The 42053-nt window shown below is 64.2% G+C and carries 41 protein-coding genes, 1 tRNA gene and 1 pseudogene; 30 read left to right on the top strand and 13 right to left on the bottom strand.

What is annotated here, in order from left to right:
- Window positions 1–333, top strand: a 333-nt coding sequence (locus GEU01_RS03065; protein WP_019084898.1) for an IS5/IS1182 family transposase, incomplete at its 5' end; no start/stop codon positions are given.
- 170 nt (window positions 334–503) lie between these two features.
- Here the strand turns inward: GEU01_RS03065 and serA are convergent.
- The 3 genes from serA to GEU01_RS03050 all read right to left on the bottom strand — a co-directional run bounded on the left by serA (window position 504) and on the right by GEU01_RS03050 (window position 3180).
- Window positions 504–1769 (bottom strand): phosphoglycerate dehydrogenase, encoded by a 1266-nt coding sequence (gene serA / locus GEU01_RS03060; protein ID WP_019084897.1) that lies wholly within the window; start codon window positions 1767–1769, stop codon window positions 504–506.
- Window positions 1770–1861: 92 nt separating this feature from the next.
- Window positions 1862–2677 (bottom strand): inositol monophosphatase family protein, encoded by an 816-nt coding sequence (locus tag GEU01_RS03055; protein ID WP_019084896.1) that lies wholly within the window; start codon window positions 2675–2677, stop codon window positions 1862–1864.
- Entirely contained in the window at window positions 2677–3180 is a 504-nt protein-coding gene (locus tag GEU01_RS03050) for a c-type cytochrome (protein WP_010507909.1), read from the bottom strand. Before GEU01_RS03050 ends, GEU01_RS03055 begins: the two co-directional genes overlap by 1 nt.
- 138 nt (window positions 3181–3318) lie before the next feature.
- Here GEU01_RS03050 and GEU01_RS03045 point away from each other — a divergent pair, with 138 nt between their 5' ends.
- From GEU01_RS03045 to smpB, 4 genes are all read left to right on the top strand, one after another.
- A complete protein-coding gene (locus tag GEU01_RS03045; RefSeq protein WP_019084895.1) occupies window positions 3319–4056 on the top strand; it encodes a 3-deoxy-manno-octulosonate cytidylyltransferase in 738 nt (245 codons plus the stop codon).
- On the top strand, window positions 4053–4898 hold the full coding sequence (locus GEU01_RS03040; protein ID WP_019084894.1) for a prephenate dehydratase: 846 nt from the start codon (window positions 4053–4055) through the stop codon (window positions 4896–4898). The genes GEU01_RS03045 and GEU01_RS03040 overlap by 4 nt, the downstream gene beginning before the upstream one ends.
- A gap of 154 nt (window positions 4899–5052) precedes the next feature.
- Window positions 5053–5931: a 4-hydroxy-tetrahydrodipicolinate synthase gene (gene dapA, locus GEU01_RS03035; RefSeq protein WP_019084893.1), complete on the top strand. Its 879-nt coding sequence runs from the start codon at window positions 5053–5055 to the stop codon at window positions 5929–5931.
- 3 nt (window positions 5932–5934) lie between these two features.
- Window positions 5935–6429, top strand: a complete 495-nt coding sequence (gene smpB, locus GEU01_RS03030) for an SsrA-binding protein SmpB (protein WP_019084892.1) — start codon at window positions 5935–5937, stop codon at window positions 6427–6429.
- A gap of 276 nt (window positions 6430–6705) precedes the next feature.
- Here smpB and GEU01_RS27230 read toward each other — a convergent pair whose 3' ends face one another.
- The gene (locus GEU01_RS27230; RefSeq protein WP_026018460.1) at window positions 6706–7386 is read right to left on the bottom strand and encodes a cold-shock protein; all 681 of its coding nucleotides are present in this window, start codon (window positions 7384–7386) and stop codon (window positions 6706–6708) included.
- Between the two features lie 374 nt (window positions 7387–7760).
- On the opposite strand from GEU01_RS27230, the gene acuR reads away from it, so the two are divergent.
- A complete protein-coding gene (gene acuR, locus GEU01_RS03020) occupies window positions 7761–8486 on the top strand; it encodes an acrylate utilization transcriptional regulator AcuR (RefSeq protein WP_456303505.1) in 726 nt (241 codons plus the stop codon).
- Here the strand turns inward: acuR and recG are convergent.
- Window positions 8425–10572, bottom strand: coding sequence for an ATP-dependent DNA helicase RecG (gene recG, locus GEU01_RS03015; RefSeq protein ID WP_019084890.1), 2148 nt, complete (start codon window positions 10570–10572; stop codon window positions 8425–8427). The genes acuR and recG overlap by 62 nt on opposite strands.
- Before the next feature lie 104 nt (window positions 10573–10676).
- Between recG and GEU01_RS03010 the strand changes: the two genes are divergently transcribed.
- Together GEU01_RS03010 and mfd are read left to right on the top strand one after the other, a co-directional pair.
- Entirely contained in the window at window positions 10677–10988 is a 312-nt protein-coding gene (locus GEU01_RS03010) for an FAD assembly factor SdhE (RefSeq protein ID WP_010507900.1), read from the top strand.
- Window positions 10985–14467 carry a transcription-repair coupling factor gene (gene mfd, locus GEU01_RS03005; protein ID WP_019084889.1) on the top strand — a complete coding sequence of 1161 codons (3483 nt, stop codon included), beginning with the start codon at window positions 10985–10987 and terminating at the stop codon, window positions 14465–14467. The genes GEU01_RS03010 and mfd overlap by 4 nt, the downstream gene beginning before the upstream one ends.
- 155 nt (window positions 14468–14622) lie before the next feature.
- Here the strand turns inward: mfd and GEU01_RS03000 are convergent, their stop codons facing one another.
- Entirely contained in the window at window positions 14623–15555 is a 933-nt protein-coding gene (locus tag GEU01_RS03000) for a hypothetical protein (RefSeq protein ID WP_019084888.1), read from the bottom strand.
- Between the two features lie 88 nt (window positions 15556–15643).
- On the opposite strand from GEU01_RS03000, the pseudogene GEU01_RS02995 reads away from it, so the two are divergent.
- A pseudogene (locus GEU01_RS02995) lies at window positions 15644–16598 on the top strand (bile acid:sodium symporter family protein).
- 99 nt (window positions 16599–16697) lie between these two features.
- The gene (locus GEU01_RS02990) at window positions 16698–18131 is read left to right on the top strand and encodes a pyridoxal phosphate-dependent decarboxylase family protein (protein ID WP_019084886.1); all 1434 of its coding nucleotides are present in this window, start codon (window positions 16698–16700) and stop codon (window positions 18129–18131) included.
- A 144-nt stretch (window positions 18132–18275) separates the two neighbouring features.
- Here GEU01_RS02990 and GEU01_RS02985 read toward each other — a convergent pair whose 3' ends face one another.
- From GEU01_RS02985 to GEU01_RS02975, 3 genes are all read right to left on the bottom strand, one after another.
- Window positions 18276–20171: a cobaltochelatase CobT-related protein gene (locus GEU01_RS02985; RefSeq protein WP_019084885.1), complete on the bottom strand. Its 1896-nt coding sequence runs from the start codon at window positions 20169–20171 to the stop codon at window positions 18276–18278.
- 18 nt (window positions 20172–20189) lie between these two features.
- Entirely contained in the window at window positions 20190–21215 is a 1026-nt protein-coding gene (gene cobS, locus GEU01_RS02980) for a cobaltochelatase subunit CobS (RefSeq protein WP_026018458.1), read from the bottom strand.
- Between the two features lie 158 nt (window positions 21216–21373).
- Window positions 21374–22003 (bottom strand): J domain-containing protein, encoded by a 630-nt coding sequence (locus tag GEU01_RS02975; RefSeq protein ID WP_019084884.1) that lies wholly within the window; start codon window positions 22001–22003, stop codon window positions 21374–21376.
- Window positions 22004–22082: 79 nt separating this feature from the next.
- Here GEU01_RS02975 and GEU01_RS02970 point away from each other — a divergent pair, with 79 nt between their 5' ends.
- Both GEU01_RS02970 and GEU01_RS02965 read left to right on the top strand, forming a co-directional pair.
- Window positions 22083–22397 (top strand): BolA family protein, encoded by a 315-nt coding sequence (locus GEU01_RS02970; protein WP_010507889.1) that lies wholly within the window; start codon window positions 22083–22085, stop codon window positions 22395–22397.
- Window positions 22394–23020: a LolA family protein gene (locus GEU01_RS02965; RefSeq protein ID WP_019084883.1), complete on the top strand. Its 627-nt coding sequence runs from the start codon at window positions 22394–22396 to the stop codon at window positions 23018–23020. Before GEU01_RS02970 ends, GEU01_RS02965 begins: the two co-directional genes overlap by 4 nt.
- A gap of 21 nt (window positions 23021–23041) precedes the next feature.
- On the opposite strand, the gene lipB is transcribed toward GEU01_RS02965, so the two are convergent.
- On the bottom strand, window positions 23042–23734 hold the full coding sequence (gene lipB / locus GEU01_RS02960; RefSeq protein WP_010507887.1) for a lipoyl(octanoyl) transferase LipB: 693 nt from the start codon (window positions 23732–23734) through the stop codon (window positions 23042–23044).
- 60 nt (window positions 23735–23794) lie between these two features.
- Here lipB and GEU01_RS02955 point away from each other — a divergent pair.
- From GEU01_RS02955 to moaA, 5 genes are all read left to right on the top strand, one after another.
- Window positions 23795–23880: transfer RNA gene (locus GEU01_RS02955), tRNA-Leu, on the top strand.
- 452 nt (window positions 23881–24332) lie between these two features.
- Window positions 24333–25202 (top strand): UTP--glucose-1-phosphate uridylyltransferase GalU, encoded by an 870-nt coding sequence (gene galU, locus GEU01_RS02950; protein ID WP_019084882.1) that lies wholly within the window; start codon window positions 24333–24335, stop codon window positions 25200–25202.
- A complete protein-coding gene (gene pgmG / locus GEU01_RS02945; RefSeq protein ID WP_019084881.1) occupies window positions 25199–26608 on the top strand; it encodes a phosphoglucomutase/phosphomannomutase PgmG in 1410 nt (469 codons plus the stop codon). Before galU ends, pgmG begins: the two co-directional genes overlap by 4 nt.
- 133 nt (window positions 26609–26741) lie before the next feature.
- Window positions 26742–26963 carry a DUF3553 domain-containing protein gene (locus GEU01_RS02940; protein WP_019084880.1) on the top strand — a complete coding sequence of 74 codons (222 nt, stop codon included), beginning with the start codon at window positions 26742–26744 and terminating at the stop codon, window positions 26961–26963.
- 12 nt (window positions 26964–26975) lie between these two features.
- A complete protein-coding gene (gene moaA / locus GEU01_RS02935) occupies window positions 26976–28007 on the top strand; it encodes a GTP 3',8-cyclase MoaA (protein ID WP_019084879.1) in 1032 nt (343 codons plus the stop codon).
- Between the two features lie 14 nt (window positions 28008–28021).
- Here moaA and GEU01_RS02930 read toward each other — a convergent pair whose 3' ends face one another.
- On the bottom strand, window positions 28022–28942 hold the full coding sequence (locus GEU01_RS02930; RefSeq protein WP_019084878.1) for a methyltransferase domain-containing protein: 921 nt from the start codon (window positions 28940–28942) through the stop codon (window positions 28022–28024).
- On the opposite strand from GEU01_RS02930, the gene GEU01_RS22240 reads away from it, so the two are divergent.
- The 6 genes from GEU01_RS22240 (at window position 28941) to GEU01_RS02905 (ending at window position 32391) form a co-directional block, all read left to right on the top strand.
- Window positions 28941–29450 carry a double zinc ribbon domain-containing protein gene (locus GEU01_RS22240; protein ID WP_373321360.1) on the top strand — a complete coding sequence of 170 codons (510 nt, stop codon included), beginning with the start codon at window positions 28941–28943 and terminating at the stop codon, window positions 29448–29450. The two genes, GEU01_RS02930 and GEU01_RS22240, sit on opposite strands and share 2 nt — an antisense overlap.
- Window positions 29451–29517: 67 nt before the next feature.
- Complete coding sequence (locus GEU01_RS27490; RefSeq protein ID WP_373321359.1) at window positions 29518–29709, top strand: ComF family protein; 192 nt, start codon at window positions 29518–29520, stop codon at window positions 29707–29709.
- 70 nt (window positions 29710–29779) lie between these two features.
- A complete protein-coding gene (grxC, locus tag GEU01_RS02920) occupies window positions 29780–30040 on the top strand; it encodes a glutaredoxin 3 (protein ID WP_010507879.1) in 261 nt (86 codons plus the stop codon).
- 23 nt (window positions 30041–30063) lie between these two features.
- Entirely contained in the window at window positions 30064–30522 is a 459-nt protein-coding gene (locus GEU01_RS02915) for a DUF1178 family protein (RefSeq protein ID WP_019084877.1), read from the top strand.
- 68 nt (window positions 30523–30590) lie between these two features.
- Window positions 30591–31115: a DUF2147 domain-containing protein gene (locus GEU01_RS02910; RefSeq protein WP_019084876.1), complete on the top strand. Its 525-nt coding sequence runs from the start codon at window positions 30591–30593 to the stop codon at window positions 31113–31115.
- 46 nt (window positions 31116–31161) lie between these two features.
- The gene (locus tag GEU01_RS02905; RefSeq protein WP_019084875.1) at window positions 31162–32391 is read left to right on the top strand and encodes a lactonase family protein; all 1230 of its coding nucleotides are present in this window, start codon (window positions 31162–31164) and stop codon (window positions 32389–32391) included.
- 31 nt (window positions 32392–32422) lie between these two features.
- Here GEU01_RS02905 and ubiG read toward each other — a convergent pair whose 3' ends face one another.
- Entirely contained in the window at window positions 32423–33172 is a 750-nt protein-coding gene (gene ubiG / locus GEU01_RS02900) for a bifunctional 2-polyprenyl-6-hydroxyphenol methylase/3-demethylubiquinol 3-O-methyltransferase UbiG (RefSeq protein WP_019084874.1), read from the bottom strand.
- 157 nt (window positions 33173–33329) lie between these two features.
- Here ubiG and GEU01_RS02895 point away from each other — a divergent pair, with 157 nt between their 5' ends.
- The 6 genes from GEU01_RS02895 (at window position 33330) to prfA (ending at window position 40546) form a co-directional block, all read left to right on the top strand.
- The gene (locus GEU01_RS02895; protein WP_019084873.1) at window positions 33330–34583 is read left to right on the top strand and encodes an aspartate kinase; all 1254 of its coding nucleotides are present in this window, start codon (window positions 33330–33332) and stop codon (window positions 34581–34583) included.
- Entirely contained in the window at window positions 34580–35680 is a 1101-nt protein-coding gene (locus GEU01_RS02890) for an NAD(P)H-dependent flavin oxidoreductase (RefSeq protein WP_019084872.1), read from the top strand. The genes GEU01_RS02895 and GEU01_RS02890 overlap by 4 nt, the downstream gene beginning before the upstream one ends.
- Complete coding sequence (locus GEU01_RS22235; RefSeq protein ID WP_456303504.1) at window positions 35658–36833, top strand: helix-turn-helix domain-containing protein; 1176 nt, start codon at window positions 35658–35660, stop codon at window positions 36831–36833. The genes GEU01_RS02890 and GEU01_RS22235 overlap by 23 nt, the downstream gene beginning before the upstream one ends.
- A 129-nt stretch (window positions 36834–36962) precedes the next feature.
- Window positions 36963–38123, top strand: a complete 1161-nt coding sequence (ispG, locus tag GEU01_RS02880; RefSeq protein ID WP_010507870.1) for a flavodoxin-dependent (E)-4-hydroxy-3-methylbut-2-enyl-diphosphate synthase — start codon at window positions 36963–36965, stop codon at window positions 38121–38123.
- 102 nt (window positions 38124–38225) lie between these two features.
- Complete coding sequence (hisS, locus tag GEU01_RS02875) at window positions 38226–39482, top strand: histidine--tRNA ligase (protein ID WP_019084871.1); 1257 nt, start codon at window positions 38226–38228, stop codon at window positions 39480–39482.
- A 2-nt stretch (window positions 39483–39484) separates the two neighbouring features.
- Window positions 39485–40546 carry a peptide chain release factor 1 gene (prfA, locus tag GEU01_RS02870; protein ID WP_019084870.1) on the top strand — a complete coding sequence of 354 codons (1062 nt, stop codon included), beginning with the start codon at window positions 39485–39487 and terminating at the stop codon, window positions 40544–40546.
- Between the two features lie 4 nt (window positions 40547–40550).
- On the opposite strand, the gene GEU01_RS02865 is transcribed toward prfA, so the two are convergent.
- Window positions 40551–41015, bottom strand: a complete 465-nt coding sequence (locus GEU01_RS02865; RefSeq protein ID WP_019084869.1) for a hypothetical protein — start codon at window positions 41013–41015, stop codon at window positions 40551–40553.
- 30 nt (window positions 41016–41045) lie between these two features.
- On the opposite strand from GEU01_RS02865, the gene prmC reads away from it, so the two are divergent.
- Window positions 41046–41909, top strand: coding sequence for a peptide chain release factor N(5)-glutamine methyltransferase (prmC, locus tag GEU01_RS02860; protein WP_019084868.1), 864 nt, complete (start codon window positions 41046–41048; stop codon window positions 41907–41909).
- Window positions 41910–42053 lie beyond the last annotated feature (144 nt).

Below are 42053 nucleotides of genomic sequence, written 5' to 3'. Positions count from 1 at the left end.
ACGCTTATCCCCGGCCAGCATTACGACACGGTCGGGGTGGCGCCTCTCCTTGAACCGGCTGATTTTGAGGGACTTCTTGCTGACAAGGCGTTCGATGTCCACTGGATCGTGGACACCATACGCGCGCAAGGGGCCCGCGTGGTCATTCCCCAGCGTCGGAACCGCCTCGACAGGCGACCCTTCGATGGAGCCCTGTTCAAGGCACGCCATCTCATCGAGAACTTCTTCTGCAAGCTCAAGGAGTTCAAGCGCATCGCCATGCGAAGCGACAAGACCGACAGATCATTCGCAGCGATGATTTATCTTACCGCCGCAATCATCAATTCGCGTTAATTCCCAACAGGCCCTGAAAAAAGCTTCACCAAGAACTTCTTTGAGTTTGCACGATGCCCAAAGGCAGGCTTTCCCAAAGCCCGGACAGCAGGGCATAAAAGGGCATAAAAAAGGGGACATGCCCAACCGGCATGCCCCCGTTCCGTGAACCCGACGTCATCGGGCGCGCATTACTGCTGCTTGTACAGCAGGCGCGCGCGCAGGGTGCCCTTGAGCGCGCGCAGGCGGTCAAGGATGCGGTTGTCCTTTTCCACATCGCGGCCGGTATCGGCCTCGACCACCACGTAACCCAGTTCGCCCGCCGTCTGCAGGTACTGCGCGGTGACGTTGCAGGATTCCGAAGAAAAGATCTCGTTGATCTGCAGCATGATGCCCGGCACGTTGCGGTGCACGTGCATGAAGCGCGTGCCATGCGGGTTTTCCGGCAGTTGCACGGTGGGGAAGTTGACAGCCCCCAGGGTGGAGCCGACATCGGAATATTCCACCAGCTTGCGCGCCACTTCCACGCCGATGCGCTCCTGCGCTTCGGCCGTGGACCCGCCGATATGCGGCGTCAGGATCACATTGTCCAGGCCACGCAGCGGGGTCTTGAATTCCTCGCCAGCCGCTTTCGGCTCCTTGGGGAACACGTCGATCGCGGCGCCCAGCAGGTGGCCGTCCTTCAGGGCGGCGGCCAGCGCGTCGAGGTCCACCACGTTGCCACGGGCGTTGTTGATCAGGAACGACCCCTTTTTCATCGCGCGGATCTGGGCCTCACCAATCATGCCCGCCGTTTCCGGGGTCTGGGGCACGTGCAGGCTGACCACGTCACTCTGCTCCAGCAGGGTTTCCAGCGTGTCGACCGGCGTTGCGTTGCCATGCACAAGCTTGTCGATCACGTCGTAATAGAACACGCGCATGCCGAATGCTTCGGCCAGTACGGAAAGCTGCGACCCGATGGAGCCATAACCCACGATACCCAGCGTCTTGCCGCGCACTTCCCAGCTGTTGGTGGCGGATTTCTTCCAGATCCCGGCGTTGCATTCCTCGGACTTGGGGAAGATGCGGCGCATCAGCATCACGATCTCGCCCATGACCAGTTCGGCAACGGAACGCGTGTTGCTGTAGGGCGCATTGAAAACCGGGATACCGCCTTCACGCGCGGCGTTCAGGTCAACCTGGTTGGTGCCGATACAGAAGCAGCCGATGGCGATCAGGCGATCGGCCTTCTCGATCACTTCGCGCGTCAGCTGGGTGCGCGAACGGATGCCGACGATATGCACGCCTTCCAGCGCCTTCTGCAGGGCTTCACCTTCCAGCGCCGTTTTCAGGCGGGTGACGTTTTCGTATCCGTTGTCCTTCAGCAGCTTTACGGCACTGTCATGGATGCCTTCAAGCAGGAGGATACGGATCTTGTCCTTGGGAAGGGAAAGATGTCCGTTGGATTGGCTGGTCATGTCGCGTGCTCCCGCTTCGTGTACGGTCAAGATGGGTCCGTCCCTATCCGATTGGCCGTGCCCCCGCTAGGGGGAAAGATCAATTACCGCCGTTACTTTATGGCAATGCCCGGGGTCAGCAGCCCCGCCACATGGGGCAGCAGGCCGCCATCCCCCACCGCCAGGACCGTGCCGTCGCCATCAGCGCGCAGCGGCTGGCCCGCCCAGTCGGTCATGCGGCCGCCCGCCCCTTCCACCACGGGCACAAGGGCCGCCCAGTCCCATATCTTCATGGTACATTCGGCAATGATGTCGATCTGCCCCAGCGCCAGCAGGCCATAGGCGTAGCAGTCCCCACCCCAGCTTGTGCGCTTGGCGGCGGCGGCCAGCGCGTCAAAACCGGACCGGTGGGGGGCATCAATGATTTCGGGCGCGGTGCATGACAGTTCCGCCCGGCCCACGTCGCCGCAGGGGCGCGTGACGGGCGTGCCGGGCAGGGTGGAGACATACCGCGTGGCCTCGCCACGCAGGCCGATCCACCGCTCCCCCGTCACGGGCTGGTCAATCACGCCCAGCACCGGGACATTGTCATGCAGCAGGGCGACCAGCGTGCCAAAGGTCGGCCGCCCGGTCAGGAAGGCACGCGTGCCATCCACCGGGTCGATCACCCAGCGATACGGGCTGTCAGCTCCTTCCAGCCCGAATTCCTCCCCCATCACGCCAAAACCGGGCAGGCGTTCGGACAGCACGGCCCGAATCGCGCGCTCGGCCGTGCGGTCGGCTATGGTGACGGGACTGGCATCGGTCTTGTCGTCCGCGCGTACCCCCCGGCGGAAAAACGGCAGCACCACGCTGCGCGCGACATCGGCCGCGACCCCCGCCGCCTCCAGCACCGCATCACGCGGGAAACCGGCGGGCAGGGTGGTCATCAATGCGCCTCCGGCTTGAGGGAGTTGAGGTAGGCGATCACGTCCGCCCGCTCGGTTTCTGATGCAATGCCGGGAAACGACATCTTGGTGCCCGATGCGTATTCAGCGGGGGATTTCAGCCATGCGGAAAGGGTGGTGTTGGTCCACGTCTCGTCCTTGTGCGCCTTCAGCGCGTCCGAGAATTCATAACCCGGAATGTCGCCCACATGCGTGCCGACCACGCCAAACAGGCCCGGCCCGATAATGGCCGGCCCCTGTGGCGCCATGCTGTGGCACATGGCGCACTGCCGGTCGGCTATGGCGTGGCCCTTTTCCACGCTGGCCCTGGCGACCAGATCATCAATGGACGCGCCCGCGGGGGCCACCGGGTGGGGAATGGCCACGCCGGGCTTTGCCGGGATCTGTTCCGGAACGGCAGTGTGGGCGATACCCCAACTGGCCCCGACCGCGAGTGCTGCACAGAGGCAGGCGGCCCCGATCTGGTTAAGGCGTACACTGTCCATGAAATTCGGGCGTCCTTCCCATACGGTTGCATGAAAACCGCTCCTTACCTAGACTGCCGCGCGCCCTGTGTGAAGCATGCACGGCAGCGGACGGCCCCCGCCGCCGCCACAGATACGGATGGCCCAGACCCAGATCCCATGAATCCCATTGTCCTGATTCCGGCCCGGATGGCCTCGACCCGGCTGCCGGGCAAACCGCTTGCCGACATTGCCGGCCGTCCCATGATTATCCATGTGCTTGACCGCGCTGTTGCCGCGGGTGTCGGCCCCGTGGCTGTCGCCACGGCGGAGCGTGAAATTGCCGATGTCGTGGAACGCGCGGGCGGCACGGCGGTCCTGACCGATCCCGTGCTCCCATCCGGGTCCGACCGCATATGGCAGGCCCTGCGGCAGCTTGACCCGCAGGGGAGGCATGACACCGTCATCAACCTGCAGGGCGACCTGCCGGGGGTTGACCCCGGAAACCTGCATGACGTGCTGCGCCCGCTGGCTGATCCGGGTACCGATATCGCGACCCTTGTCGCGCCCGTCCGCGATCAGGCGGAAGCCGTGGCATCATCCGTGGTCAAGGTCGCCTGCACCTTCGGGCCGGATGCGCAGGTGGCGCGGGCGCTGTATTTCTCCCGCCTGCCCATACCGTGGGGGGATGGGCCGCTGTGGCATCATATCGGCATTTACGCCTATCGCCGCCCGGCGCTGGCCCGCTTTGTCGGCCTGCCTGAAAGCGGGCTGGAAAAGCGTGAGAAGCTTGAGCAGCTTCGCGCGCTGGAAGCTGGCATGACCATGGGCTGCGCACGGATCGCCACCGCACCCTTCGGTGTCGACACGCCCGCCGATCTTGAACGCGCACGGGCCACGCTGGGGACCGCGGCATGAACGGGGAACGCATCATCGCCTTTCAGGGGCGGCCCGGCGCCTATTCGGACCTTGCATGCCGGCAGGCCCGGCCCGGCTGGACCACGCTGCCATGCCAGACATTCGCCCAGACCATTGCCGCCGTGCATGACGGGCGTGCCGAACTGGCCATGCTGGCCTGTGAAAACAGCCTGGCGGGCCGGGTGCCCGACATCCACGCACTGCTGCCCGAAGCGGGGCTGTTCATCGTGGGGGAACATTTCCAGCGCGTGGAACACTGCCTGCTGGGCATACCCGGCAGCACGCTGGCCGATGCGCGCCGCATCCATACCCATCCCGTCGCCATGGCGCAGGTGCGCGGCATCATTACCGAACTGGGACTGGACCCGGTGGTGGAATTCGACACCGCCGGCGCAGCCGAGATGGTACGCGAATGGGGGCGGAAGGAAGACGTGGCCGTGGCCTCGGCCCTTGCGGCCGAACTCAACGGGCTTGAAATCCTGCGCCGCAATGTGGAGGACGCCACGCATAACACCACGCGCTTCTACATCGCATCCCGCAGGCCCGCGACCCTGCCGCCGCCCGGGTCGGGCTTCATGACCACGCTGCTGTTCCGCGTCAACAACCAGCCCGGCGCGCTGTACAAGGCGCTGGGTGGCCTTGCCACGGCGGGGGTGAACATGACGCGGCTGGAAAGCTACATGCTGGAAGGGTCGTTTTCGGCCACGCAGTTCCTGATGGATGTGGAAGGCCACCCCGAAGCCCCGCCACTGGCGCGCGCGCTGGACGAACTTTCGTTCTTTTCGGAACAGCAGGAGATCCTGGGCGTCTATCCCGCATCGCCCTTCCGACGCAAACCCTGACGGGAACAGGCATGGCGGGCATGTTTTGCCCCCCGTGCCATTGTCTATATAACGGTATTGTCCGTCCCATGCCCCGGGGCTGACCACAGGAAACAACGTGCCGGACCCACCGGCGCATGCACAGCCACGACACAGGATCCAGGTGGAAACAACCATGTTCAAGGGTTCCATTACCGCCCTTATTACCCCCATGAACGAGGACGGATCGCTGGATCTGCCCTCCATGGGCCGATTCATCGACTGGCAGGTCCAGCAGGGCGCATCCGCCGTGGTGCCGGTCGGCACCACGGGTGAAAGCCCGACCCTGACGCATGAAGAACATGCCAAAGTGGTGGAATTCACCATAAAATCCGTGGCGGGGCGCGTGCCCGTCATTGCAGGCGCCGGGTCCAACAGCACGGCGGAAGCGGTGGCCATGGCACAGCAGGCGCAGCAGGCCGGGGCGTCGGGCGTGCTGGTGGTGACGCCATATTACAACAAGCCGACGCAGGAAGGGGTGTACCGCCACTTCATGGCTGTTGCGGACGCCATCAGCATCCCGCTGATCCTGTATAACATTCCCGGCCGGTCGGTCATCGATATCTCGGTGGAGACAATGGCGCGCCTGGCGCAGCATCCCAACATCATCGGGGTGAAGGATTCCACCGCCAACCTGCTACGCCCGCTGCTGGTGCGCCGCGCGGTGAAAAAGCCGTTCAACCAGATCTCGGGCGAGGACGGCACCGCCGTGTCCTTCCTGGCCGCCGGTGGCGACGGGTGCATCAGCGTGACCGCCAACGTTGCTCCCGCCCTGTGCGCGCAGGTGCAGCAGAGCTGGAACGACGGTCACGTGATGGAAGCCATGGAACTGCAGGACCGGCTGCTGCCGCTGCATGACACGCTGTTTTGCGAAAGCAATCCCGTGCCGGTCAAGTTCGCGGCAAGCGTGCTGGGCCTGATGGGGGAAACCTGCCGCCTGCCGCTGGCCCCGCTAAGCGACGCCAGCCGGGAAAAGGTCAAGGCCGCCCTGTCCGCCGTCGGGCTGCTGGACTGATCCATGGCACCCAAGAACAAGGGCAGCGGCATGATCTCGACCGGGATCGCAGCCCAGAACCGCAAGGGCCGTTTCAACTATACCATCGTGGACACGGTGGAGGCGGGCCTGGTGCTGAAGGGCCCGGAGGTCAAGAGCCTGCGCATGGGCCGCGCCACCATAAACGAAGCCTACGCCGGCGAACGCAATGGGGAAATATGGCTGATCAACAGCTATATCCCCGAATATCAGGGCGGTGTGCTGTCGCGTTTCGAACCGCGCGCGCCGCGCAAGCTGCTGCTGCACAAGAAACAGGTGGACAAGCTGCTGGGGGAAGTCGCGCGTGACGGCGTGACCCTTGTGCCACTGGACATCCACTTCAACAACCGTGGCCTGGCCAAGCTGACGCTGGGCGTGGGTGATGGGCGCAAGAAAGCTGACAAACGGCAGGCCATAGCGGACCGCGACTGGCAGCGTGACAAGGCCCGCCTGATCCGTAACAAGGGTGGCGATTACTGACCCAACCCTTGCGTGGCGGGGATGTTTCCGGCTGGAAACCGGTTCGGCAGGCCTGTCCATGACTGCCAGCAAGGTCAGGGCTGTGGGTGAAGCCGCAGGGCATTGCCATCTTTTTTAAAAAGGCGACGGCGGGTTACGCCGGAAACTGATCCGTGCAGGCCATGCAGAACGCGCAATAAAAAACAGGGCCGCCCCAACCGGGATGGCCCTGTTTCATTTTATCCGTTCACCCTGCCTACGCCGCCATGCTGGCGACGAAGGACAGGGTAGGGGGGATCAGTCCACCGACAGGGCAGCTGCCTCAGGGCCTTTCTGGCCTTCGACAACCTGCACGTTCGCCGTCTGGCCTTCCGTCAGGCCGGACAGGCCCGAACGTTCCAGCGCGGAAGCATGGACGAAAATATCCTTGCCACCGTTTTCCGGCGTGATGAAGCCAAAGCCCTTCGTGGCGTTGTACCACTTGACCGTGCCGCGCATGTCCTGCGCATGCGATAGGTCAGGGGCGGGACGACCGGAGCGGGAGAACCCACCACGCGCACCGGGTGCCGCGCCGAAAGCCGCACGCGGGCGCTCGGGCTGGGCCGTGCTCTCGTCAACGGATACCACGTTCGCGACCTGGCGACCCTTGGGACCCTGGCCAATCTGCACGACCAGCGTGGTTCCCGGTGCGACCGTCGCATGCCCGGTGGGGTTCAGGGCGTTTGCGTGCAGGAACAAGTCACCCGAGCCGTCCGACAGTTCGACAAAGCCGAAGCCCTTTTCGCTGTTGAACCACTTTACAGTGGCACTGATTTCCGGGCCGGATGCGACGATCTGGGGACCACCACCTCCGCCACCAAAGGAGCGGCGCGGCGGCGGGGCGCCGCGATCACCAAATGAAGGTGACGACATGAAATCATCGTCAAACCCGCCGCGGCGCGGGGAGCGGGAGCTGCGGTCGGTCCTGTTACTTCTCAACGGTCGTAATCCCGAGGTCTAGGTGGTGGCTGCCCCATGGGGACATCACCGAATGAAAGCACGTTTGCAGAATAGAGACTGCCTGTATGTCGTTGACCGTCGTTCAGGCGGCATGCGGCTGCAGGAAAACATCCTCTGTCCTACGGTGACCCTAGCATAAATCGCATCGGCATCAACAACACCAAAGCATATTCCGGCCTTTGGTTTCCACACGAATTTTCATCTGTGAACAGTTTGTGAGGGCAGGGGGCAAAAAAAATCGTGTAAAAAGGTGCAGATTGAATTCAGGAATATTCTTGATTTTTACTCGCATTCGCACATTATCAAAACCAACGCTTCAATTCACATGCCTCATACTGGTAAGAAAACGATCCATGCCCAATACACTTCCCCCACGCCGAGGGCGCGGCCGACCCCCCAAAATTGCCCGTGCGCCCGAAGGGACACGCGCCATGCTGGTACGTGCGGGAGTTGGCCTGCTGACGGAAAAGGGTTTTTCTTCCACCTGCGTCGATGATGTGCTGAACGCCACCGGCATTTCCAAAGGCTCGTTCTACTACTGCTTCAACAGCAAGGAAGATTTCGGGCAGGCCCTGATCGACAGCTACGCCACCTATTTCAATGCCAAGATGGACCTGTGGCTGACGGACAGGGCGACGCCGCCGCTGCAGCGCATGCTCAATTTCATGCAGGACGCACGGGCAGGCATGATGAGGCACCATTTCCGCCGGGGCTGCCTGATCGGCAACCTGGGACAGGAAATCGACATGCTGCCCGATTCGTTCAACGGATTGCTGCTGACGATTCTGGAAGGGTGGGAACGCCGCGTGACGGACTGCCTGCTGGCGGCATGCGGCCCGAACCCGACCGCGGCACAGCGGCGGCTGTGCGCACGGTTGTCACGTTATTTCTGGATCGGGTGGGAAGGCGCGGTCCTGCGCGCGCGCATGGAACATGACGCCGAACCGCTGGACCTGTTCGCAACCTTCTTCCTGGCGCAGGCAGCGGCCGAACTGGGGACCAAGGCGCCCGTCGTGACTACCCTGCCCGGATCGCCCGTACCGCCCGCGCCCGGGCAAACAGCTCAAGCAGCAAACTGACGGCAGGGATCCGCGCACGCAGCGCGGGCGGGGCGTCGGCGGGCGGCGTATCGACAATGCGCCGCGCGTCCTGCGCCGCCAGCCGCAGCAGCATGTCCACATGCAGCGGGCTGGCCAGCCGCAGGTCCGGCAGGCCGGACTGACGCCGTCCCGTCAGGTCGCCCCCGCCACGCAGGCGGAAATCCTCATCGGCGATCAGGAACCCGTCCTCCGTCTCCCGTAGCAGGGCAAGCCTGCGCCGCGCGGTCTGGCCCAGTGCGGTATCGTGCAGCAGCAGGCAGTAGGATTCAGCCTGCCCCCGCCCCACGCGGCCACGCAACTGGTGCAGCTGCGCCAGGCCAAAGCGTTCGGCATGCTCAATGACCATGACCGTGGCGTCGGGTATGTCCACGCCCACCTCGATCACCGTGGTCGCCACAAGGATACGGGTCTTTCCCGCCGCGAAATCGGCAATGGACTGTTCACGCACCGCAATATCCTGCCTGCCATGGGCCAGCCCGACGGCGCCTTCGCCAAAATGGGCGCACAGGGCGGCATGACGGGCCTCGGCGGCGGCGATGTCGCTCGTCTCGCTCTCGCTGACCAGCGGGCAGACCCAGAATATGCGCGCGCCACGCGCCAGCGCACGTTCCATCCCCGCCAGCAGGTCTGCCATGGCCGACAGCGCATGCAACGACGTGCGTACCGGCTTGCGCCCCGCAGGCTTCACGTCCAGACGACTGACCAGCATGTCCCCCCACTGCGTCAGCAGCAGGCTGCGCGGGATGGGGGTGGCGGTCATCACCAGCACATCGGTCTGGGGCCCCTTTTCCCCCAGCATCGCGCGCTGCTCGACGCCAAAACGGTGCTGTTCATCAATGACCGCCAGCGCAAGGTCATGGAACACCACGCTGTCCTGAAACAGGGCATGGGTGCCGATCACCAGCCGCGCCGTGCCATCGGCGATCATGGCCAGCGCCTCGCGCCGGGCCTTGCCCTTCACGCTGCCGCTGAGGAACGCGACCGGCACGGGCGACAGTTTACGGAAAGTGGCAAGGTGCTGGCGGGCCAGTATCTCGGTCGGTGCCATCAGGGCCGCCTGATGCCCCGCTTCCACCGCCGCCAGCATGGCCAGCAAAGCCACCAGCGTCTTGCCCGCGCCCACATCCCCCTGCAGCAGGCGCGTCATCTGGCGGGGGGCGGCAAGGTCGGCATCGATTTCCGCCAGCGTGCGGATCTGGGCCGTGGTGGGTTCATGGCCAAAGCGGGAAAGCGCAATGCGGCGCAGGCTGCCATCACCCGCCACCGCACGCCCCGGCCGCAGCCGGTTCTGACGGCGTGCCTGCGCCATGGAAACCTGCTGCGCCAGCAGGTCATCACAGGCCAGCCGTGCGCGGGCGCGTTCGGACGCGGCCACCAGCGCGTCGCCTTCCAGCAGGTCGGGCATGTCACACGGACGGTGCAGCGTGCGCAGCGCGTCCTCGAACCCCGGCCATCTGCGCTGCTTCAGCACGCTGGCGTCCTGCCATTCGGGCAGGGGAGGAAAGACATCGAACGCCGCGCGGATCGCGGCGCGCACCTGACTGGGAAACAGCCCCGCCGTAAGTGGCCATACCGGGTCCAGCAGCGGAATGTCCGCCATGCGGGCAACGGGCACGAGATAGTCGGGATGGGCCATGTTCAGCCGGTCACCAAAACGTTCCAGCGTGCCCGATACGCATATGTCCTGTCCCGCTTCCAGCCTGCGGACCAGATGGGGGGAAAAGAACACCAGGTCCGCATCCGCCGTGCCATCGGTCACGACAACCCGCCACGGCCGCTTGCCCCGGCCACCACCGGGCGCGGGCGGTATGACGCGCGTCACCGTGACATGCAGGGTGCATACACGCCCCGTTTCTGCCTGCCGCAGGTTGGGCCGATACCGCCGGTCCACCACCGATTCCGGCAGGTGGAACAGCAGGTCGATCACCCGTCCGCCACCTGCCACCCGCGCCAGCAGCCTTGCCGTGGCGGGCTTTACACCCTTCAGGGTCTCCACCCCCGCAAGCAGCGGGGCAAGAAGGGAATTGACGGGCGGGGAGGCGGTATCGGACACGCGGCGGTTCATCCTGCGGGGTGGCATGCTTGTCATGCGGGCTGACAGATGCCCGCATGACGGCTATAGGACACCTGCGTTACGGAACAAAACACAACCATCATGGGTGGAACGCAATGGAAGCCAGAACGCCTGACCTCTCGCGCCTCGATACACGGCGGCGCAAGATATATTACCGCGCCACACATCGTGGCACACACGAAACCGACGTGCTGATCGGCGGCTTTGTCGCCCCCCGGCTGGAAGGCATGACCGAAGCCCAGCTTGACGCGCTGGAAGCGGTGATGGACCTGCCGGATGCCGACCTGGCCGACTGGCTGAGCGGCCGCCGCCCAGTGCCGGACGAACTCAACACCCCCATGATGAAGGAAATCATGGCCGACGCCACCGACCCCGCGCGGCTTGCGGCGATCCGGGGCGGAAAATGAACGATACGGCAGGTTTCTCACTTGCACCCGGCGCGCCGCTTCCCATATGGGGCGTGCCGGATGGGTATGACGCTTTCCTGCTGGCGCGCAGGGCGGGCGAGCATGACGGGCCTGTCCTGCATGTCTGCCGCGACGATGCTTCCATGGCGCGCATCGCGGACCTGCTGGCCTTTGTCACGCCCAAGGCGGAAATCCTGCGTTTCCCGGGCTGGGACTGCCTGCCGTATGACCGTGTTTCCGCCAATCCCGCCATCGTGGCGGAACGGGTGGCGACACTGACCCGCCTGCTGGAAAAGGCCACGACGCCCCGCATCGTGCTGACCACCGTGATGGGGATCGTGCAGCGCGTACCGCCACGCGCGGCCTTTGCCGGACAGTCGATCACCATCAGGGCAGGTGAAAGCCTTGATGCGCCGTTCCTGATGGAACTGCTGATCGCCCATGGCTACAACCGCACCGACACGGTGATGGACCAGGGCGAGTTCGCGACCCGCGGTGGCATTTTCGATATTTTCCCCGCAGGCGATAGCGAGCCGGTGCGCCTCGACCTGTTTGGCGACGAGGTGGAGAACATCCGCCGCTTCGACCCCGGCACACAGCGCTCGACCGCGAAGATCGACAGCCTGACCATGCGGCCGGTAGCGGATTTCAGCCTTGACCCGGCCAGTATCTCGCGTTTCCGCACCGGCTGGCGCGACCTGTTCGGGCCTGCCGCCGCCAGTGACCCGCTGTACCAGCACATATCCGATGGCCGTCGCCATGCGGGCATGGAACACTGGCTGCCCCTGTTCCATGAACAGATGGAAACGCTGGTGGACTACCTGCCTGGCGTATCCATATCACTGGCCAACCAGGCGGAGGAGGTGCTGGTCACCCGCCTGGAAATGATTGCCGACCATTACGATGCCCGCAGACAGCCGACGCGTGAGGGCGAGGTGCCCTACCGCCCGCTGCCGCCGCACCTCATGTATCTCGACCGCAAGGGGTGGGATGCGATGATTGTGGGCCGGAAGGCCGTGGTATTCATGCCCTTTGCCCAGCCTGACGGCGCGCCGGGCATGGATGCGGGCGGCAGGCCGGGCCAGATGTTCGCCAAAACCGTGACCGAGGGACGTGAAAACGTCTTTCCGATGCTGCATGCGAAGGTGGAGGAATGGTCCCAGACCGGCAGGCGCGCCTATGTCACGGCATGGAGCCGGGGGTCGTGCGAACGCATTGGTGTGCTGCTACGTGAATACCGCCTGCCGGTACAGACCTGCGCCACGTGGAAGGAGGCGCAGAAACTGAAGCCCGGCACCGTCGGCCTGCTGACGCTGGGGCTGGATCGTGGCTTCGTGGCCGACAACGTGGCCTTCGTGTCCGAACAGGACCTGCTGGGCGAACGGATTTCCCGCCCGCCACGCCGCCGCAAGAAGGCGGACCAGTTCATATCCGAAGCATCGGAAATTGCCGAAGGCGACCTGATCGTTCATCAGGATTACGGCATTGGCCGTTATGACGGGCTGGAAACGATTGGCGTGGGCACGGCGCCGCATGACTGCCTGCGCCTGATCTATGACGGCAATGAAAAGCTGTTCCTGCCGGTGGAAAACATCGAACTGCTCAGCCGCTTCGGCTCGGATCAGGCCCATGTGGCATTGGACAAGCTGGGTGGCGTGTCATGGCAGTCGCGCAAGGCGAAGATGAAGCAGCGCATCCGCGACATGGCGGGGGAACTGATTCGCACGGCCGCCGCGCGTGCCCTGCGTGAAGCCCCGGCCATTACGCCGGAAGACGGGATGTGGGACGAATTCTGCGCCCGCTTCCCCTTTGTCGAGACCGAGGACCAGTCCCGCGCCATTGCCGACGTGCTGGACGACATGGCGTCGGGCAAGCCGATGGACCGTCTGGTCTGTGGCGACGTGGGCTTTGGCAAGACGGAGGTGGCGCTGCGTGCCGCCTTTGTTGCCGCCATGTCCGGCGCACAGGTGGCCGTGGTGGTGCCGACCACGCTGCTCGCCCGCCAGCATTACCGTACGTTTTCCGCCCGCTTCGCCGGGCTGCCGGTCAATGTGGCGCAGCTTTCGCGCATGGTGACGGGCAAGGAAGCCACCGCCGTGCGCAAGGGGCTGGCCGATGGCACGGTCAATATCGTGATCGGCACGCATGCGCTGCTGGCCAAGACGGTCAGGTTTGCTGATCTCGGCCTGCTGATCGTCGACGAGGAACAGCATTTTGGCGTGGCCCACAAGGAAAAGCTCAAGGCGCTGCGTGAGGACGTGCATGTGCTCACCCTTTCCGCCACCCCGCTGCCGCGCACGCTGCAACTGGCGCTGACCGGCGTGCGGGAAATGAGCCTGATCGCCACCCCACCCACCGACCGGCTGGCGGTACGCACCTTCATCATGCCGTTCGACAGCGTGGTGATCCGGGAGGCGATCCAGCGCGAACGCTTCCGTGGCGGGCAGGTGTTCTGTGTCGTGCCACGTATCGAGGACCTGGACCGCATGGCCGCGCGCCTGCACGAAATCGTGCCGGACGCCCGGCTGGTACAGGCCCATGGCCGCCTGACGCCAACCGAGCTGGAACGGGTCATGACCGAGTTCAGTGATGGCAAATATGACATCCTGCTATCCACCAACATTGTGGAAAGCGGCCTGGACATGCCTGCGGTCAATACGCTGATCATCCATCGTGCCGACATGTTCGGGCTGGGTCAGCTGTACCAGCTGCGGGGGCGCGTAGGGCGTGGCAAGCAGCGTGGCTATGCCTACCTGACGTGGCCGCAGACGCATGTGCTGTCAGCGGCGGCGCAGAAGCGGCTGGAAGTCATGCAGACGCTGGATACGCTGGGCGCGGGCTTCACGCTGGCGTCCCACGATCTTGACCTCCGCGGGGCTGGCAACCTGCTGGGCGACGAGCAGTCAGGCCATATCCGTGAAGTGGGCATAGAACTGTACCAGCAGATGCTGGAAGACGCGGTGGCCGACCTGCGCACGGAAAAGGGACGGCGCAAGCTGCAGGACCGCGACTGGACGCCCAACATCATCCTTGGCCTGCCGGTGCTGATTCCTGACACCTATGTCACCGACCTGCCGGTGCGTCTGGGCCTGTACCGCCGTATCGCGGCACTGGCCAATGATGCGGAGGTCGAGGCAATGGAAGCCGAACTGGTGGACCGCTTCGGCACGCTACCTGACGAAGTGCGCAACCTGCTGGATGTCGTCACCCTGAAACGCATGTGCCGCGAGGCCGGGGTAGAGCGGCTGGAAGCCGGGCCAAAGGGCATGGTCATCCAGTTCCGTGGCAACACATTCGCCAACCCGGCGGGGCTGGTGGCGTGGATTGCGAAGCAGAAGGAAGCCAATGTCCGCCTGCGTCCCGACCACAAGCTTGCGATCATACGCGAAATGACCAACGCCCAGCGGATCACGCAGGCGCGCAAGGTCCTGACGGCACTGGTCAGGCTGGCACGGGAGGAGACAGGCGTTCCGGCCTGAACACGCCAGCCCGCCAGCGCAGGACGCAAAATACATCAATATCCTGCGCTGTAGGGTACCGGGTCAGGAAAACATAGTTTCAGGCGGTGTCGTCTTTAAAAAAGATGACATCCGGAAACTCCTGTCGTTTTTTGTCAATATCAAGTGCGGGCAGGTTAACGGATGGGCAGGGGAATGTGGTTGACGGTCATCACGCCACCTTCCCAGCTGACATCCCACGACGTGCCACCGGCTGCCGCCTTGTGACCGAACAGCTTGGCCAGGATCAGCGCAGCACTTGCCCGCGTCTGCCCCGCGTTGCGCAGGGTTTCGATCACGGCGTCAAGATTTTGCACCTGTATGTGGCCGGTGGCGGATGACGCATCGGTATTGCCGGTCAGGTTGGCGTCGCCATTCCCCGTGATCTGCATGGTCCCGCGCTGTGCGTTCAGCGACGAGACATGCAGGGGTACGCGTACGTTTTCTGGCGGATGACCGGCAATGGCAGCAGCCAGCGGTACCAGCGAATCACTGGGGACCGACGCGTCGGCCGTGGCCTGCTGCGGCAATGCATTGGCCAGCAGCGTATTGTGCGTGCCAGTTATGCCAATACCCTGTGTTTCCAGTGTCAGCGTAGCCGGGGCGCTGTCACTTCTGGCACCGGCCAGATGCAGGTGCGCACGACGGAAGGACAGTTTTGTCGGCCCGTTGGTCAGCAGGCCGCCCTGCCATGTCAGGTCATAGCTACGCCCCGCGCGCAGCCCATCCATGATGGGGGTGGCAGCGGAGACGAAATAATCCTGCGCGCACCCCTGCGAATGGTGACCGGTCAGCGTCGCCAGCATGACGAGGGAGGCCACGTCTTCCATATCCCGCAGCGCCTGCGGGCCAAGCCCGGTGCCGCTGGCCGAAATGTCGGTGGCATGGAATGTCTGGTCCGCGCCCCCCGCCAGCACCAGGTCATAGCCATGCCCGGCAAGGGCGCTGTCGCCACGGGGCTGGCTGCTGGCCACCTGCACATGACCGCATGTGCCGGGCAGGGCCGAAGCCCGGGCCGACCCGATGCAGGACAGGGCCGCCAGGGCGGTGGTAATGAGTAATTTCTTCATTTGCGGAACAAGTTGGCGTGATTATGCGCCTGATGCAATCGGGTATGATATCCCACCGCCATGATGAAACATTTGTACTCATTCGCCCATGCTGCGCCGGATTGATTCCTTCCTTGCCTGCCTGCTGGTCACCGTGGCGCTGACAAGCGTGCTGCCCTGTCAGGGGGTGGGGGTCAAGGTCTTCAATATCCTCGCCATAATCATGATCGCGAACATGTTCTTCCTGCAGGGCGCGCCTGTCGCGCCGCGCGGTGATGGAGGGGATGCTGGGGTGGCGAATCCATCTTGCCATCCTGTCATGCACATTCGTCATGTTTCCCCTGCTGGGCATGGCGCTGCATGCGGCCCTGCCGGGCATGCTGGATGCGTCCATGTGGACGGGCGTGCTGTTCCTGTGCTGCCTGCCGTCAACGGTGCAGTCGTCCATCGCGTTCACCTCCATCGCGCGTGGGAACGTGGCCGCCGCCATCTGTTCGGCCACGCTGTCGAACATACTGGGCATTTTCCTGACCCCGCTTCTGGTCGGCATCGTATTCGGGCGGCATGCCGGCAGCGGTGGCGGGGGGATCATGCCCATCGTGCTGCAGTTGCTGGTGCCCTTCATTGCGGGGCAAGTGGCCCAGCCATGGATCGGGGAATGGGCGCACCGGCACAGGAAACTGCTGTCCTTTTCCGACCGGGGATCGATCCTCGTCGTGGTTTATACCGCCTTCAGCGAAGCCGTGACACAGGGGCTGTGGCATCGCCTGCCACCACTGCAACTGGGGCGCGTGGGGGTGGTGGATGCAGGACTGCTGGCGATCGTGCTGGCGCTGACCCTGCTGGTGGGACAACTGGGCCGCTTTCCCCGTAGCGACCGGATCGCCATCGTGTTCTGCGGGTCCAAGAAATCACTGGCGTCAGGAGTGCCGATTGCCAGCGTGCTGTTTTCACCTGACGATGTCGGGCTGATTGTCCTACCGCTGATGATCTACCATCAGGTCCAGCTTTTCGTATGCGCAACACTGGCCCGGCGCATGGGCGCACGCGGGGATGGGGACTGATCGGGTCATTCCCCCCTCGCGCATGGCCGCACGGCCCGGTATGTAGGGCACGCCAGACGGGCCAGACGGGCCTGCAACCGCATGACATGGTGGAGAGAGATGACAGGACTGGATCCGGACAACTGGGATGGGCTGCGTGCCCTTGGCCACCAGATGGTGGATGACATGATCGACCGCCTGTCCACCCTGCGCGACCGCCCGGTCTGGCAGCCCATGCCCGACGCATTGCGCGCGCGGCTGCGGACCGGCCTGCCGCATGGTCCCACCCCGCCAGAGGAACTGTACGCCCGCTTCCGCGAACTGGTCGAACCCTATTCCACCGGCAATGTGCATCCCGGCTTCATGGGCTGGGTGCATGGTGGCGGCACGGCAGTCGGCATGCTGTCGGAACTGCTGGTGGGTGGGCTGAACGCAAATTGCGGCGGCAGGGACCATGCCCCGATCGAGGTCGAACGCGAAATCATCCGCTGGGCCGCCGAGATGTGCGGTTTTCCCGATACCACCACCGGGCTGCTGGTCACCGGGTCATCCATGGCGAACATGATCGCCGTCATCACCGCCAGTCGCGCAGTGCCCGACGGGCTGGACATGCGCGCAAAGGGCGTGGGCACGCGCAGGCTGGTAGGCTATGCCGCCGCTACCGCCCATGGCTGCATTTCACGGGCGTTCGACCTGACGGGACTGGGCACCGACGCCCTGCGCGTGATTCCGGTGGGGGCGGACAACCGCATGATCCTGCCTGAACTGGAACGCGCCATTGCCCAGGACCGCGCGGCGGGGCTGGAACCGTTCATGGTGATCGGCACGGCGGGCACGGTGGATACCGGGGCGATTGACGGCCTGAACACGCTGGCGGATATCGCGGCGCGGGAAAACATCTGGTTTCACGTTGATGGCGCATTTGGCGCGCTGGCCATGCTGTCGGACGCGCTGCGGCCCGGCCTGCGGGGGCTGGAACGCGCCGATAGCGTGGCCTTCGACTTCCACAAATGGGCACAGGTGCAGTACGACGCGGGCTGCATCCTGGTCCGTCGTCCCGGCGCACAGGCCGCGGCCTTCGCTCAGTCACGCGCCTATCTTGCGCGTGAGGACCGTGGCCTTGCCACCAACGCGCCATGGTACTGCGACCTTGGCCCCGACCTGTCGCGTGGTTTCCGCGCGCTGAAGGTGTGGATGACACTGGGCACCTATGGCGCGGATGGCATGGGCGCCATGGTTGCCAACTGCTGCACCATTGCCCGGCATCTTGCAGACCGGGTCGAGGCCAATCCACGCCTGGAACTGCTGGCCCCGGTTACACTCAACATCGTGTGCTTCCGCATCATCGCCCCGGTGGCCGATCTTGATCATTTCAACGGGGAAGTGGTGAAGGACCTGCATGAAAGCGGGATCGCAGCGCCCTCGACCACCGTCATCAACGGGCACAAGGCCATACGCGCGGCCATCGTCAACCACCGCACCACCAATGCGGATGTGGACCGCATGCTGGATGCGCTGCTGGAACTGGCGGACCGCAGGCTGACGGCGGGCTAAAACGCCGTTGATAAAAAATCAAGCGTTTTGGGGTGCCGCCTTTTTTTCAAAAAGGCGGCATTCCCTGAAGCTTTCTGAACAAAGCCGCACCAAGAACGCCCTTAACAGAAAAGCCCCGTCCCACAACCGGAACGGGGCAGGGGCCTAACCGCCACGCCTGCGGCCGCGCGTGGCTTCTTCTTCAAACAGTTCGGACAGTTTCTTCATCATCGTGCCACCCAGTTCCTCCGGGTCGGTAATGGTCACGGCACGGCGGTAATACCGTGTCACGTCATGGCCAATGCCGATGGCCAGCAGTTCGGTGCTGGTGCGCGTCTCGATATGGGCGATGACTTCGCGCAGGTGGTTTTCCAGATATGACCCCGGATTGGCGGACAGCGTGCTGTCATCCACCGGCGCGCCATCGGAAATCACCATCAGGATGCGCCTGCCTTCAGGCCGCGCGGCCAGACGCCGCTGCGCCCAGAGCAGGGCCTCCCCATCGATGTTTTCCTTCAGCAGCCCCTCACGCAGCATCAGGCCAAGGTTGCGCCGCGCGCGCCGCCACGGCATGTCCGCGGCCTTGTAGATGATATGGCGCAGGTCATTCAGCCGACCGGGGTTTTCGGGCTTGCCTTCCTGTATCCACAGTTCCCGGCTGCGACCACCTTTCCACGCACGGGTGGTGAAGCCCAGCACTTCCACCTTGACCGCGCAGCGTTCCAGCGTGCGGGCCAGGATGTCACCACACATGGCCGCCACCGAAATCGGCCGCCCGCGCATGGACCCGGAATTGTCGATCAGGAGGGTAACGACCGTATCGCGGAAATCGGTATCGCGTTCGCGCTTGTACGACAGGGACAGCATGGGATTGACCACGATGCGTGACAGGCGGCCCGCATCGAGCATCCCTTCCTCAAGATCGAATTCCCATGCACGGGTCTGCTGCGCCATGAGCTTGCGCTGCAGGCGGTTGGCCAGCTTGGACACCACACCCTGCATGCTGACAAGCTGCTGGTCCAGCGTCTGGCGCAGGCGGAACAGTTCCTCCGCGTCACACAGGTCCTCGGCGGCTATTTCCTCGTCATACACGGTGGTAAAGGGGTGATAGGTGGGGGTGGCTTCTTCTTCCTCCGCCTCGTTCTCACCGGGGCCACCGGCCTCTTCGGACCCGCTGGCCGATCCGCCCTGTTCGCCATCATCAGGGTCTTCATCACCCGCGCCCGTGCCCTGTGACATCTGCATGGGCAGGGAATTGTCATCTTCCTCCGGCCCTTCGTCCTGGGGCTCGGGCGTGGTGTCGTCGGTCTGTTCCTCGTTTTCGCTGCTTGCCGCCTCCGCTTCGGATGTGCCGTCATCGGCCACTTCGTCCGGCGTGGTTTCCTGCTGCATCAGGTCACAGGCCATAAGCAGCCTGCGCGCGGCCTGTGCGAAATCACGCTGGCTGTCCTGACGCGTCACCATCTCATCCAGCGCGCGCAGGGCGGCGGGCGGCAGGCTGTCGGACCATGCCTTCATAAGGCCGCGCATGGACGCGGGCACGGGACGGCCCGACATGCGCGCGCGCGCCAGCAGCCCAAGGGCAATCGGGGTTGGCAGTTTCGTATGGCTGGGCAGGCGGTCCAGCCCCATATCGGCGCATTCCTGCGCCAGGCGGGCGTCAAGGTTGGCCGCAACCCCTTCCATATGCCGCGCGCCAAGGCTTTCGACACGCGCCTGTTCCAGCACATCATAGACTTCGCGCGCTTCACCCGGCGGTGGGCTGGCGCTGTCATGCAGCGCCACGTCATGATGGCGCAGGCGCAGGGCGGCGGCATCGGCCGCCCCACGCATGCGGGTCACGTCCGCATCCGTCATCCGCCGCGACGGGTGGGGCAGGCGGACATGGGTGCCGGTAACCGAAACCCCCGACGGCACCGGGCCATTGAGGAACGAGACCTCGGCCTGTGCCTGACCGCCCAGCGCACGCACGGCGCCAACCGTCGCGCGCTTGAATCCCTCGGCCTGACGGGCTTCCTGTTCGGCCTGTGGGGAAGGGGGTTTTTTCCGGTTTTCACGCATGCCTTGCCTGCCCTGTCATCAGCCCCTGGGCGCCAGCGGACTGGCGTTGAAGCAGCGCTGGTAATATTCCGCCACCGTCGGGCGTTCCGCCTCGTCACACTTGTTGAGGAAGGTAACGCGGAACGCAAAGGCAAGATCGTTGAAGATACGGAAGTTCTCGGCCCAGCTTATGACCGTGCGCGGTGACATGACGGTGGAAATATCCCCCGCAATGAAGCCCGAACGTGTCAGGTCCGCCAATGCGACCATGCTTTCCACCCGCTTGCGCCCGGCCTCGTCCTTTTTGGGATCAATGCCCATCTTGGCCAGAACGATCGCCGTTTCCTGCGCATGGGGCAGGTAGTTCAGCGTGGTCACGATGTTCCAGCGGTCCATCTGGCCCTGGTTGATCTGCTGCGTGCCGTGGTACAGGCCAGTCGTATCGCCCAGGCCGACCGTGTTGGCGGTGGCGAACAGGCGGAAGAAGGGATGCGGGCGGATCACCCGGTTCTGGTCCAGCAGCGTCAGGTGTCCCTCGATTTCCAGTACGCGCTGGATCACGAACATCACGTCGGGGCGGCCTGCGTCGTATTCGTCAAACACCAGCGCACACGGATGCTGCAGGCCCCACGGCAGCAGGCCCTCGCGGAATTCGGTGATCTGCTGGCCGTCCTTCAGCACGATCGCGTCCTTGCCGATCAGGTCGATGCGCGAGATGTGGCTGTCGAGGTTGATGCGCACGCTGGGCCAGTTCAGCCGCGCCGCCACCTGTTCGATATGTGATGACTTGCCTGTGCCATGATAGCCCTGGACCATGACACGGCGGTTGAACGCAAACCCCGCCAGGATGGCCAGCGTGGTGTCGTGATCGAATTTGTAGGACGGGTCGATGTCGGGCACATGGTCGGTGCGGACCGAGAAGGCGGGAACCTTCATGTCGCTGTCGATACCGAACACGTCGCGCGCCGAAACCTGCAGGTCGGGAGCGGACACGGCCGAGATGTCGGGAAGCGGCGTACCGTTGGCGTCCGCTGCGGCGGTTATCAGGTCTGCGGGTTCGTTCATCTGTTTTTTCTCGTCCGTCGCTTCATGTGTTTTGGCCCGCCATGACAGCACAGGGCGGCATATCAGGCCGTCAGTATAGGTCTACCTGTAACGATCGACCAGTGCCGGGTTTCAGTCCGCATATGGCGCCACGCCCGGAAGCATGTGGCACGGCGCCATCATGCGCTGCGGGCCATGCCGTCGCGCCCGGCGGTGGTGACCAGGTGGGCGCGCACGGTGGCATAGGCGATGTTGATGCCCTTGAACCGTTCTTCGGCCTTGCGGTCGCCGCCATTGGCGTCGGGATGATGCTGGCGGGCGAGGTCCTTGTACCGGGCCTTGAGTTCCTCCATCGACACCGGCCAGCCAAGATCGAGCACACCCAGTGGGTATTTCAGCGCCTGTGGCGCCTCCGCCCGGCGGTCCTCCGCCTGCCGCTGTCGCGCACGGTTGCGCGCGCGGGCCTTTGCCGCCCCCTTCAGCAGGTCCAGCGGGTCAAGCACCTCTTCCTCGCTGAAGGCATGGGCGGCATTGCCCTGTCCCAGCTTCCATGACGGCCGGTTCCATGACGTGTCGGCGCGGATATGCGCCTCGATCTGGCCGGGGGACATGCCACGATAGAAATCCCAGTTCGCATTGTACTCGCGCACGTGCTGGAGGCAGAACCAGAAATAGCTGTTCAGCGCATCGCGCGAACGCGGGGCGCGGTAACCCGCGGGCTGGTCGCAGCCATGCATGTCACAGCAGCGGTCCGGCGCATCGGGTTCGGGGTCAAAGGCGCGGTGCCGGGTGTTCCTTCTCTTCATCATTGTCGTTATGTGCGCCTGTTCATGCTTCGTGCAAGAGCGAAGCTGTGCAATGAATGATCCCGCTATCATGGAGCCGCCAATGGAACAGCAAGCAACCGGCCGGGCCGGACGGATCGAACGCATCATACGCGAACATCTCGCCCCCGTGGAACTGCGCATACACGATGACAGCGCCCGCCACGCCCACCATGTCCATGTACGGGACAACGGCGTACAGGCCGGCGAAAGCCACTATAACGTGCTGATTGTCAGCCCCGCGTTCGAGGGAGTGGGCCGCGTGCAGCGTTCGCGCATGGTGCACGACCTGCTGGCGGGGGAATTCGCGGGGGGCATGCATGCCCTGTCGCTCGTGCTGCGCACGCCTGATGAGCAGGCGCGGATGGACGCGGCATGAAGCCCGCCTTTCCCTTCGCCACGCGGCGGCTGATGATGGGCGGCCTGCTGACACTGCTGGCCGCCTGCGCCGGTACTCCCGTGCAGCAGCAGCCCGACCAGCAGGCGGACATCGCCCGTGTCGAGGCCTATCTCAACACCTCGGACGGGTTGCAGGCCAATTTCGTGCAGACATGGCCCGATGGCGGGAAGGGGCAGGGCGTGATGCATTATGATCCGGGTCGCCTGCGGCTGGATTACGAAACACCGGGGTCGATGAAGCTGGTCGCGGAAAACGGGCACCTGCTGTTTGTGGACCACCGCCGCGAATCGGTTACCCGCATGTCACTGGGCCACCAGCCGCTTGGCCTGCTGCTGGACCAGCCCGTGCACCTGTCGGGACTGATTTCGGTCACGGCGGTGCAGCACGGCCAGAACAGCCTGCAGGTTTCGCTGGCGCGGCGGGACAGCGAATCACAGGGGATCCTGACCCTGGGCTTTTCCGATATCGCGGGAAAGCTGTCGCTGCTGGTGATCGAGATGACGGACGTGGAACGCCAGCATATCCGCCTTGATCTGACGGGCACCACCGTCAGTGGCCAGAAATGGCCTGACGCAATGTTTACCCTGTCGGCCGACAACTAGGCGTGTACCCGGCGCGTGGGCCTACCCCCGCGCACCGGGAATCGGGCCGAAGCATTCCGGCCATGTGGCCGCGAGAGCTGCATCAATTTCGTCCATGCTGACATCCTTGCCCAGCTTCTTCAGGCTGGTGACGCCGTATTCACTGATTCCACACGGCACGATCCCGCCAAAATCACTGAGATCCGGGGCAACGTTGATCGCGATCCCGTGCCAGCTGACCCAGCGTGAGACGCGCACGCCAATGGCCGCGACCTTTTCCTCGCGTCCCGTGGCGGGATCGACCACCCATACGCCAATGCGGTCCGCGCGGCGTTCCCCCTCGACACCAAAATGCCGCAGCGTGCGAATGATCCATTCTTCCAGCGTGTGAACATAGGCGCGCAGGTCGCGCGCGGGCGCCATGCCGTGGGGCCGGGCCAGGTCCAGCATGGCATAGGCAACCCGCTGCCCCGGCCCGTGATAGGTCCACTGCCCGCCACGCCCGGCGGGATAGGTGGGATAGCCACGCGGGTTGAACAGGTCCGAATCCCGTGCCGACGTCCCGGCGGTATAGGTGGGCGGATGTTCCAGCAGCCACACCCGTTCGGGCAGCGTGCCTGCGCGAATTCCACGTGCCTGGGCCTCCATTTCCGCCAGCGCGGCAGGGTAGGGAACCAGATTTGGCGCCCTGTGCCATAAAAACTCGTTTTCAGTCATTGCCCGCGCGCCTTCCATCGGTTATACGCCCCTTCATCGTCATGACGGTATCGCCCAGTCGATCATCGTTGTCACGTTGCGGCCATGGCGGAATGGTAGACGCGCAAGCTTGAGGTGCTTGTGGGGGCAACCCCGTGGAAGTTCGAGTCTTCTTGGCCGCACCAGTTTTCCTGAAAATTGATGAAAAACGAATCCTGCCCCGCCAGGGCAGAATGGCACTCGCCATGTCCATGCAGTTTCGACATGGGCGAGCAATGCGATCCGATGCACGGATGTTCCATATGCATGCATGCCATGCATGCCATGCATGGATGGCACGGAACAGTGCGGGTCATGTCATAAAAAAGTCATAATATTTCCGCACAAAAAGCCGCTATCAGCCTCAGGAGATATGGACAGCGTGGTAACCGGACACCCCCACGGGTGGTTACAAAACGTGTCGTATCAGTGGCGTGTACTGCCGTGAGGACAGAATCGTGATTTAAGTCATGTTTGGTCCTGATAAAGCACGCTACATCATTGCCATCTGGCAACGCCCGCTTGCCTGTTTCCGTCATGTAAACAGTGGGCCGGTCGGTTTTGCCTGTTCCTGTCATGCATCTTGAGGTAAATATTAGTGATTAAGCCCCTTAAAAAAGCCGTATTGCCGGTTGCCGGCCTTGGAACACGCTTTCTGCCCGCCACCAAGTGCGTGCCCAAGGAAATGCTGACCGTCGTTGACCGTCCGCTGATCCAGTATGCGATTGACGAGGCACGCGAAGCCGGGATCGAGGAATTCTGCCTCGTTTCCAGCCGGGGCAAGGATTCCCTGATCGATTATTTCGATATTTCCTACGAACTCGAAGACACGCTGAAGGCCCGCAAGAAGACATCGGCACTGAAGGCCCTGGAAGCAACCCGCGTCATCCCGGGCACCATGCTGTCCGTCCGCCAGCAGGAACCGCTGGGCCTTGGCCACGCCATCTGGTGCGCGCGTGAGTTCATTGGCAACGACCCGTTCGCCATCCTGCTGCCCGATGACGTGGTGCAGAGCAAGAAGTCATGCATCGGCCAGCTGGTTGAAGTCTACAACAAGACCGGCGGCAACGTACTGGCCGTGACCGAAGTTCCGCGTGAGCAGACCGGCAGCTATGGCATCCTTGATGTCGGCAAGGACGACGGCAAGACCGTCGAGGTCAAGGGCCTGGTTGAAAAGCCCGACCCGAAGGACGCACCGTCCACCCTGTCCGTGATCGGTCGCTACGTGCTGACCGCCGACGTGCTGAAGCACCTGGCCAAGCTGGAAAAGGGCGCAGGCGGCGAAGTGCAGCTGACCGACGCCATGGCCAAGACCATCGGCCATGTGCCGTTCCACGGCTATCGCTACGAAGGCAAGCGCTTCGACTGCGGCAGCAAGATCGGTTTCCTGGAAGCCCAGATCGCCTTTGCGCTGGAGCGTGAGGAACTGGCTCCCGGCGTGCGTGAATTCCTGACGAAGTACAAGTGATCTTCCGGCACCGTTTTGATCCGACCAGCCTGCGGGAATATGATATCCGCGGGACGGTCGGCAAGACACTGGGGCCTGAAGACGCCTATGCCATCGGCCGCACGTTCGCAAGCGTCGTGGCCGGTGATGGCGGCAGGACTGTCGTCGTCGGATATGACGGACGCCTTTCGTCTCCCGCCCTCGAGCGTGCGCTGGTGGAGGGGGGCATGGCGTCCGGCATGGACGTGGTGCGCATCGGCTGCGGACCGACGCCCATGCTGTATTTCGCCTCCGCCGATCTGAATGCGGACGGGGCGGTCATGGTCACGGGCAGCCATAACCCGCCGGACCAGAACGGATTCAAGATCGTGCTGGCCAACAGGCCTTTCTTTGGTGCGCAGATCGCGATGCTGGGGCAGATGGCCGCCACGGGCAATGTCGTGGCGCAGGCATCCGGCACCACGCGGATGGTGGATATCAGGGCCGCGTATATCGACCGGCTGCTCCGGGACCATGATCATGATGCCCGCGCGCTGAATGTCGTGTGGGATTGCGGCAACGGGGCCGCGGGTGATGTCCTGTCGCTTCTGGTCAAACGCCTGCCGGGACGCCACCGCGTGCTGAATGCCGCGATTGACGGCCGGTTTCCCGCCCATCATCCCGATCCCACCATACCTGCGAACCTGCAACAGCTGATAACGGCCGTCCGCCAGGACGGGGCCGACCTGGGCATTGCCTTTGATGGCGATGCGGACCGCCTTGGCGTGGTGGATGACACGGGCGCGATCGTGTGGGCGGACCAGCTTCTGCTCATCCTTGCCCGTGATATGCTGCGCGCCCGGCCGGGGGCAACCATCATTGCCGACATCAAGACCAGCCAGGTGGTGTTTGATGAAATCGACCGCGCGGGTGGACGGGCGCTCATGTGGAAATCCGGCCATTCGCAGATGAAGGAGCGCATGGCCGAAACCGGCGCGCTGCTGGCGGGCGAGATGTCGGGACACCTGTTCTTTGCCGACAGGTGGTATGGTTTTGACGACGCGCTTTATGCAGCACTCCGCCTGCTGGATGTGATCTCCCGCCTCGACGGTTCCCTGTCGGATGCGCGGCGCGCGCTGCCTGCTACCGTTTCCACCCCGGAACTGCGCTTCGCCTGTCCCGATACGCGCAAATTTGACGTGATTACGGAAGTCGCCACCCGGCTGGCGCAGGCTGGGGCCGATGTCTGTGATATCGATGGCGTGCGTGTCAGTACACCGGATGGCTGGTGGCTGCTGCGGGCTTCCAATACGCAGGCGGTCCTTGTCGCCCGGGCAGAGGGCGCGACACAGGCGGCGCTGGACCGGCTGAAAGCGGCCCTGTCTGCGCAACTGGCGCAATCTGGCGTGACGCTGCCCGACCATGCGGATCCCGCCACGCCCCATTGATAAAAAAGCTTCACCAGAAACGTTCTCATGTTGCCCGAAACGGTGCATGGACGGGATAGACATATGCGGGCGCAGGCGGTTTTTTTGTTGAATGCCGGGCCATGGGGTTTAATAAGACCCGCACCGGTCCGATATGCCGGTCATGATCCCCATGCAGGAACCGCGCGATATAATGGCCACTCCTCCCTTCCGTTCATTTCTTGTGCCGGGGCAACTCGTAAGCCACCCCGATCACCAGGAATGGGGCGAAGGGCAGGTACAATCCGCCATCGGGCACCGGGTTACGGTCATGTTCCCCCATGCGGGCAAGGTGCTGGTCGATGCCACGGTCGTGCAGCTGACCGTGCTGTCGTAAGGGATCGCCCGCATGAACATCGCCCCGCTGACTGCCCCATTGCCGGACTCCTATGGCCGCCTGCTGACCTACCTGCGCGTATCAGTGACGGACCGGTGCGACATGCGCTGCATCTACTGCATGTCCGAAGACATGACTTTCCTGCCCAAGGCGGAAATCCTGTCGCTGGATGAACTGGGCCGGCTGTGCGCCTCCTTCATCCGCCACGGCGTGCGCAGGCTGCGCGTGACGGGGGGGGAGCCGCTGGTACGGCGCGATGTCATGGATTTCTTCCGGGAAATGGGCGGGTGGCTGAATCGCCCGGACCAGCAGGCCGGACTGGATGAACTGACCCTGACCACCAATGCCAGCCGGCTTGCGGAATTTGCCGATGGCCTGCGCGCCTGTGGCGTGCGGCGGGTCAATGTCAGCCTTGATTCACTCGATCCTGACCGCTTCAGGCGCATTACCCGGCGCGGCAACCTTGCCCGCACGCTGGACGGCATCCGTGCCGCGCGGCAGGCGGGACTGGACATACGCATCAACACCGTGGCCATGGCGGGCGTGAACGCGGATGAATTCGATACCCTGATCGCATGGTGCGGCGAAATTGGCGCGGATCTGTGCCTGATCGAGACCATGCCCATGGGGGAAACCGGCGAGGACCGGACCGACCACTACCTGCCCCTGTCGGATGTACGCCGCGACCTGCAGCAGCGCTGGACGCTGGAACCGCTGACCTATCGCACTGGCGGTCCCGCGCGTTATGCTCGCATTGCCGAAACCGGGCGCAGGATCGGTTTCATAACCCCCATGACCCATAATTTCTGCGAAAGCTGCAACCGGGTCCGGCTGTCGTGTACCGGGCGGCTTTATACCTGCCTCGGGCATGAAGGCTCGACCGACCTGCGCGCGCCATTGCGTGCCGGGGCGGACGATGTGCAGATGATGGACCATGTCCGCGCCGCCATCCTGCGCAAGCCACGCGGGCATGACTTCCTGATCGGCCGCAATGCCGATGACCCCGCCCGGGTCACCCGCCATATGAGCGTCACCGGCGGCTGAAGGGCGCATGCATGTTACGGCGTCCCGCGCAGCGCATCCTCCAGACTTACGCTGAACTGTCCCGGTCGCAGGGGTTGCGGCTGGGTTGGGGCAGGGGACCAGCCTGTCATCATCGCTACATGCAGGTCCTGTTCCATACTGCCGTCCGCGCCCACGGGCAGGCGCCCCAGCGCATCAGCGATCAGTGCCGGATGGGTCAGTCCCCGCGCCCGCGCGCGCAGGGCATTTGTCTCCCCGGCGTTACGCAGATCGGTCAGCAGGCCCATGGGCGTGCGATAGGACAGGTGGATCACATCCGCATCCGCCACCGGCAGCGCAAATCCCGCGCGCTGCAGCAGGCCCGCGCAGTCCCGCAACCCCGGAAAGGGGGAAATGCGTGGCGAAACCCCGCCACGCAGCATCGTTTCAGCCTCCATCAACGCATGGCGCAGGCCACCCAGCGTGGGCAACACCGGCATGCAGGCCAGAAACAGCCCGTCGGGGGCCAGTATGCGGCGTACCTGCGCCAGCACGCCCGGCAGGTCATTGACCCAGTGCAGCGACAGGCAGGCCACCACAAGGTCGAAGCTGTGGGGCGCGAAGGGCAGCCATTCCGCATCCATGCACACTGCCGGTCCCGCATCCGCCGCGCACATGGATGGCGACAGGTCGGTCGTCACGGTTGCGATGCCACGGGCACGCAGCGCCTGCGCCACGACACCACGCCCGCCGATATCCAGGCCTGCGTAAAAGGGACGGGTGACATCATCCAGCCGGTCCAGCAGGCGGTCCGCCGCTTCCGCCAGCACCGGGCGGACATGGCCCACCGTGGCGGCCGCACGGTCGCGGTGCAGGCGCACGGCGTGGCGGTCGAATATCTGCGGCACATCCATGCTCATATCCCCGATGTGCCGCCTTGCCCCGCCGCTGCCAAGCCCACGATCACGTGAACGCATGAACCATCATGCACACCCCTGGTGGCGACGGGCCGGCACCCGCATGCTGGATACGCTGTTTCCGCCACACTGCCTGGCCTGCGGGGCCGATGTCATGCAGGCGGGCCTGTTATGCGCGACATGCGTCAGCCAGTTGCACCTGATCACGTCACCCTACTGCCATCGCTGCGCCCTGCCATTTCCCTCCCGCGCGGCTGGCGGGGCCACGCTGACCTGCACCGCATGCGCCGAAAATCCACCACCATGGCGCGAGGGGCGGGCGGCGATGGTGTATGACGACCTGCCGCGTCAATTGATCCTGCCGCTGAAATATGCGGACCGGACGGAAAACGCGACGCTGCTGGCGCGTTACATGGCGGCAGCAGCCCGGGGACTGGTGGAAAAGGACAGCATTTTCATACCGGTTCCCCTGCATCGGGTGCGCCTGTTTACCCGGCGGTACAACCAGGCGGCACTGCTGGCATGCGCACTGGCACGGACGGCAGACCGGGGCCAGCGTCCTGCCTGATGGGCTTGAACGCCTGCGGGCCACGCCCGCGCTGAAGGGACAGGGCAGGACACGCAGGCAGGCCATCATGCAGGGGGTGATCGGCGTGCGCGGCCACCGGCTGGGTGACATTGCGGGCCGGCATGTCATTGTGGTGGATGATGTCATGACCACGGGCGCCACACTTGCGGCCTGCGCCAGCAGCCTGTTGCGGGCGGGGGCCGCACGGGTTGACGTACTCGCCGCCGCGCGTGCCTGTGGCCAGCACGAACAACAATAGGATAAGCTGGAAATCCAGACCCGTTCCGCCAGCATGGCGGTGGATACATAACAAACCAAGTGAAGGTTCAATGCCGTCTATTGACATCTATACCCAGCCGGGCTGCCCATATTGCATCCACGCAGTCCGCCTGCTGGCGCACAAGGGCGTGCCCTTCAACGAAATCAATGCCCCGCATGGCACGCCCGAACGCGCGGAATCGATCCGCCGGTCGGGCGGACGCACCACCGTGCCCCAGATATTCATCGACAATACGCCCATTGGCGGCTGTGATGACCTGATGGCGCTGGAACGGGCGGGCAAACTCGATACCCTTCTGGGCAAGGGCTGACACGGCACACGGACGGAGAGGGCATGATCCGGTACCAGCTACGCTGTAGCGCAGGCCATGAATTTGAAGGATGGTTTCCCGGCAGCACCGCGTTCGAACAGCAGGCCAAGCGCGGCCTGCTGTCCTGTCCGCAATGCGGGTCGGCGGATGTCACCCGTGCGCTGATGGCGCCAGCGGTTCATACCGCAGGCCCCCAGCAGGCCGGGGACGCAGCACCGCAACCCGCGGCCACGCCACCCGGCCATGCGTCTGGGGGAGTGCCCGACGCCATGATCGCTCTGTTACAGAAAATACGCCAGACGGTGGAGGAACACTGCGACGACGTGGGGGACCGCTTTGCCAGGGAAGCCCTGGACATGCACCGGGGCAGGAGCGCGGCACGCGGCATCTATGGCAGCATGACGCCACAGGAGCAGGCCGAACTGGATGAAGAAGGGGTGGACGTGCACGCCATCCCGTGGGTCCGCCGGGCCGACAGCTAGAGGGAACACGCAAGCGCGCGGCACGCATACACCGCCGCGTCACGCGCCATGTGGGGGAACGATTGGAAATGCACGACAGCAACAGCCACAATGGTACGCGCCACGCCGGGCACCGGGCGGGCAGGCGCATCAGGCACAGGCTGGCGACGGCCGCCATGGCTGCCTTATGCGCGGTGGCGGTCGGGACCGGCGGCCTGCCATCCGCCCGCGCCGCGGAAGCGGAGCCGGACATCATCGGCCGGTGGATGACCAAGGACCATGATGGCGTGTTCGAGATTTCACACTGCGGGAACGAGATCTGCGGGAAACTGGCCGGGGTGCGCTATACAACCGAAATGCCGCGCGACAAGCGGGGCGAACCCGAATGCAACCTGCCGATGCTGAACGGGTTCACGCCCGACCCGAAGGAGACGGGACACTGGAACGGTCACGTGACCGATCCCGATACGGGTCATGTCTATCATGCCAAGCTGTGGGTCTCCCAGTCGGGGGACCTGAAGCTGCGCGGTTTCGTGGCCGTGCCTTTATTTGGTGAAACCGAAACGTGGAGCCGCTATACCGGCACGATCGGCCCGGCGTGCAAACTGCCCTGAAGGCCCCAGAAAACAAGTCTCAACCAATGGGGATGATCGTTATTCCATGAGCTGCAATATCTCCCGCCGTGCATTCACCACCGCACTGGCTGCCGCAGGCGTGCCCGCCATATCCCGCCGCGCCGTGGCGCAGACGGCCACCAAGCCCCGCACCATCTGCTATATTGGCGGCTATACCCAGCACGGACCACCAGGGGGCGCTGGCAACGGGCAGGGCATTTCGGTATTTGAAATGAACCCCGACACCAGCAGCCTTTCGCCGCTCATGACCTATGTGGATATCGCAAGCCCATCCTTCATGGCCATGTCCGCCGATTTCAAGCACCTGTATGCCCTGAGCGAAATCAACGACTTCAACGCCAATGGCGAAGGCTGCGTCACGGCGTTTTCCGTCAACCGTTCCAGCGGCGAACTGACCAAGCTCAACGTCGTGCGCTCTGGCGGGGCCGTGCCCGCGCATCTCAGCGTGCATGCATCGGGCAAATACGTGCTGGTGGCCAATTACATGGGCGGCACGGTCGGCGTCCTGCCCATTCACCCCGATGGCGGCCTGGGCGACCCGACCGACGTGGTGCATGACACCGGCCCGCGCATGCCCGACCGCGCGGCGGACAACCCGCCGGGCAATTTCGCCATAAGTGATCATTCCAGCGCGCATGTCCACATGGTGGCGTCCGACCCGTCCGGCCATTACGTGCTGGCCTGCGACGCCGGGCTGGACCGGGTGTATGTGTGGACGCTGGACCTGCATACAGGCCGGCTGGTCCCCGCCAAGACACCGTTCATTTCCATGACGCCGGGATCAGCCCCGCGCCACTTCTCCTTCAACGAGAAGGGGACGATGATCTACATTCTGGGTGAACAGGATTCGAAAGTGGTTGCCGCCACTTTCAACCCCCAGACCGGCGAAATCGTGCCCCAGCAGACCGTCAGCACCGTCACCCCGCATTTCCGGGGCAGTACGCTTGCGGCGGGCATCCTGCTCTCGCCCAACGGCAAATACCTGTACGTGTCGAACCGGCTGGGTGATTCGCTGGCCAGCTTCCATGTGAATGATGACGGCACGCTGAACCTGGTCGAGGAAATCTGGATGCATGCCGACTATGGCCGCGCGATGATGTTCGATCCCAGCGGCACATACCTGTTCTGCGCCAACCAGCGCAGTGATTCCGTCACCTCGTTCAAGGTCAATGCCCAGACCGGCGTGCTGGACTTCACATGGAACTTCACCCCCGTGGGCAGCCCGACGACATTCGCGTTCATGAACACGATCTGACGCCGGGCCGTGGTGCGCGACAGGCCTGCCCTTAGTCGCGCACCATCGCCACGATATAATTTACCGCCGTGTCGCGGCTTTCACGCCAGCCGCCAAGGCCGGGCACCATGCCCGCGATATCGGTTATGCGCAGGCCCGCATGGGCCGCGTACTGTCCCATTTCGGCCGGGGTAATGAACTTGCGCCAGTCATGCGTACCCACAGGCAGCAGGCGCAGGACGTATTCCGCCCCGATCTTGGCCATGGCCATGGACCGCCACGTGCGATTCATGGTCGAAACCACCATCGCCCCCCCAGGCCGCAGCATGCTGCCCAGCATGCGCAGGAAGGCGTCCGGGTCGGTCACGTGCTCGATCACCTCCAGCGCTGAAATCGCGTCAAAGCGCGCGCCTTCGGCCACCAGTTCTTCCGCACTGCCGCACCGGTAGGACAGCGGGCCTGCGGACCGGGGCAGGGGATGGTGGCGCATGTGCAGCCTGGCCGCCGTAATCGCCGCCTGCGACGCATCCAGCCCGGTCACGTCGAATCCGGCGCGGGCGAAGGCTTCGCTGGCCAGTCCCGCGCCACAGCCAATGTCCAGCAGCGTGCGGCGCGCGCCATCATCCACCTGTGGCGCGGGCAGGTGGCGCATGGCCCAGCCGGTGCGCAGGTCGTTCATGGCGTGCAGGGGGCGCATCGGGCCGGCCGGATCCCACCACCGGGTGGCCAGATCGCTGAAATGGGCGATCTCCTCGGGGGCGACGGAATCTGCCGACAGAACGGGCGAATCGTGATGCTGCATAGGTGCACCGCCTTTCATTTGGCTTTCTCCCGCTGGACGCGGAAGCTGGGGAGATGTATGTGACGCGGCTTGCGCATAACCGCAATGCCCCGGATTGGCCAACAGGCCCCCACTCCGGATATGCTGAAGCCCGAGCCATAATGGAGCCACTATTCCGATGTCCCCTACCGTACCGCGGATCGTGATGAAATTCGGCGGCACGTCCGTCGCTGATCTTGACCGGATTCGTGCCGTCGCGGAAAAAGTCCGGAAACAGGTCGAGGCCGGGTGCGAGGTTGCCGTTGTCGTCTCCGCCATGTCTGGCGTGACCAACCGCCTTGTCGGCTATTGCCGCGATCTCTCGCCCCAGCATGATGAACGTGAATACGACACCGTCGTTGCAACGGGTGAACAGGTCACCAGCGGCCTGCTGGCCATCGCGCTCCAGAACCTTGGGGTCAATGCCCGGTCCTGGCTGGGCTGGCAGATCCCGCTGCGCACGGATGACGCGCATGGCAAGGCGCGCATCGTGTCCATAGACGGCGCGAACCTGATCGACAGCATGCAGGCGGGACAGGTGCCGGTCGTGGCCGGCTTCCAGGGGATCGGTCCGGACGGGCGCATCACCACGCTGGGACGCGGGGGGTCCGATACCTCGGCCGTGGCGCTGGCCGCGGCGCTGAAGGCCGACCGGTGCGATATCTATACCGACGTGGACGGAATCTATACAACGGACCCCCGTATTGTTACCAAGGCACGGAAGCTGGACAAGATTACCTATGAGGAAATGCTTGAACTGGCGTCCGTAGGGGCCAAGGTGCTGCAGACCCGCAGCGTGGAACTGGCGATGAAGGAGCGCGTGCGTGTGCAGGTGCTGTCCAGTTTCACCGATGGTCCGGCACCATCGGAAGGGCATCTGCCCGGTTCATTAGTCGTGGATGAGGACGAAATCGTGGAACAGGAACAGGTCGCCGGAATTGCCTACTCCCGGGACGAGGCAAAGATTTCCGTCCGCCAGCTTCCCGATCGCCCGGGCATCGCGGCGGCGGTGTTCGGTCCGCTGGCGGATGCCAACGTGAACGTGGACATGATTGTCCAGAGCACCGGCGACGACGGAACGACCAACATGACGTTCACGATCGGCAAGACCGATCTGGCGCGCGCCATTTCCGTGCTGGAAAGCCACCGCGACGCCACCCAGTACACGGAACTGCAGACCGATGACGACGTGGTGAAGATCAGCGTCGTGGGCGTGGGCATGCGTTCGCATGCCGGCGTCGCCAGCACGATGTTCCGCACGCTGGCCGAACGCAACATCAACGTGCAGGTCATTTCCACCAGCGAGATCAAGGTTTCGGTGCTGATCGCATCCGAATACACCGAACTGGCGGTGCGCGCCCTGCACACCGCCTACGGCCTTGACGCATCGTGAGCGCGGCCACGATGCCGGACACCGCCACACCCGCCGCCCCGTCCGCCCTGACGGACCCCGCGCGCCGGGCGGAAGCCCGCGCGCGCCTTGACCATTTGTGGGGACGCGGCACGCGCTTCCTGGGCAGCGAATACGCGCTGCTGGCGGGTGCGATGTCATGGGTCAGCGAACGTAACCTGGTTTCCGCCATTTCCAACGCCGGCGGCTTTGGCGTGCTGGCCTGTGGCGCGATGGAACCCGCACGCCTGGCCGAAGAAATCGCGGCGACACAGGCGCTGACCACCCGCCCGTTCGGCGTCAACCTGATCACCATGCACCCGCAGCTTGATGAACTCGTGCGCGTATGTCTTGACGCGGGCATCACCCATGTCGTGCTGGCCGGTGGCATCCCCTCCGGCCCGGTGATCCGCGCCATCAAGGAAGGCGGGGCGAAGGTCATCGCCTTTGCACCGGCGCTGGTGCTGGCCAAGCGCCTCATGCGTCTTGGCGTGGACGCGCTGGTGATCGAGGGATCGGAAGCGGGCGGGCATGTCGGCCCGGTCTCGCTGACCGTTCTGGCGCAGGAAATCCTGCCGCATGTCCATGACGTGCCGGTCTTTGTCGCGGGCGGCCTGGGACGGGGCGACGCCATCCTGTCCTACCTTGAACAGGGGGCGTCGGGCGCACAGCTTGGCACCCGCTTTGCCGCGTCGCGGGAAAGCATCGCGCATGAAAATTTCAAGAAGGCCTTCATCCGCGCCAATGCGCGCGACGCGGTAACGTCCGTCCAGCTTGATGAACGCTTCCCGGTCATTCCGGTACGCGGGCTGAACAACGCGGGCACGCGCCGTTTCGTGCAGCATCAGGCGGAAACGCTGCGCCGTTTCCAGTCTGGCGAACTGACCAAGGAAGCCGCCCAGCTGGACATCGAACATTTCTGGGCTGGTGCATTGCGCCGTGCCGTGGTGGATGGTGATGTCGAAAACGGTTCCGTCATGGCGGGACAGTCGGTCGGCATGATCACGGGCGAGCAGCCGGTCGGTGAGATTATCAAGCAACTGGTCGATCAGGCCATTGATGCCCTGATCCGTCAGGATGAGAGGGCCCGCTACGGATGAGCGACGGCAAACGCAATTTCCGCCCCAGACCCGCACAGGGTACGACAGCCCCGGCACCCGGCACGACGCCCATCGCATCGGTAGGGGACATATTGCGTGCGCGGCGCGAGGAACTGGGGTGGAAGCTGCCCGATGTCGCAGCATGGCTGCGCATCCGCNCCTGCCATACCTGGAGGCGCTGGAGGCGGGCCACCCGGGCGAACTGCCCGGCGGGGCCTATGCCGTGGGTTTCCTGCGCACCTATGCCAAGGCGCTGGACCTGGAAGCCGAACAACTGGTTGAACGCTTCAAGGTCGAAAGCCGTGGCGCGTTCACCCGTCGGTCCGAACTATCCTTTCCCATGCCGTTGCCCGAACGCGGGCTGCCGACCGGGGTGCTGCTGCTGTGCGGCATCGTGATCCTGGTGGTGGCCTATATCGGCTGGTACAAGCTGACCGGCACGGATGGCCTGGGTCATGACATACCCGCCAAGCTGACGCTGCCAGGACTGTCCTCCTCCTCCACCGCATCGCCGCAGGTGGCGTCCGTCCTGCCCCCGGCCGAGGAACGGCCCGAACCGCCGCCGCAGCCGCTTCCCCAGCAGGAACGTGACGCCCTGACCGGCACGCCGTCATCCGTGCCCATGCCACAGGCCGCACCGGGCGAACCACCCGCGCCGGCCACCCCCATGCAGCCGCTGGAAAAAATGGGCGAGGACCGTAACGTGCTGGCCCAGCAGGCCGCGGCGGCCGCACAGCCCGCCACCCCGGCGGACAGCGTGACCCTGAACGCGACCGCCATGACATGGGTGCAGGTGCGCAAGCCCGGTGGGCCCGTGCTGTATGACCATACGATGCAGCCCGGCGAGACATGGCAGACGCCGCAGGATCAATCCGGCCTCGTGCTGACGGTCGGCAATGCGGGCGGCCTGACACTTGTGGCCGGTGGCGTCACGACGCCACCGCTGGGCCGTAACGGGGAAGTCCGGCACAACATCCCCCTCAACCCCGCAGCCGTGGCGGACGGGTCGGTCATGCATGCCGCCCCCGCGCCCGCCATTCACCCACCGGCACCTTCGCCCATGACCGATTCATCGGCCGTTGGCGCAACACCCGTGACGGGAAGTGGCAATAATCTTTCTCCGCCCCTCCCGCAGCACATCAATCCGGAGTAGAATGGTCTCCACGGCATGGTCCCCTGATGGTCACCATGCCGGAAACCGGCATGTAACAGATTCCCGGGCCGTGCCGCCCCGCCACGGCGGGCCGGAGCACAAACCGCCGCCTTATCTGGAGGGCACATAATGAGCAGCTATCGTCCTTATCAGCACATCGAACGCCGCAAGTCGCGGCAGATCCATGTCGGCAGCGTGCCGGTCGGTGGTGACGCCCCGGTTTCGGTCCAGACCATGACCAATACCCTGACCACCGACGCCGAGGCCACGATCGCGCAGATCCGCCGCGCCGAACTGGCGGGCGTGGACATCGTGCGCGTCTCCTGTCCCGATGAGGACAGCACGAAGGCGCTGGCCGAAATCGTGCGTGAAGTGAATGTGCCGATCGTGGCTGACATCCATTTCCACTACAAGCGCGCCATCGAGGCCGCAAAGGCCGGTGCCGCGTGCCTGCGCATCAACCCCGGCAACATCGGCAGCGCCGAACGCGTGCGTGAAGTCGTGAACGCGGCGAAGGACCACAACTGTTCCATCCGCATCGGCGTGAACGCCGGTTCGCTGGAAAAGCATCTGCTGGAAAAATACGGTGAACCCAACCCCGACGCGCTGGTGGAAAGCGCGCTGGAACATGCCAAGATTCTTGAAGATCATGATTTCCATGAATTCAAGATCAGCGTGAAGGCGTCCGACGTGTTCATGGCGGTCGCGGCCTACCAGCAGCTGGCCGATGTATGCGACCATCCGCTGCATATCGGCATTACCGAAGCGGGCAGCAAGCGCGCGGGCACGGTCAAGTCCTCCATCGGGCTGGGCAACCTGCTGTGGTCGGGCGTGGGTGACACCATGCGCGTCTCGCTCTCGGCCGAGCCGGAAGAAGAAGTGCTGGTTGGCTGGGATATCCTGAAGTCACTCGGCCTGCGCCACCGTGGCGTGAAGATCATTTCCTGTCCGTCCTGTGCGCGTCAGGGCTTCAACGTGATCGAGACCGTGCAGACGCTGGAAGACCGGCTGGCGCATATCAAGACGCCCATGACGCTGTCGATCATCGGCTGCGTGGTCAATGGCCCCGGTGAGGCGCTGATGACCGATATCGGCGTGACCGGCGGCGGATCGGGTCGTCACATGGTCTATTCCGCGGGCAAGCAGGACCACACCATGCCCGCAGGCGACATGATCGAGCATATTGTCGAACTGGTGGAAAAGAAGGTGGAGCAGCTTGCAGCCGCCGACGCCACCAATACCCCCGCCGAGGAAATGGCCCGCGAAGCCACCATGTCCACCGCGGACTGAAGACACGCGGCGCGCCACGGTCCGGCGCGCCACGGTCCGGCGCGCCGCCCAACCGGCCGGCCCCAGGGGCGTGGACCGGGTTCAATGCAGGAATATCGCGTAGTGAGCAGCTTACAGCCCGTTCGTGGCACCCACGACCTGATCGGTGAGGACCGCAGGCGTTTTACCCATGTTGTCGAAACCGCCCGCCGCATTGTCGGCCTGTACGGGTTTGACGAATGGGCGACCCCGGTTTTTGAAGATACGCGGGTCTTCTCACGCTCGCTGGGCGATACGTCCGATGTCGTGTCCAAGGAAATGTACACGTTCGAGGACCGGGGCGGCGAATCCCTGACCCTGCGCCCCGAGGGGACAGCCGCGATCTGCCGCGCGCTGGTCACCAACGGGCTGACGCAGTCCCTGCCACAGAAGGTGTTCTATGCCGGGCCGATGTTCCGCTACGAACGCCCGCAGAAGGGGCGTTACCGCCAGTTCCACCAGATTGGCGCGGAACTGCTGGGCGCTGCCGAGCCGCTGGCCGATGCCGAAGTCATCGCCATGGGCCGTGACGTGCTGCAGGGACTGGGCATTGCGCATGACGTGGTGCTTGAACTCAATACTCTGGGTGACATGGCCAGCCGCGATGCGTGGCGGACCGCGCTGATCGCCTATTTCAGCGAACGCCGCGCCGAACTGTCCCCCGACAGCCAGGCCCGGCTGGAACGCAATCCGCTGCGTATCCTGGACAGCAAGGCGGCGCAGGACCGCGCCCTTCTGGCCGATGCACCGATGATCGCCGATTTCCTGACGCCGGACGCCCGGACATTCTGGGACGACCTGCGCCGGACGCTGGATGTGATGGGCGTGAAATTCCGTGAAAATCCGCGCATCGTGCGCGGGCTGGATTATTACGGGCATACCGCCTTCGAATTCGTGACCGAACGGCTTGGCGCACAGGGCACCGTGCTGGCCGGTGGCCGCTATGACGGGCTTGTGGCGGAAATGGGTGGGCCTGCGACACCCGCCATTGGCTGGGCCGGCGGGATCGAACGCCTGTCCATGCTGCTGGAGGACATCCCGGCGGAGCCGCGCCCGGTTGCCGTCATTCCCATGGGGGCGGATGCACAGGCCGCGGCCATTACAGTATTGCAGGCCATGCGTGGGGCAGGGGTGCGGGCGGAAACGTCCTATCGCGGCAACATGAAGCGCCGGATGGAACGCGCCAACCGCATGAACGCAACCCATGCCATCGTCATCGGTAGTGACGAGATCGCGCGCGGCGTGGTGCAGGTCAAGGATCTGGATAGCGGGCAGCAGACCGAAGTGCCGATGGATGGCGTGGCTGCCTTCCTCCTGTCCGGAACCCCCAAGAAGGCCTGAACGTGGCAAAGTTTGACGACCGTCTGGACCGTATCGTCGCCCGGTGCGAGGAATTGCAGGCCCTCCTCGCGGAAGGGATGTCGGGGGCCAATTTCAGCCAGGCCTCACGCGAATATGCGGAACTGGAGCCGATTGTAACCCGTGTGAACGCCCTGCGCACGGCGGAACAGGCGGAACAGGACGCGACCCAGATGCTGGCCGACCCCGAACTGCGGGAACTGGCGCAGGCCGAACTTGATACCCTGCACACGCAGATCCCTGAACTCCGCCACGATATCCGCCTGGCCATGCTGCCCCGTGACGAAGCGGACGAGCGCAGCGCCATCCTTGAAATCCGGCCCGCCGCCGGTGGGGATGAGGCAGGGCTGTTCGCAGCCGAACTGTTTGGTGCGTACCAGCGCTATGCCGACCAGCGTGGCTGGCGGTTCGAGGTGCTGGAATATGACCAGTCCGAACTTGGCGGCCTGCGCGAAGGGATCGCCAGCATTACCGGACGCGGCGTGTTTGCCCGGCTGAAATACGAATCCGGCGTGCATCGTGTGCAGCGCGTGCCCGCGACCGAAAGCCAGGGCCGCATCCATACTTCCACCGTAACCGTCGCTGTCCTGCCTGAAGCGGAAGAAGTGGATGTGGAGGTGAACGAGGGCGACCTGCGCATTGATGTCTACCGAGCATCAGGGGCGGGGGGGCAGCACGTCAACAAGACTGAAAGTGCGGTGCGCATCACCCATCTGCCCACCAATATCGTGGTGGCGATGCAGGAAGAAAAAAGCCAGCACAAGAACCGTGCCAAGGCGATGAAGATCCTGCGCGCGCGCCTGTATGAACGTAACCGTGCGGCAGCCCATGAAACGCGCGCCGCCGATCGCCGCGCGCAGGTTGGCACGGGCGACCGGTCGGAACGTATCCGGACCTACAACTTCCCGCAGGGGCGCGTGACCGACCACCGCATCGGGCTGACACTGTACAAGATCGATCGGGTCATGGCGGGGGAATTCGATGAGTTCGTCGATGCACTGACGCAGGAAGAACAGGCTGCCCTTCTGGCGGCGGATGATAACTGACGCCCTATGATGTCGGTGCCGCGCACAGGCTGCTGCGCCCGGGATGGCGTTCGACCACGTCCGGGTCATCCGGATCGGCAAGGTAGAATCCGGTGAAGTTGCGCGCGCCAAGGGCGACAAGATGGTGGCCATCGGGTTCATGCAGCACGCCTTCGCCACTGACCTGATGGATCTCGACCTTGCCTTCCGGCCGACGGATCGTGATTTCGCCACACAGGGCGTAACTGTGGTTCACGCGGCTGACTGCCGTTTCCACATGGGCGGTCTGGCTGGGATGGTCATGGTCAAGGCGGAAGGTCGCGACAAGCCGCTCATCCACATACAGGCGCGAGGTCTCGGATATTTCACCATCACCATACCCGTCCTCAACATCAAACGACCCGGCCAGTGCTGGCGTTGCAAGGCCGGCACACAGCATGGTGACGATCAGGGTCCGTACGGGGCGTAATGAAAAAGCGGGCAGTTGCATGATGCCCCAGTATGCCGGAAATCAGCCGCGATGAAAGATGCCATGACACCGACGCCCGCAAATTTGCGCCATCTTCTGTCCGACGCCACCACCCGCCTGCGCGCCGCAGGCATCGAGGCACCCCAGCGCGAAGCCCGGCTGCTGGCCGCCCATGCCGCGGGCACCGATCTGACGGGGCTGCTGCGTATTGATACCCTGCCGCCAGCAGACCACGCCACATTCATGCAGATCCTGCAGCGCCGCCTGCATCATGAACCGATGGCCCATATCACCGGTCATACAGGTTTCTGGTCGCTGGACGTGGCGGTTTCACCCGCAACCCTGATACCGCGCGCGGACACGGAAACACTGGTGGAAGCCGTGCTGGATCACCTGCCGGACCGGAACGCCCCGCTGCGCGTGCTGGATATCGGGACAGGCACGGGCTGCCTGCTGCTGGCGGTGCTGGCGGAATATCCGCAGGCCACGGGCATTGGCACCGACATCAACCCCGATGCCGCACGCCTTGCCACGCGCAATGCCGCACGCAACGGACTGGCGGCGCGGTGCGACATGCTGTGCTGCAACTGGGCCGATGGGATCACGGGACCATTCGACCTGATCCTGAGCAATCCCCCCTACATTCCCCATGCCGACCTGAAGGGTCTCATGCCCGAAGTGGTGCGCCATGAACCTGCACGCGCGCTGGATGGCGGGGCGGACGGGCTGGTCGCGTATCGCGCGCTGGCTGCGATTTTGCCCGGACTGCTGGCATCGGGCGGGATCGCGGTGCTGGAACTGGGCATAGGACAGGACCACAGCGTGCCCGCCCTTATGCATGAAGGTGGCCTGCGGATACTGGAAATCCGCCCCGATCTGGGGAAAATCGGGCGGGCGCTGGTCATGAAAAAATAATTTGGCAGACTGAAATAGGCGGGATATAGTGCGATGGCGCAGGAAACACGAACTGCAACCTGTTCTGCCGTTCCGTTTCCGCGTGGGTGATCCAGATTGCAAAACAGAAAAGCTGGCGTCATGAACCGGAATGGTTCCGCCATG

Source organism: Komagataeibacter europaeus LMG 18890 (assembly GCF_000285295.1).
Taxonomy (GTDB): domain Bacteria; phylum Pseudomonadota; class Alphaproteobacteria; order Acetobacterales; family Acetobacteraceae; genus Komagataeibacter; species Komagataeibacter europaeus.
Note: the sequence above shows the minus strand (reverse complement) of the source record. Positions and strands in the feature narration are given on the sequence as shown.

Bases quoted from the DNA above. Each gene is read 5' to 3' on its own strand.
- serA (WP_019084897.1), bottom strand. From the start codon at position 1,769: ATGACCAGCCAATCCAACGGACATCTTTCCCTTCCCAAGGACAAGATC.
- GEU01_RS03055 (WP_019084896.1), bottom strand. From the start codon at position 2,677: ATGACCACCCTGCCCGCCGGTTTCCCGCGTGATGCGGTGCTGGAGGCG.
- GEU01_RS03050 (WP_010507909.1), bottom strand. From the start codon at position 3,180: ATGGACAGTGTACGCCTTAACCAGATCGGGGCCGCCTGCCTCTGTGCA.
- GEU01_RS03045 (WP_019084895.1), top strand. From the start codon at position 3,319: ATGAATCCCATTGTCCTGATTCCGGCCCGGATGGCCTCGACCCGGCTG.
- GEU01_RS03040 (WP_019084894.1), top strand. From the start codon at position 4,053: ATGAACGGGGAACGCATCATCGCCTTTCAGGGGCGGCCCGGCGCCTAT.
- dapA (WP_019084893.1), top strand. From the start codon at position 5,053: ATGTTCAAGGGTTCCATTACCGCCCTTATTACCCCCATGAACGAGGAC.
- smpB (WP_019084892.1), top strand. From the start codon at position 5,935: ATGGCACCCAAGAACAAGGGCAGCGGCATGATCTCGACCGGGATCGCA.
- acuR (WP_456303505.1), top strand. From the start codon at position 7,761: ATGCCCAATACACTTCCCCCACGCCGAGGGCGCGGCCGACCCCCCAAA.
- recG (WP_019084890.1), bottom strand. From the start codon at position 10,572: ATGAACCGCCGCGTGTCCGATACCGCCTCCCCGCCCGTCAATTCCCTT.
- GEU01_RS03010 (WP_010507900.1), top strand. From the start codon at position 10,677: ATGGAAGCCAGAACGCCTGACCTCTCGCGCCTCGATACACGGCGGCGC.
- mfd (WP_019084889.1), top strand. From the start codon at position 10,985: ATGAACGATACGGCAGGTTTCTCACTTGCACCCGGCGCGCCGCTTCCC.
- GEU01_RS03000 (WP_019084888.1), bottom strand. From the start codon at position 15,555: ATGAAGAAATTACTCATTACCACCGCCCTGGCGGCCCTGTCCTGCATC.
- GEU01_RS02990 (WP_019084886.1), top strand. From the start codon at position 16,698: ATGACAGGACTGGATCCGGACAACTGGGATGGGCTGCGTGCCCTTGGC.
- GEU01_RS02985 (WP_019084885.1), bottom strand. From the start codon at position 20,171: ATGCGTGAAAACCGGAAAAAACCCCCTTCCCCACAGGCCGAACAGGAA.
- cobS (WP_026018458.1), bottom strand. From the start codon at position 21,215: ATGAACGAACCCGCAGACCTGATAACCGCCGCAGCGGACGCCAACGGT.
- GEU01_RS02975 (WP_019084884.1), bottom strand. From the start codon at position 22,003: ATGATGAAGAGAAGGAACACCCGGCACCGCGCCTTTGACCCCGAACCC.
- GEU01_RS02970 (WP_010507889.1), top strand. From the start codon at position 22,083: ATGGAACAGCAAGCAACCGGCCGGGCCGGACGGATCGAACGCATCATA.
- GEU01_RS02965 (WP_019084883.1), top strand. From the start codon at position 22,394: ATGAAGCCCGCCTTTCCCTTCGCCACGCGGCGGCTGATGATGGGCGGC.
- lipB (WP_010507887.1), bottom strand. From the start codon at position 23,734: ATGGAAGGCGCGCGGGCAATGACTGAAAACGAGTTTTTATGGCACAGG.
- GEU01_RS02940 (WP_019084880.1), top strand. From the start codon at position 26,742: ATGCCGGTCATGATCCCCATGCAGGAACCGCGCGATATAATGGCCACT.
- moaA (WP_019084879.1), top strand. From the start codon at position 26,976: ATGAACATCGCCCCGCTGACTGCCCCATTGCCGGACTCCTATGGCCGC.
- GEU01_RS22240 (WP_373321360.1), top strand. From the start codon at position 28,941: ATGAACCATCATGCACACCCCTGGTGGCGACGGGCCGGCACCCGCATG.
- GEU01_RS02930 (WP_019084878.1), bottom strand. From the start codon at position 28,942: ATGCGTTCACGTGATCGTGGGCTTGGCAGCGGCGGGGCAAGGCGGCAC.
- GEU01_RS27490 (WP_373321359.1), top strand. From the start codon at position 29,518: ATGCAGGGGGTGATCGGCGTGCGCGGCCACCGGCTGGGTGACATTGCG.
- grxC (WP_010507879.1), top strand. From the start codon at position 29,780: ATGCCGTCTATTGACATCTATACCCAGCCGGGCTGCCCATATTGCATC.
- GEU01_RS02915 (WP_019084877.1), top strand. From the start codon at position 30,064: ATGATCCGGTACCAGCTACGCTGTAGCGCAGGCCATGAATTTGAAGGA.
- GEU01_RS02910 (WP_019084876.1), top strand. From the start codon at position 30,591: ATGCACGACAGCAACAGCCACAATGGTACGCGCCACGCCGGGCACCGG.
- GEU01_RS02905 (WP_019084875.1), top strand. From the start codon at position 31,162: ATGAGCTGCAATATCTCCCGCCGTGCATTCACCACCGCACTGGCTGCC.
- ubiG (WP_019084874.1), bottom strand. From the start codon at position 33,172: ATGCAGCATCACGATTCGCCCGTTCTGTCGGCAGATTCCGTCGCCCCC.
- GEU01_RS02895 (WP_019084873.1), top strand. From the start codon at position 33,330: ATGTCCCCTACCGTACCGCGGATCGTGATGAAATTCGGCGGCACGTCC.
- ispG (WP_010507870.1), top strand. From the start codon at position 36,963: ATGAGCAGCTATCGTCCTTATCAGCACATCGAACGCCGCAAGTCGCGG.
- GEU01_RS02865 (WP_019084869.1), bottom strand. From the start codon at position 41,015: ATGCAACTGCCCGCTTTTTCATTACGCCCCGTACGGACCCTGATCGTC.
- prmC (WP_019084868.1), top strand. From the start codon at position 41,046: ATGAAAGATGCCATGACACCGACGCCCGCAAATTTGCGCCATCTTCTG.